General features: G+C 69.9%; 37 protein-coding genes and 1 pseudogene (2 of these 38 only partly in view). 19 read left to right on the top strand and 19 right to left on the bottom strand.

The features are described from left to right. The 3 genes in view from ACZ5VC_RS06245 to ACZ5VC_RS06235 are tightly spaced (at most 4 nt apart) and all read right to left on the bottom strand, a layout consistent with a single transcriptional unit that may run on beyond the window. Positions 1-164, bottom strand: partial view of a DUF4350 domain-containing protein gene (locus tag ACZ5VC_RS06245; RefSeq protein ID WP_469118878.1) — the beginning only. 1,042 nt of this gene lie to the left of the window's left edge; the window shows 164 of its 1,206 coding nt (coding positions 1-164); the start codon lies at positions 162-164; the stop codon falls past the left edge of the window. Next, positions 161-850, bottom strand: coding sequence for a DUF4129 domain-containing protein (locus ACZ5VC_RS06240; RefSeq protein WP_469118877.1), 690 nt, complete (start codon positions 848-850; stop codon positions 161-163). Before ACZ5VC_RS06240 ends, ACZ5VC_RS06245 begins: the two co-directional genes overlap by 4 nt. Positions 851-854: 4 nt before the next feature. Then, entirely contained in the window at positions 855-2,087 is a 1,233-nt protein-coding gene (locus ACZ5VC_RS06235) for a DUF7847 domain-containing protein (protein ID WP_469118876.1), read from the bottom strand. 182 nt (positions 2,088-2,269) lie between these two features. Here ACZ5VC_RS06235 and mtnA point away from each other — a divergent pair, with 182 nt between their 5' ends. The 7 genes from mtnA to ACZ5VC_RS06200 all read left to right on the top strand — a co-directional run bounded on the left by mtnA (position 2,270) and on the right by ACZ5VC_RS06200 (position 11,415). Next, positions 2,270-3,418 carry an S-methyl-5-thioribose-1-phosphate isomerase gene (mtnA, locus tag ACZ5VC_RS06230; protein WP_469118875.1) on the top strand — a complete coding sequence of 383 codons (1,149 nt, stop codon included), beginning with the start codon at positions 2,270-2,272 and terminating at the stop codon, positions 3,416-3,418. Positions 3,419-3,433: 15 nt separating this feature from the next. Beyond that, entirely contained in the window at positions 3,434-4,111 is a 678-nt protein-coding gene (gene mtrA, locus ACZ5VC_RS06225; RefSeq protein ID WP_468710939.1) for a two-component system response regulator MtrA, read from the top strand. Position 4,112: 1 nt separating this feature from the next. Next, positions 4,113-6,119 carry an MtrAB system histidine kinase MtrB gene (gene mtrB, locus ACZ5VC_RS06220; RefSeq protein ID WP_469118874.1) on the top strand — a complete coding sequence of 669 codons (2,007 nt, stop codon included), beginning with the start codon at positions 4,113-4,115 and terminating at the stop codon, positions 6,117-6,119. A 145-nt stretch (positions 6,120-6,264) separates the two neighbouring features. Beyond that, a complete protein-coding gene (locus ACZ5VC_RS06215; protein WP_469118955.1) occupies positions 6,265-8,052 on the top strand; it encodes an LpqB family beta-propeller domain-containing protein in 1,788 nt (595 codons plus the stop codon). A gap of 660 nt (positions 8,053-8,712) precedes the next feature. Next, positions 8,713-9,441: a ComF family protein gene (locus ACZ5VC_RS06210; protein ID WP_469118873.1), complete on the top strand. Its 729-nt coding sequence runs from the start codon at positions 8,713-8,715 to the stop codon at positions 9,439-9,441. A 334-nt stretch (positions 9,442-9,775) separates the two neighbouring features. Next, positions 9,776-10,465 (top strand): ribosome hibernation-promoting factor, HPF/YfiA family, encoded by a 690-nt coding sequence (gene hpf / locus ACZ5VC_RS06205; protein WP_469118872.1) that lies wholly within the window; start codon positions 9,776-9,778, stop codon positions 10,463-10,465. Between the two features lie 194 nt (positions 10,466-10,659). Then, entirely contained in the window at positions 10,660-11,415 is a 756-nt protein-coding gene (locus ACZ5VC_RS06200; protein WP_469118871.1) for a response regulator, read from the top strand. Between the two features lie 107 nt (positions 11,416-11,522). Here the strand turns inward: ACZ5VC_RS06200 and ACZ5VC_RS06195 are convergent, their stop codons facing one another. After that, positions 11,523-12,713, bottom strand: a complete 1,191-nt coding sequence (locus ACZ5VC_RS06195) for a winged helix-turn-helix domain-containing protein (RefSeq protein WP_469118870.1) — start codon at positions 12,711-12,713, stop codon at positions 11,523-11,525. A 30-nt stretch (positions 12,714-12,743) separates the two neighbouring features. After that, entirely contained in the window at positions 12,744-13,316 is a 573-nt protein-coding gene (locus ACZ5VC_RS06190; protein WP_469118869.1) for a GNAT family N-acetyltransferase, read from the bottom strand. Between the two features lie 239 nt (positions 13,317-13,555). Here ACZ5VC_RS06190 and secA point away from each other — a divergent pair, with 239 nt between their 5' ends. Further along, positions 13,556-16,366, top strand: coding sequence for a preprotein translocase subunit SecA (gene secA / locus ACZ5VC_RS06185; protein ID WP_469118868.1), 2,811 nt, complete (start codon positions 13,556-13,558; stop codon positions 16,364-16,366). A gap of 78 nt (positions 16,367-16,444) precedes the next feature. Here the strand turns inward: secA and ACZ5VC_RS06180 are convergent, their stop codons facing one another. Then, entirely contained in the window at positions 16,445-17,140 is a 696-nt protein-coding gene (locus tag ACZ5VC_RS06180) for an Rv3235 family protein (protein ID WP_469118867.1), read from the bottom strand. A 277-nt stretch (positions 17,141-17,417) separates the two neighbouring features. On the opposite strand from ACZ5VC_RS06180, the gene ACZ5VC_RS06175 reads away from it, so the two are divergent. Together ACZ5VC_RS06175 and ACZ5VC_RS06170 are read left to right on the top strand one after the other, a co-directional pair. Then, positions 17,418-17,924, top strand: coding sequence for a DUF6912 family protein (locus tag ACZ5VC_RS06175; protein WP_469118866.1), 507 nt, complete (start codon positions 17,418-17,420; stop codon positions 17,922-17,924). Between the two features lie 98 nt (positions 17,925-18,022). Then, positions 18,023-18,685 carry an HAD family hydrolase gene (locus ACZ5VC_RS06170; protein WP_469118954.1) on the top strand — a complete coding sequence of 221 codons (663 nt, stop codon included), beginning with the start codon at positions 18,023-18,025 and terminating at the stop codon, positions 18,683-18,685. A 194-nt stretch (positions 18,686-18,879) separates the two neighbouring features. Here the strand turns inward: ACZ5VC_RS06170 and ACZ5VC_RS06165 are convergent, their stop codons facing one another. After that, positions 18,880-19,446 (bottom strand): DJ-1/PfpI family protein, encoded by a 567-nt coding sequence (locus ACZ5VC_RS06165; protein WP_469118865.1) that lies wholly within the window; start codon positions 19,444-19,446, stop codon positions 18,880-18,882. 467 nt (positions 19,447-19,913) lie between these two features. On the opposite strand from ACZ5VC_RS06165, the gene ACZ5VC_RS06160 reads away from it, so the two are divergent. Continuing rightward, positions 19,914-24,863 (top strand): NAD-glutamate dehydrogenase, encoded by a 4,950-nt coding sequence (locus tag ACZ5VC_RS06160; protein WP_469118864.1) that lies wholly within the window; start codon positions 19,914-19,916, stop codon positions 24,861-24,863. Between the two features lie 127 nt (positions 24,864-24,990). Here ACZ5VC_RS06160 and ACZ5VC_RS06155 read toward each other — a convergent pair whose 3' ends face one another. The 3 genes from ACZ5VC_RS06155 to ACZ5VC_RS06145 are packed head-to-tail and all read right to left on the bottom strand — an operon-like array spanning position 24,991 to position 28,139. Then, positions 24,991-26,397 carry a glycosyltransferase 87 family protein gene (locus ACZ5VC_RS06155; RefSeq protein ID WP_469118863.1) on the bottom strand — a complete coding sequence of 469 codons (1,407 nt, stop codon included), beginning with the start codon at positions 26,395-26,397 and terminating at the stop codon, positions 24,991-24,993. Between the two features lie 31 nt (positions 26,398-26,428). After that, positions 26,429-27,241 (bottom strand): ABC transporter ATP-binding protein, encoded by an 813-nt coding sequence (locus tag ACZ5VC_RS06150; protein ID WP_469118862.1) that lies wholly within the window; start codon positions 27,239-27,241, stop codon positions 26,429-26,431. Then, entirely contained in the window at positions 27,234-28,139 is a 906-nt protein-coding gene (locus ACZ5VC_RS06145; RefSeq protein ID WP_469118953.1) for an ABC transporter permease, read from the bottom strand. Before ACZ5VC_RS06145 ends, ACZ5VC_RS06150 begins: the two co-directional genes overlap by 8 nt. A 244-nt stretch (positions 28,140-28,383) precedes the next feature. On the opposite strand from ACZ5VC_RS06145, the gene ACZ5VC_RS06140 reads away from it, so the two are divergent. Further along, on the top strand, positions 28,384-28,992 hold the full coding sequence (locus ACZ5VC_RS06140; protein ID WP_469118861.1) for a TetR/AcrR family transcriptional regulator: 609 nt from the start codon (positions 28,384-28,386) through the stop codon (positions 28,990-28,992). Between the two features lie 44 nt (positions 28,993-29,036). Here ACZ5VC_RS06140 and ACZ5VC_RS06135 read toward each other — a convergent pair whose 3' ends face one another. From ACZ5VC_RS06135 to ACZ5VC_RS06120, 4 genes are all read right to left on the bottom strand, one after another. Then, positions 29,037-29,912, bottom strand: a complete 876-nt coding sequence (locus ACZ5VC_RS06135) for a carbohydrate ABC transporter permease (protein ID WP_469118860.1) — start codon at positions 29,910-29,912, stop codon at positions 29,037-29,039. Next, a complete protein-coding gene (locus tag ACZ5VC_RS06130) occupies positions 29,909-31,234 on the bottom strand; it encodes a carbohydrate ABC transporter permease (RefSeq protein WP_469118952.1) in 1,326 nt (441 codons plus the stop codon). The genes ACZ5VC_RS06135 and ACZ5VC_RS06130 overlap by 4 nt, the downstream gene beginning before the upstream one ends. Before the next feature lie 46 nt (positions 31,235-31,280). Then, entirely contained in the window at positions 31,281-32,642 is a 1,362-nt protein-coding gene (locus ACZ5VC_RS06125; protein ID WP_469118859.1) for an ABC transporter substrate-binding protein, read from the bottom strand. Between the two features lie 147 nt (positions 32,643-32,789). Beyond that, positions 32,790-36,206: an FHA domain-containing protein gene (locus ACZ5VC_RS06120; RefSeq protein ID WP_469118858.1), complete on the bottom strand. Its 3,417-nt coding sequence runs from the start codon at positions 36,204-36,206 to the stop codon at positions 32,790-32,792. Between the two features lie 477 nt (positions 36,207-36,683). Here ACZ5VC_RS06120 and ACZ5VC_RS06115 point away from each other — a divergent pair, with 477 nt between their 5' ends. Both ACZ5VC_RS06115 and ACZ5VC_RS06110 read left to right on the top strand, forming a co-directional pair. After that, positions 36,684-38,345 (top strand): serine/threonine-protein kinase, encoded by a 1,662-nt coding sequence (locus ACZ5VC_RS06115; RefSeq protein WP_469118857.1) that lies wholly within the window; start codon positions 36,684-36,686, stop codon positions 38,343-38,345. Between the two features lie 107 nt (positions 38,346-38,452). Beyond that, positions 38,453-39,685, top strand: coding sequence for a serine/threonine-protein kinase (locus ACZ5VC_RS06110; RefSeq protein ID WP_469118856.1), 1,233 nt, complete (start codon positions 38,453-38,455; stop codon positions 39,683-39,685). A gap of 135 nt (positions 39,686-39,820) precedes the next feature. On the opposite strand, the gene ACZ5VC_RS06105 is transcribed toward ACZ5VC_RS06110, so the two are convergent. From ACZ5VC_RS06105 to ACZ5VC_RS06090, 4 genes are all read right to left on the bottom strand, one after another. After that, positions 39,821-40,135 (bottom strand): hypothetical protein, encoded by a 315-nt coding sequence (locus tag ACZ5VC_RS06105; RefSeq protein ID WP_469118855.1) that lies wholly within the window; start codon positions 40,133-40,135, stop codon positions 39,821-39,823. Continuing rightward, positions 40,132-40,572 carry a DUF7587 domain-containing protein gene (locus ACZ5VC_RS06100; RefSeq protein ID WP_469118854.1) on the bottom strand — a complete coding sequence of 147 codons (441 nt, stop codon included), beginning with the start codon at positions 40,570-40,572 and terminating at the stop codon, positions 40,132-40,134. The genes ACZ5VC_RS06105 and ACZ5VC_RS06100 overlap by 4 nt, the downstream gene beginning before the upstream one ends. A 633-nt stretch (positions 40,573-41,205) precedes the next feature. After that, entirely contained in the window at positions 41,206-41,436 is a 231-nt protein-coding gene (locus ACZ5VC_RS06095; protein WP_469118853.1) for a DUF7848 domain-containing protein, read from the bottom strand. After that, positions 41,433-41,630, bottom strand: coding sequence for a hypothetical protein (locus ACZ5VC_RS06090; protein WP_469118852.1), 198 nt, complete (start codon positions 41,628-41,630; stop codon positions 41,433-41,435). The genes ACZ5VC_RS06095 and ACZ5VC_RS06090 overlap by 4 nt, the downstream gene beginning before the upstream one ends. A 156-nt stretch (positions 41,631-41,786) precedes the next feature. On the opposite strand from ACZ5VC_RS06090, the gene ACZ5VC_RS06085 reads away from it, so the two are divergent. Further along, the gene (locus ACZ5VC_RS06085; protein WP_469118851.1) at positions 41,787-42,509 is read left to right on the top strand and encodes a GntR family transcriptional regulator; all 723 of its coding nucleotides are present in this window, start codon (positions 41,787-41,789) and stop codon (positions 42,507-42,509) included. A gap of 214 nt (positions 42,510-42,723) precedes the next feature. Continuing rightward, positions 42,724-43,269, top strand: a pseudogene (locus ACZ5VC_RS06080) (site-specific integrase); the annotation flags it as partial. Between the two features lie 508 nt (positions 43,270-43,777). Here ACZ5VC_RS06080 and ACZ5VC_RS06075 read toward each other — a convergent pair. Next, positions 43,778-50,323 carry an RHS repeat-associated core domain-containing protein gene (locus ACZ5VC_RS06075; protein ID WP_469118850.1) on the bottom strand — a complete coding sequence of 2,182 codons (6,546 nt, stop codon included), beginning with the start codon at positions 50,321-50,323 and terminating at the stop codon, positions 43,778-43,780. 742 nt (positions 50,324-51,065) lie between these two features. Here ACZ5VC_RS06075 and ACZ5VC_RS06070 point away from each other — a divergent pair. The 3 genes from ACZ5VC_RS06070 to ACZ5VC_RS06060 form a co-directional block, all read left to right on the top strand. Then, on the top strand, positions 51,066-55,211 hold the full coding sequence (locus ACZ5VC_RS06070) for an SGNH/GDSL hydrolase family protein (RefSeq protein ID WP_469118849.1): 4,146 nt from the start codon (positions 51,066-51,068) through the stop codon (positions 55,209-55,211). A gap of 119 nt (positions 55,212-55,330) precedes the next feature. Further along, entirely contained in the window at positions 55,331-56,437 is a 1,107-nt protein-coding gene (prfB, locus tag ACZ5VC_RS06065) for a peptide chain release factor 2 (RefSeq protein WP_469118848.1), read from the top strand. A 410-nt stretch (positions 56,438-56,847) separates the two neighbouring features. Beyond that, positions 56,848-57,671, top strand: the 5' portion of a protein-coding gene (locus ACZ5VC_RS06060) for an LPXTG cell wall anchor domain-containing protein (protein ID WP_469118847.1). Its footprint extends 55 nt past the window's final position; 824 of the gene's 879 nt are visible here — the first part of the coding sequence; the start codon lies at positions 56,848-56,850; its stop codon lies off the right edge, out of view.

Genomic DNA, 57,671 nt, shown 5'->3' with positions numbered 1-57,671 from the left:
GAGCGCGGGTCGAGACGGCCGTGGTGGTCGCCGGAGCGGACGGCGGCCATGACGATGGCGGCCACGACGAGGATCACCAAGGCCAGGAGCAGGCCTCGGGTCCGGGTCCAGATCTGGCGGGTGGTGAGGGAGGCGGAGGTGGAGCTGGTGGGCTGCCCGCTCATTCGGCGGCTCCCGGAGCGGCGGTGGCGAGTTCGGGCTTGGTCCGCTCCAGGGACACGTCCAGCTCTTCTATGCGCCGGTACGCGTTCTGGTCGGCGGTGCGGCCGCCGTATGTGACGTCGTCGAATTCCCTGGCGGCGGCGCGCAGTTCGTCGGCGTGGCCGGGCAGGGAGCGGCCGGCGTCGGCAGCTGCCTCGTCGGCGGTGCGGCCGGGGCGGGGGTCGAGCAGGGTGCGCTCTTCGAGTGAGCGGACGATGGCGCGCATCCGTTCCTGGACGGCCTGGTTCCAGCGGCCGGCGGCGGCGTGCCGTTCGGCGGCCGTGCGGTGCTCGGCGGCGCTGCGGGGACCGTCGTCGAAGAGGGAGTCCGAGGTGCTCGCCGTGCGGTGCGGGGTCCCCAGTCGCCACCAGAGGGCGCCGATGACGGCCAGAACGACCAGGGCGATGGCCAGGAGGCCGAGCGGGCCTCCGGGGGTGGCGCCGGAGGCCGCGTCGAAGAGCGTGCCGACCCACTCCCAGAAGCGGTCGAGGGCGCGCTGGAGGAGGTTCGGGTCGTTCTCGTGGTACATCGGCTTGGACAGTTCCCGCTCCGCCGCCTCCCGTGCGGGGCCGCGGGGCGTGTCCACCGGTACGTCCCTGCTCGCGCGGATCAGCGCCCGCGCCGTTGTCGTTCCCCCCGTGGTCGACACCGCATCAGCTCCTGGAGGTGTCGTCGACCGGGGAGGCGGGTCCGTATCCGGGGAGCCCGGCGGCGCGCCCGAGTTCGAGGTCGAGGGCTTCTCGGCGGATGCGCTGGTCCACGTAGAGCAGGACGGAGACTCCGGAGGAGATCGGGTAGGTGATCGAGGAGGCGATCACCGCGCCGATCCCGGTGATGATCAGGAACGACCAGCCGAAGTCCGGGGTGGTGCCCGACATCAGGTCGCCGAAGCTGTCGCCCTCCACGGCGAACGCGGCGACGGTGAACGGGATGCCGATGATCATCGAGACCAGCATGGTCAGGAGCAGGGTGAGGGCCATGACGCCGAAGACCCGCCACCAGGCTCCCTGGACGAGCTTGGCCGAGCGGCGCATCGAGGCGATCACGCCTTGGCGTTCCAGCATCAGGGCCGGGGAGGCGAGGCTGAAGCGGATCATCAGCCAGAGGATGACGACGGTGGCGGCCATGCTGCCCACCGCGATCAGTACGCCGCCGGCGATGGAGCCGATCAGCATTCCGGGGACGATGCCGAGGGCCAGGATTCCGATGCTGATCAGAGGCAGGAACAGGGTGAGGCCCAGGAGCTGGGGGAGCCTGGGGCGGGCTTCGTGCCAGGCGTCACCGAGGTTCACCGGGCGGCCCAGCACCGAGCGGCTGACGACGACAGTGAGCAGCGCCGTGGTGGCGAGGGTGCCGATGAGGGTGATGATCAGCGTCGGGCCCAGACCGACGAGGGAGGCCTGCAGGCTGTCGACGCTCGCGCGCAGCGCCTCCTCCGGGCTCGCGTCCGGGCTGACCTCGGGGGGCGTCGGCACGAGGTAGCGCTGCACGAGGATCTCGCAGATCTGCGTGATCACGGAGACGGTGATGGTGATGCCGAGCACGGTGCGCCAGTGGGCTCGCAGGGTGGAGACCGCGCCGTCGAGGATCTCGCCGACGCCGAGCGGGCGCAGCGGGATGACGCCGGGCTTGGCCGCCGGAGGCTGTCCCCAGGCGCCCTGGTGGCCGGGGCCGCCGCTCCAGCCGGGCGTGGACGCCGGCGGGGGGACCCGGCCGGGGCCGGGTGCGGTCGGCGGCGACCACTGGCCGGCGGGCGGCTGGTCCTTCGACCACTTCGATGCGGCACCGTCCGTGTCGGCGGGCTCCGCGGGCCGGGGGACCGCGGCGTCGTCCTGGCCGTCGGAGGGAGCAGATCCGGGCGAAGCCCAGCCCGGAGTGTCGTTCACGGTCGTCCACCTCGAGGATTTGTCGCAGGGCAGGCTCGTCGAGCCGGCTCGGTCACAATGCCCGGTCGCCTGTCGGGGCGGTCGGCTGGCAGCCATCGTGCCACGCGGTGCCTCGTAGTGGGCCTGGGCCCGTATCTCCATGGCACCTTCATTGTGGGCGGCTCACCGGGCAGACTGGGCGGATGGCTGATCAGTACGTACAAACCCCGGTCGGAACTGAGCCGCCCACGCTGCCCGCCCTGCGCTGGGAGGAGCCGCCGGAGGGACCGGTGCTGGTGCTTCTCGACCAGACGCGGCTGCCCGCCGAGGAGACCGAGGTGGTGTGTACGGATGTGCCCGCCCTGGTCCGGGCGATCCAGACACTCGCCGTGCGGGGCGCGCCGCTGCTGGGGATCGCGGGTGCCTACGGCGTCGCGCTCGCCGCCGTACGCGGCTTCGACGTGGAGGAGGCGGCGGAGCGGCTGGCGGAGGCGCGCCCCACCGCGGTGAACCTCGGGTACGGGGTGCGGCGGGCCGTGGAGGCCCACCGGGCCGCGGTGAAGGGCGGAGCGGACTCCGAGCAGGCGGCTTCCGCGGCTTTGGCGCAGGCCCGTGAGCTGCACCGGGAGGACGCCGAGGGCAGCGCGCGGATGGCGGCCCACGGGCTGGCACTCCTGGACGAGCTGCTGCCGGGCGGCACCCACCGGATCCTCACGCACTGCAACACAGGGGCGCTGATCTCGGGAGGCGAGGGCACCGCGTTCGCCGTGGCGCTGAGGGCGCACCGGGCGGGCAAGCTGCGCAGACTGTGGGTGGACGAGACCCGGCCGCTGTTCCAGGGGGCCCGGCTCACCGCGTACGAGGCGGCCCGCAACGGGATGGCGTACACCTTGCTGACGGACAATGCGGCGGGTTCCCTCTTCGCCGCGGGCGAGGTGGATGCCGTACTGATCGGGGCGGACCGGATCGCGGCCGACGGCTCGGTGGCCAACAAGGTGGGAAGCTATCCGCTCGCAGTGTTGGCGAAGTACCACCATGTGCCGTTCATCGTGGTGGCGCCGCGCACGACGATCGATCTGGACACCCGGGACGGGGCGTCGATCGAGGTCGAGCAGCGCTCCGGCCAGGAAGTGACCGAGCTCACAATCCCGCATGTCGCGGGGGCGGGGGTCGACACAGGAGGGGGGCTGCCGGTGGCGCCGCTCGGAACGCAGGCGTACAACCCGGCTTTTGACATCACACCGCCGGAGTTGGTGACGGCGATCGTCACGGAAGTGGGAACAGTGTCCCCGGTCACCGGGGAGGGAGTGGCGGAGCTGTGTGCCAGGTCACGACAGGTAACGAATGGCTAATGGGATGATGTCGATATGAAGGGACGCGTCCTTGTCGTCGATGACGACACCGCACTGGCCGAGATGCTCGGGATTGTGCTGCGGGGTGAAGGTTTCGATCCGTCGTTCGTAGCGGACGGCGACAAGGCACTCGCCGCTTTCCGTGAGGCCAAGCCGGACCTGGTGCTGCTGGACCTCATGCTGCCCGGAAGGGACGGCATCGAGGTGTGCCGGCTCATCAGGGCCGAGTCCGGCGTGCCCATCGTCATGCTCACGGCCAAGAGCGACACCGTCGACGTCGTGGTGGGCCTGGAGTCCGGGGCCGACGACTACATCGTCAAGCCGTTCAAGCCCAAGGAGCTGGTCGCCCGGATCCGGGCGCGGCTGAGGAGGTCGGAGGAGCCGGCGCCGGAGCAGCTGGCGATAGGTGATCTGGTCATCGATGTGGCGGGTCACTCGGTCAAGCGGGACGGGCAGTCCATCGCCCTGACGCCGCTCGAGTTCGATCTGCTGGTCGCGCTGGCCCGTAAGCCGTGGCAGGTGTTCACCCGTGAGGTCCTGCTGGAGCAGGTCTGGGGCTACCGCCACGCGGCGGACACCCGGCTGGTCAATGTGCACGTGCAGCGGTTGCGCTCCAAGGTCGAGAAGGACCCGGAGCGCCCGGAGATCGTGGTGACCGTCCGCGGTGTCGGTTACAAGGCCGGGCCGAGCTGATATGACCGGTGGCAGCGCTGCTCCGAAGCCCGGGGAGCCGGGAGTCCGTACGGGGCGGGCTGCCGGGCCGAGGCGTGGGCATTTTTCGCGTCTCGGCCGGCTGCTCCAGGGCGGCCGGCTGCTTCAGGACGGGGCGCCGGGTGGTCCCGTGCTCCGGCTTTTCGTGCGCTGGGTGCGCCGTCCGCTGCTGTCCGCCGTGCGGCTGTGGCGTCGGAACATCCAGCTGCGGGTGGTCGCGGGCACGCTGCTGATGTCGCTCGGTGTGGTGCTGCTGCTCGGATTCGTCGTCATCGGGCAGGTGCGGAACGGCCTGCTGGACGCCAAACAGAAGGCGGCGCAGAGCCAGGCCGCCGGTGGGTTCTCGGCGGCCCAGGACAGGGCCGGCGCACCCGTCGGCCCCGCCGGGCCGGACGGGGCGGGCAAGTCCGGCAGTTCGGTGAACTGGCGGTCGGACCTGGTGGAGCAGCTCGCCAGTGGTGGGCAGAGCGCGTTCAACGTGGTGGCGCTGAGCCTGGAGTCCGAGGGCACGGCGAGCCGGGGCGCGCGCGCCTCCGGCGAGGTCGACCCGACCGCGAGCATCCCGAGCGGGCTGCGGTCGTCCGTCGCCCAGGGGACGGGCACCTATCAGACGTATACGCGGATCGAGTACACGAGCGGCAAGGCGTCGGAGCCGGGCCTGGTCCTCGGCAAGCGGCTGAACGACGCCGCGGGCACCCAGTACGAGCTGTACTACCTCTTCCCGCTGACCCAGGAGGAGGACTCGCTCGCCCTGGTCAAGGGGACGCTGGCGACGGCCGGGCTGTTCGTGGTGGTGCTGCTGGGCGCGATCGCCTGGCTCGTCGTACGGCAGATCGTCACGCCGGTACGGATGGCGGCGGGGATCGCCGAACGGCTCTCCGCGGGCCGTCTCCAGGAGCGGATGAAGGTGACCGGCGAGGACGACATCGCGCGCCTCGGTGAAGCCTTCAACAAGATGGCGCAGAACCTCCAGCTCAAGATCCAGCAGCTGGAGGAGCTGTCGCGGATGCAGCGGCGGTTCGTCTCGGACGTCTCGCACGAACTGCGTACGCCGCTGACGACGGTCCGGATGGCCGCCGATGTCATCTACGAGGCGCGGGGCGACTTCGACCCCGTGACGGCCCGCTCGGCGGAGCTGCTCGGGGACCAGCTGGACCGGTTCGAGTCGCTGCTCGCCGACCTGCTGGAGATCAGCCGCTTCGACGCGGGCGCTGCGGCCCTGGAGGCCGAGGCGATAGATCTGCGGGAGGTCGTCCGCCGGGTGATCGGCGGGGCCGAGCCGCTGGCCGAGCGCAAGGGAACCCGGATCCGGGTCGTCGGTGACGAGCAGCCCGTCGTCGCCGAGGCCGATGCGCGCAGGGTGGAGCGGGTCCTGCGCAATCTCGTGGTCAACGCCGTTGAGCACGGCGACGGCCGGGACGTGGTCGTACGGATGGCGTCGGCCGGCGGCGCGGTGGCGGTCGCTGTGAGGGACTACGGCGTGGGACTCAAGCCGGGCGAGGCGACCCGGGTGTTCAACCGGTTCTGGCGGGCCGATCCGGCACGCGCGCGTACCACCGGCGGTACCGGCCTCGGTCTGTCCATCGCGGTGGAGGACGCCCGGCTGCACGGCGGCTGGCTGCAGGCCTGGGGCGAGCCGGGCGGCGGTTCGCAGTTCCGGCTGACCCTGCCGCGTACGGCGGACGAGCCGCTGCGCGGTTCACCGATACCCCTGGAGCCCGAGGACTCGCGGCGCAACCGTGAGCGGGCCGCCGCGGAGGAGCAGGCGGACCAGCGGCTCGGGAGCGTGCCGGCACAGCCCGGTGGGGAGCGCCCGGCTCTGCCCGTGCCGCCTCGTGCGCCCCTGCGGGCGCGACCGGGTGAGGCGGGGGATCCGGCGGCGCTGCCGGGCAGTGGTTCCCGGGTGGTGGCCCGGCAGGCGGGGGAGCGATCGGGTGGCGATGCGACGGCACAGAGCACGGAGTGGGAGGACAGGACTCTTGGGCGCTGACCGTCGGACCCTTCCCCTGGGTCATCGGACTCTCGGCAGGACCTTTTTCATCAGCAGGACCTCCTTCATCGGCAGGACCTGTTTCAAGGGACAGGGGCGTGAGCGCACCCTGTCGTGGGGGGTCACCTCTCTCGCCGTCGGCGGCATGCTGCTGACCGGCTGCGCGACGATGCCGGACAGCGGCGACGTGAGCAATGTGAAGGCCTCCAACCCCGGGGACTCGCAGGTCCGCGTGTACGCGGTGCAGCCCCGGGAGAGCGCGGAGCCCGAGGAGATCGTCGACGGCTTTCTCGAGGCGATGACCAGTGACGACCCTGGTTTCGCCACGGCCAGGAAGTATCTGACCAAGCAGGCGGCGCAGACCTGGCGGCCGGAGGAGCGGATCACGGTCCTCACCACCGCTCCGGACCGCAAGCAGGCGGTGACCACCGGCGGGCGCGACGGCCAGGGCCGCAGCTATCCGCTGACCGGCCGGAAGGTCGCGACCGTCGATGCCCGCCACGCATACCAGCCGGTCGCGCCCACCGAGTACACCGGCACGGTCCATCTGGTGCAGGAAGCCCGGGCGGACGGCAAGGGCAAGGAGTGGCGGATCGACGCCCTGCCGCCCGGGCTGGTGCTCAGCGAGTCGGACTTCCAGCGCAACTACAGTTCCGTCAACAAGTACTACTTCGCCTCCGGGCAGGACTGGGTCGTCGCCGATCCGGTCTACATCCGGCAGCGGCAGGACCCCGTCACGCGCATGGACCCGGTGGCGCAGACGGTCAAGGCACTCCTCGAAGGCCCGACGAACTGGCTGAAGCCCGTGGTCACCTCGCGCTTCCCCACCGGGACGGCACTGAAGGAGGGGGTCACCTCACTGACCCCCGACGACCAGAGCACGTTGAAGGTGCCGCTGAACGGCAAGGCCGACCAGGTGGGGCACGACCAGTGCCGCCGGATGTCCGCGCAACTGCTGTTCACACTGGGAGATCTGCGCTCGGCGCGGGTCGAGCAGGTGGAGTTGCAACGTGAGGACGGCTCCCAGCTGTGTGTGGTGGGCAAGGCACAGGCCGAGGAGTTCGCCGCGGACCGCGCCTCGGGCACGCCCGACAATCCGTACTTCGTCGACGATCAGGGGAAGCTGGCGCTGCTCGACGCCGGTGCGAAGGACGTGGGCAGGGAGAAGCCCGAGAACGTCCTCGGGCCGTTCGGCAACGGTGTCGTGAAGCTGTCGACGGTCGCGGTGGCGCGGGACGAGAAGCACGCCGCAGGTGTCACGCAGGGCGGCCGCGAGCTGCGCGTGGCGTCGATCATGTCGGACGGTGAACCGCCCGAGCCGCTGGTGCGGAGCGTGGCCAAGCGCCCCGAGGACCGGCTTTCCACGCCGAGTTGGGACGGCCGCGGTGACCTGTGGGTCGCCGACCGCGACCCGGTGAAGCCACGCCTGTTGATGCTGTCCGGCGGCGCCGGCGCTCCGGTGGAGGTCAAGACACCCTGGATCGAGGGCGCCCGGGTGGAATGCCTTCGCGTTTCCGCCGACGGCGTACGGATCGCCCTGCTGCTGAAGAAGGACGGCCTGAGCACGCTGCACATCGGGCGGATCGAACGGCAGGGGTCCGGCGCGCGGCAGACGGTGTCCGTCGTGGACCTCCAGCCCGCGGCGCCCCGGATGGAGACGGTCACCGCCGTGTCCTGGGCGGGGCCGAGCCGGCTCGTCGTGGTGGGCAAGGAAGCCGGCGGGGTCGAGCAGGTGCGGTACATCCGTACGGACGGGTCGACGTCGGCCGGAGGCGTCCTGCCGGGGCTGAACGAAGTGACGGCGGTCGCCGCGGCGAACGACGACCGGGCGCCGGTGGTGGCGGACTCGGGAGACGGCATCGCACGCCTGGTCGGCGGCGCGAACTGGCAGCCGATGGTGGAGACGGGGTCGGCGCCGGTCTACCCCGGTTAGATCCTTCGATCGGGAGGGGAGCCGGCGGAAGCCGTGTTACGCCGGCTCGGTCGCTCCGCCGGGGCCTCGCGGGGTGGCGCCTGGGTGTCGGCCCCTCTGCCGGGGCCACGGTCGCCGGGCGGCCCCCGGCCTGGTGTCGCCTGGGTGTCGGCCCCTCTGCCGGGCTCACGGTCGCCGGGCGGCCTCGGGATTTCGCCGGTTCACGCCTCCTGCCGTGTGGGCGTCGGCCTCTTCGCCGGGCGGTGGCCGGGCCCTGCGGGGTGCGCCGCCGCGCCGCGGGGGCGTCGGCCTTCCGCCGGTCGGTGCCCGGTTCCTCTCGGACCGCGCCTCGGTGCCGCGCGTCCGGTCGGCCCTTGCCACCGGGCGACACCCGGAGTCCTCGCGGTGTGGCCCTCGGGAGTGTGGTGGCGGCGTCAACCTCTTCGCCGGGCTCGTGGTCGCCGGTGCGGCACCCAGGGTCCGCGTGGTGTGCGCCCTTGGCGCCGCGTCGGGCGGCGTCAACCCTGTTCGCCGGGCCCACGGGGCGCCGGCGGCGCCCGGGCCCGCCCAGGTTCGTGCTCCCGGCGCCGCGCGGCCCCCTTCGCCCCTCCGCCCGTCACCCGTCGCGCCCCGTTGTCCACAGGGGTGGCCCCGTTCCTCTGGCAGGGGCACAGTGAGGGCATGCGGGGGTGGTGGCGAGAGATCGCCGGGCTGGTGCTGCCGGTTGCCTGTAGTGGATGCGGCAGTCCTCGTACACCGCTGTGCGCCGAGTGCGGCCGGGCGCTGTACGGGGCGGGCGCGCGCCGTGTCGTTCCCGTGCCGGAGCCGGAGGGGCTTCCGGTGGTCTGTGCCGCGGCGCCGTACGCCGACTCCGTACGGGCCGTGCTGCTGGCGCACAAGGAGCGTGGCGCGCTCGGGCTCGCTGGGCCGCTCGGCGTCGCGCTGGCCGGTGCCGTCAGGGCTGCCTGTGGGCCTCCTGCCGCCTTCGGGGCCGGATCGCTGGCGCTGGTGCCGATGCCTTCCTCCCGGCGCGCGCTGCGGGCACGTGGGCATGATCCGGCCCTCCGAATCGCGCGCGCCGCAGCCGCCGAACTGCGCAGCACGGGGATCGCGGCCGTGGTCGTCCCGGTGCTGCGCCAGCGGCGCGCGGTCCTCGACCAGTCCGGTCTGGGAGCCAGGGCGCGGCTGAGGAACATGGCCGGGGCGCTGGAGGTCGCCGCCGGTGGAGCGCGGCTCCTGGGCGACGCGCGGGTGGTGCTCGTGGATGACCTCATGACGACGGGGGCGTCACTGGCGGAGGCGGCGAGGGCACTGAGTGCCGTGAATCAGCCGCAATTCGCGGGGCCGTTGCCCCCGGCGGCCGCGGTCGTGGCGGTTTCGCCGCTCTCCTGGGAAATAAACCGGAACTGACGGGGAAGTTGGAACGTTGCAGGTAGTGAGACGGCAAAAGCACCTGATCGGAGGTACGTGCTGGTAGCGGGTGCCGACACCCGTCCGAGCGAGCTATGTTCGGTTGTGAGGAATGGCGATTGCCAGGACCTCATCGAATGCACGGGTGCGCCTGAAGGACGGGAGTTCAGGGCGGACGAACCTCAAAATCGGTGGGGTGGGGATCTTGCCGACTGGGGAGGAGGAGGTGAAAGTCGCCAAGTCCGAGACTCCGGTACTCACCGGAGTTCTGGTGCAAAGGGAGATGCTCGCCGGTCCAAGAGCCGGTCAGAGTGATCCGGGAACGGAGTTCTGCGTGGACATCGTCGTCAAGGGCCGCAAGACCGAGGTGCCCGAGCGGTTCCGCAAGCACGTGGCCGAGAAGCTGAAGCTGGAGAAGATCCAGAAGCTCGACGGCAAGGTGATCAGCCTCGACGTCGAGGTGTCCAAGGAACACAACCCGCGGCAGGCCGACCGGTCGGACCGCGTGGAGATCACCCTCCACTCCCGAGGCCCGGTGATCCGGGCAGAGGCGGCCGCCGGCGACCCGTACGCAGCGCTTGACCTGGCAACGGGCAAGCTCGAGGCGCGACTGCGCAAGCAGCACGACAAGCGCCACACCCGCCGGGGCAACGGTCGGCTCTCCGCGGCGGAGGTCGCCGACGTCGTGCCGGGCGTGGCCCAGCTCAACGGCAGCGGCGCACCCGTGACGGATGAACAGCCGGGTGCCATTCCCACCACGAAGATCGGCTCGCTCGAAGTGCAGGGCGAGGGACCGCTGGTGGTGCGCGAGAAGGTCCACACCGCTGCCCCGATGACGCTCGACCAGGCGCTCTACGAGATGGAGCTGGTCGGGCACGACTTCTATCTGTTCGTCGATTCCGACACCAAGCAGCCGAGTGTGGTCTACCGGCGACATGCCTACGACTATGGCGTCATCCACCTGGAATCCGACCCGCTCGCCGGTACCGAGGGCGCCGGCGCCGGTGGTGCGCTCGGCGGCTGACGGCGGCCGACACCGTCTCTCATGGTGCCCCTGGAGCGCCTTTCGCGCCCCCAGGGGCACCCTCGTGCGACCACGGGATCACCGCGCTGCCGCCCGGGCATGAAATCATGGCGTCCCACGCCAACCCGTGCTCTGTGAAGTGCGGTTGGTGACCAAAACATGAATTCAGGCCACGGCCTTCAGGGGGAGGAACGATGGCGGACGGCTTCGGTCCGGTGCACAGCGGCCGGGACTCCGATTGCGCGACCGCTCCCGAGGGAGCGGATTCGGCCGATCGGCAGTCCCGAAAAGAGCCGATCCGGGTCCTCGTGGTGGACGATCACGCCCTTTTCCGACGCGGTCTGGAGATCGTCCTCGCGCAGGAGGAGGACATTCAGGTCGTCGGTGAGGCCGGGGACGGCGCGGAGGCCGTCGACAAGGCCGCCGATCTGCTGCCGGACATCGTGCTGATGGACGTACGGATGCCCAAGCGCGGCGGCATCGAGGCCTGCACCTCCATCAAGGAGGTCGCCCCCAGCGCCAAGATCATCATGCTGACGATCAGCGACGAGGAGGCGGACCTCTACGACGCGATCAAGGCGGGCGCGACCGGCTATCTCCTCAAGGAGATCTCCACCGACGAGGTGTCCACCGCGATCCGCGCAGTGGCCGATGGGCAGTCGCAGATCAGCCCGTCGATGGCGTCCAAGCTGCTGACCGAGTTCAAGTCGATGATCCAGCGCACCGACGAGCGCCGGCTCGTGCCGGCGCCCCGGTTGACCGACCGCGAGCTGGAGGTCCTCAAGCTGGTGGCCACGGGCATGAACAACCGTGACATCGCCAAGGAGTTGTTCATCTCCGAGAACACCGTGAAGAACCACGTCCGCAACATCCTGGAGAAGCTGCAGCTGCACTCCAGGATGGAGGCCGTGGTCTATGCGATGCGGGAGAAGATCCTCGAGATCAGGTGAGACGCCACAACTGATCGCAACTCACCACAACTCGCCACGACTCGTCCCGCCTGAAGCGCGATCCTCACCGCTCCTCACGGCGGTCCCGGCGAGTGACTCCCGAACCGTCAGCCCAACGCGGCCACGAGCTCGGCGGTGAGGTCGTGGCGGTCGACGTGCTCGACCCGGACCGCGTCGCAGCCCACCCACTCGGCCGCCTCGCGCAGTGCCTGCGCCATCGGGCCCACGGCCTTCGGGGTGTCCAGGAAGACCCGCTTCGCCACCAGCGTGCTCCCCTCGCGCGCCGGGTCCACCCGGCCGAGCAGCTTTCCGCCCGCGAGCAGTGGCATGGCGAAGTAACCGTGCACCCGCTTCTGCTTGGGGACGTAGGCCTCCAGCCGGTGGGTGAAGCCGAAGATCCGCTCCGTGCGGGCCCGCTCCCAGATCAGTGAGTCGAACGGCGACAGGAGTGTCGTGCGGTGCCGACCACGCGGCTCGGTCGCCAGGGCCTCCGGATCCGCCCAGGCCGGCTTCCCCCATCCTGCGACCGTCACCGGCACCAGACCGGAGTCCGCCACGACGGCGTCGAACTGCTCGCCCTTGAGGCGGTGGTAGTCCGCGATGTCCGCGCGGGTGCCCACGCCGAGGGCCTGCCCGGCCAGCCGGACGAGGCGGCGCAGGCACTCGGTGTCGTCGAGGTCGTCGTGGAGCAGCTCGTCCGGGACGGCGCGCTCTGCCAGGTCGTACACCCGCTTCCAGCCGCGCCGCTCGGTGCACACCACCTCGCCGTACATCAGCGCCCGCTCGACGGCGACCTTCGACTCGGACCAGTCCCACCACTCGCCCTTGTTCTTCGCGCCTCCGAGGTCCGTGGCGGTGAGCGGCCCCTCGGCGCGCAGCTGCTTGATCACCGCGTCGTAGGCACCGTCCGGCAGGTCGTGGTACCAGTGCGGGCGGGAGCGGTAGGCGCGGCGGCGGAAGGCGAAGTGCGGCCACTCCTCGACCGGCAGGATGCAGGCCGCGTGCGACCAGTACTCGAAGGCGTGGGGTCGTGTCGCGGACGTGCCGGGGGACGCACCGGTCCAGTACGCCTTCTCGACCGTGGTCCGGCCGACGGCGCCCAGGCGTGCGTAGGGGATCAGCTCGTGCGAGCGGGCCAGCACCGAAATCGTGTCGAGCTGTACGGCACCGAGGCGGCGCAGTACGCCCCGCACGCCCTGCCGGCGGTCGGGGGCGCCCAGGAAGCCCTGGGCGCGCAGCGCGATGCGGCGGGCTTCGTCGGCGGACAGTTCGGCGGCGGGAGGCGGCGCGGTCGTCATGCTTCGCACACTAGGGCCGGCCACTGACACTCAGGTCCCCGCCGGGAGGTACGCGTGGGCGCCGGGCAGGCCGAGGTCGGAGGGCAGCAGCGCGCCGACCCAGCAGTCCCTCAGCGTGCCCTGGTTGAGCAGCCCCGCGCGCAGGATGCCCTCCACGGTGAAGCCGGCCTTCTCGGCGAGCGCGCGGGAACCGGTGTTGCCCACCTCGGCCCGCCACTCCAGGCGGGTGCAGGACAGCTCGGTGAAGGCCCAGTGGGCCAGGGTGCGCACGACCTCGGTCATGTATCCGTTGCCGCGGTGCTCCTTCGCGGTCCAGTAGCCGACCTCCCAGGTGCCCGTGCGGGGGTGGTGGAGGCTGCTCGCCGCGAGCAGCGGGCCGCCGTCGCGCGGCTCCACGGCGAAGGTGTACTCGGTGTCGTTGCGCCACCCGTCCGGTACGTGCTGCCGAAGAAAGCCCTCGGCGTGCTGCCGCTCGTAGGGGGAGGGGATCGTCGTCCACCGCTGGATGTCGGGGTCCTGACACGCCGCGTACACGGCGTCCGCGTCGTCGGGGACGAAGGTGCGCAGCCGCAGGCGATCGGTCGTGAGAGTGATGGGCTCCATGACGGGATTCTGCTGATCCGGCGCGCGAAGGGCGAACACTTTTCGGGAACAGCGGCACCTTCCGAGCGTCCCGTGCGTTGTCTTTCAGTGCGGTGGTGGTCCCCGGACCCGGCAGGCCTCCCGGCGCGGTGCGGTCCTCGCTTACGATGGCCGTTGCGGTGGGGCCCGCTCGCCGCGCCCGCGCCCGTGTCCATGACAAGACCCAGTGCCAGGCCCGACCGGCAAGGAGACCAGCCTCAGTGTCCGTCTTCAACAAGCTCATGCGTGCAGGCGAAGGCAAGATCCTGCGCAAACTGCACCGCATCGCGGACCAGGTCAACTCCATCGAAGAGGACTTCGTCAAGCTCTCCGACGCCGAGTTGCGGGCGCTCACCGAGGAGTACAAGCAGCGCTACGCCGACGGCGAGAGCCTCGACGACCTGCTTCCCGAGGCCTTCGCGACCGTCCGCGAGGCCGCCAAGCGCGTCCTCGGCCAGCGCCATTACGACGTCCAGCTGATGGGTGGCGCCGCGCTGCACCTCGGCTATGTCGCCGAGATGAAGACCGGTGAGGGCAAGACCCTCGTCGGCACGCTGCCCGCGTACCTGAACGCGCTCTCCGGCAAGGGCGTGCACCTGATCACGGTCAACGACTACCTGGCCGAGCGCGACTCCGAGATGATGGGCCGGGTGCACAAGTTCCTCGGCCTCGAGGTCGGCTGCATCCTCGCCAACATGACGCCCGCACAGCGCCGTGAGCAGTACGCCGCCGACATCACCTACGGCACGAACAACGAGTTCGGCTTCGACTACCTGCGCGACAACATGGCGTGGTCCCAGGACGAGCTCGTGCAGCGCGGCCACAACTTCGCCTGTGTCGACGAGGTCGACTCGATCCTGGTCGACGAGGCCCGTACGCCGCTGATCATCTCCGGCCCGGCCGACCAGGCCACCAAGTGGTACGGCGACTTCGCCAAGCTGGTCACGCGTCTCACCAAGGGTGAGGCGGGCAACCAGCTCAAGGGCATCGAGGAGACCGGCGACTACGAGGTCGACGAGAAGAAGCGCACCGTCGCCATCCACGAGGCCGGCGTCGCCAAGGTCGAGGACTGGCTGGGCATCGACAACCTCTACGAGTCGGTGAACACCCCCCTCGTCGGGTACCTGAACAACGCCATCAAGGCGAAGGAACTGTTCAAGAAGGACAAGGACTACGTCGTCATCGACGGCGAAGTCATGATCGTCGACGAGCACACCGGCCGTATCCTCGCCGGCCGCCGCTACAACGAGGGCATGCACCAGGCGATCGAGGCGAAGGAAGGGGTGGACATCAAGGACGAGAACCAGACGCTCGCGACGATCACCCTGCAGAACTTCTTCCGCCTCTACGACAAGCTCTCCGGCATGACCGGTACGGCCATGACCGAGGCCGCCGAGTTCCACCAGATCTACAAGCTCGGCGTCGTCCCGATCCCCACGAACAGGCCGATGGTCCGCAAGGACCAGTCCGACCTGATCTACCGGACCGAGGTCGCCAAGTTCGCCGCCGTCGTCGACGACATCGCGGAGAAGCACGAGAAGGGTCAGCCGATCCTCGTCGGTACGACGTCGGTCGAGAAGTCCGAGTACCTCTCGCAGCAGCTCTCCAAGCGCGGCATCCAGCACGAGGTGCTCAACGCCAAGCAGCACGACCGTGAGGCGACGATCGTCGCCCAGGCCGGCCGCAAGGGCGCGGTCACGGTCGCCACCAACATGGCCGGCCGTGGTACCGACATCAAGCTCGGCGGCAACCCCGACGACCTGGCCGAGGCGGAGCTGCGCCAGCGCGGTCTGGACCCGGTCGAGCACGTCGAGGAGTGGGCCGCGGCCCTGCCCGCCGCGCTGGAGCGCGCCGAGCTGGCGGTCAAGGCCGAGTTCGAGGAGGTCAAGGAGCTCGGTGGGCTCTATGTCCTCGGCACCGAGCGCCACGAGTCCCGTCGTATCGACAACCAGCTGCGCGGTCGTTCCGGCCGTCAGGGAGACCCGGGCGAGTCCCGCTTCTACCTCTCCCTCGGCGACGACCTGATGCGTCTGTTCAAGGCGCAGATGGTCGAGCGCGTGATGGCCATGGCCAACGTGCCCGACGACGTCCCGATCGAGAACAAGATGGTGACGCGCGCGATCGCGTCGGCCCAGTCGCAGGTCGAGCAGCAGAACTTCGAGACGCGTAAGAACGTCCTGAAGTACGACGAGGTGCTCAACCGCCAGCGTGAGGTCATCTACGGCGAGCGCCGCCGCGTCCTGGAGGGCGAGGACCTGCACGAGCAGGTGCGGCACTTCATGGACGACACGATCGACGACTACATCCGCCAGGAGACCGCCGAGGGCTTCGCGGAGGAGTGGGACCTCGACCGGCTGTGGAACGCGTTCAAGCAGCTCTACCCGGTGAAGGTCACCGTCGAGGAGCTCGAGGACGCCGCCGGCGACCGTGCCGGCATCACCGCCGAGTTCATCGCCGAGTCCGTCAAGGACGACATCCACGAGCAGTACGACGCCCGTGAGAAGCAGCTCGGCTCGGAGATCATGCGCGAGCTGGAGCGGCGCGTGGTGCTGTCTGTGCTGGACCGCAAGTGGCGCGAGCACCTCTACGAGATGGACTACCTCCAGGAGGGCATCGGCCTGCGGGCCATGGCGCAGAAGGACCCGCTGGTCGAGTACCAGCGCGAGGGCTTCGACATGTTCACCGCCATGATGGAGGGCATCAAGGAGGAGTCCGTCGGCTACCTGTTCAACCTGGAGGTCCAGGTCGAGCAGCAGGTCGAGGAGGTCCCGGTCCAGGACAGGGCTCCTTCGCTCACCAAGGAGGACGCGGTCCCCGCGGGCGCGTCCCGTCCGGAGATCCGCGCCAAGGGTCTCGACGCCCCGCAGCGGCCGGACCGGCTGCACTTCTCCGCCCCGACGGTTGATGGCGAGGGTGGTGTCGTCGAGGGCGACTTCGCCTCCGACAGTGCCTCGGGGGACGGCGGCCTGACCCGCGCGGAGCGGCGCAAGGCGCAGAAGAGCGGTGGCGGCGGCCGTCGCCGCAAGAAGTAACCGCGTAGGACCGCATAGGACTGCGTAGGGCCGTTACGACTCAGGGGCCGGGCACCGGGAAGGTGCCCGGCCCCTTCGTCATACCCCGGCCCGGTCGCCGTCCAGCTCCACGACCGCGCAGCGCCAGCGCCGGTCGGTGCCGAGCTCCAGCCGGTACGCCATGGCGCGCAGCCGCCCGCCCGTCGCGATCGTGGCGTAGGCCTCCACGACTCCGGGGCGCGGCGGGAACCCGCCGCAGCGGTGCACCACGGGGCGGACGCCACGGTCCCGGAAGGGTGCCGAGGGGGCGAGCTGGACCAGCTGCTCGTACGCCTCGCCCACGGTCTGGCCGAGCATCCAGTGCACGGGGCGTTCGCCGCTGAGGACGGCGAGCAGGCGCTGTGCGAAGAGGACGTGCGGGGGCAGCGGACGACGCAGCGGGCCCGACCCGGGCCCGGGTCGGCTGCTGGGGCGGGGCGGGAGGGGCCGGGTCGAGCCGGGTCCGCGCCGGTCGCGGCGGCCGACCGTGCGTGCGGCGGAGGCGGATGCGGAAGCCGAGGCGGGGCCAGTGGAGGTGGTGGGCCCTGGGCCCGTGGTGGAGGCGACCGCGGGGGCGGACGTCGGAGCGGCGGCGAGACCGGCCCGGGAGGTGGCGGTGAGGCCGGCTTCGGAAGCGGCGCCGGGGCCGGCTTCGTAAGCGGCGGCACGGTCGGCGGTGAGGCCGGTGCCGGCGTCGGCCGTGCGCGCGGCGGGCGGATTCGTCGGACGGTCCTGCGCGGTGATGGTCCTGTTCATGGCGGTGGCCCCCGTTTCCGTCCGCCCCGGCGCTCTACCGGGCGGTAACTTCGTTTGGTGATCTTCTACGGGGGTGGCTGAACCGGTCGCAACGCCGCGGCGCCCGCGCGACGGGGCCCGGACGGTTCACCTATCAGGGTGACGAGAGGCCCTGCGCGCGCGCCCGGGGCCGTACAGCGCGGCCCATGGGTGGACGGCCCCCTGCCGGACCACAGAGCCCCGAAGGGGGACTCCACACGTATCCTGAGGGGGTTTCCGACTACGAAAGCGGCGAGCCATGCGTGTGTACGTCCCCCTCACCCTGCCCGGTCTGGCTCAGGCGCACAGGGCGGGCGAACTGGGTCCCGGCCCGGTGACCGCGTACGCCGTGACTCCCGCGCTGCGCGAGTGGTACGTCTCCGACGACATAGAGGAGCTCGAGTACGCCGCGCTCAGCCGGGCCGCCGCCGCCTCGCTGCGGATGCTCGCCGTCGACCCGAAGGCCGAGCGCCGCCGTGTCGTCGTCGCCGTCGACGTACCGGACGGGGCGGCGGTCTCCGACCCCCTGCACGGTCTGGACGCCTCCTCGCTGGGCGAGGTGCGGATCGCCGGCCCCGTACCGCTGGGCAAGGCGGCCGCGGTGCACGCCGACGCGGACGACGCGGAGGCGGACGTGTCCGCCGCGGCGGCCGCGCTGGGCGCCGCGGACCAGGGCGACGACGACGCGCAGTTCACGGTGGACGGGGCCGAGGACCACGAGCTGCTCTGGTTCGGTGTGCAGGAGATTCCGCAGCTCATCGGCTGAGCGCGGTCCGGCCGCCGCACTTTTCCGGCGCCGTTGTCGGAGCGGCCGGGTACCGTCTTTGGATGGGCATCCGCCAGGGGGTCGGTATGGGAACGGGCATGACGAAGCACGGCACGCATCTGGTCTGGGACTGGAACGGCACACTGCTCGATGACATCGACGCCGTCATCGGTGCGACGAACGCCGCGTTCCACGAGCTCGGGCTGGAACCCATCACCCTCGCGCGCTACCGGGAGCTGTACTGCGTTCCCGTGCCGCTCTTCTACAAGCGGCTCCTCGGGCGGCTGCCGACGGACGACGAGTGGCTCGTCATGGACGCGGCCTTCCACAAGCACTACTGGTCACGGGCGGACGCCTGCGGGCTCACGGTCGGCGCTGCGGAGCTGCTCGCCGCGCGGCAGAACGAGGGGCGGACGCAGTCCCTCCTCTCGCTCGCACCGCACGACCTGCTGCTGCCGATCGTCCGGCGCCACGGGATCGAGGAGCGGTTCGTCCGCGTCGACGGGCGGATAGGTACCTCGACCGCGGGCAAGGCCGAGCACATGGTGCGCCATCTGACGGCACTGGAAGGCGTGGCCCCCCAGCAGGTCGTCGTCATCGGCGACGCCGTGGACGACGCGGTGGCGGCGGCCCATGTGGGGGCCAAGGCGGTTCTGTACACCGGCGGCTCGCACAGCAGGGCGAGCCTGGAGAAGGCGCGCGTGCCGGTCGTGGACACGCTGGCCGAGGCGGTGGCACTGGCGGACGACCTGGCGGGCTAGCGTCGCCCCGCCGCTGGTGGACGGCCTGGCGGCGCAACGCGAACCCGGCGGGTGGCGACGCCCCGGCCGAGCCGCGACCCGGCCGGCCGGCGGCCCGCACGGCCCTCCGGCCGAGCCGCGACCCGTCGGGCCCGCTCGGGCCCAGCCAGCGGTCGGCCACGACCCGCCCCGCCGCGTCTCGCCCGTCCCTCAGCTCACGCCACCGGTGCCTTCGACCTCAGTACGTTCAGGAACTCCCGCATCCAGGCCGGGTGGTCCGGCCAGGCCCGGGACGACACCAGAGTGCCGTCCACGACCGCCTCGGTGTCCTGGAACGTGGCTCCCGCCGCCTCCATGTCCGGTTCCAGGGCCGGATAGGCGGTCACCCGCCGGCCCCGCAGACTGTCGATCGACGCCGTCAGCAGCGGGCCGTGGCAGATCTGCGCCACCGGCTTGTCCGCGTCGAAGAACGACTTGACGATCTTGCGGAGTTCGGGGTCGTTGCGCAGATACTCGGGCGCCCGTCCGCCCGGGACCACCAGGGCCGCGTACTGACCCGGATCAACTTCGGAGAAGGCCAGATCCGCCGGCCAGGTGTATCCGGGCTTCTCGGTGTACGTGTCGAAGCCGGGTTCGAAGTCATGCACCACGAATCGCAGGGTCTTGCGGGCGGGGGCGGCGAGATGCACCTCGTACCCCTCCTCGCGCAGGCGCTGGTACGGGTACAGGACCTCCAGCGACTCGGCGGCGTCGCCGGTGACGATGAGGATCTTGACTGCCATGACGGACGCTCCCCGGGTGTCGTATGTGCCTGGGTGTCGGGGCCACGGTGCATCCGGGGCCACGGTTTGCCAAGTCGGACCCGTCCGGACGGGCCGGATTCCGACCCCCTTGTGACCCGGGACCATCAAGGTCTCTTGTGTCGCTGTCCAGACTGTCAAACTTCCCGCCCCTGTTTTGTACACATAAGGCTCATGACGGGGCGGGGGTGGAGGGCGATAGCCTGGTGCCGTGATCAGCGCGATACGCCGTGGGGGCAGCGAAGCCCCCGGCCTGCGCCCGGAGTGCCACCGCGCCCGGGCGATCGTTGATCTTCTCATTCCGGGCCCGCTGCCGACATTGGCCAATAACGACCCGGGCATCTCTCATCGCGGCATAACGTCGACAGCGACCGGACACCCCGCGTCGTGGCGTTGCGCCTTTTCTTTCCCCTACGTCACGCAACGGCGCGCGACAGGAGCCAGAGGACATGCAGACCAAGCTGGACGAAGCCAAGGCCGAGCTGCTCGCACGGGCGGCCCGGGTAGCTGAGAACAGCCCGGTCGGGGGGCAACTTCCGACGGGGTCCGACAGCGGGGAGCGTCCCGACCAGGACACCCTGCTCGACTACCTCCAGCGCTACTACCTGCACACGGCACCCGAGGACCTCACGGACCGCGACCCGGTCGATGTGTACGGCGCGGCCCTGTCGCACTACCGGCTCGCGGAGAACCGCCCCCAGGGCACCGCGAACGTCCGCGTGCACACGCCCACGGTCGAGGAGAACGGCTGGACCTGCAGCCACTCGGTCGTCGAGGTCGTCACGGACGACATGCCCTTCCTCGTCGACTCCGTCACCAACGAGCTCTCCCGCCAGGGCCGCGGCATCCACGTCGTGATCCACCCGCAGGTCGTCGTCCGCCGCGACCTCACCGGCAAGCTCATCGAGGTGTTCACCTCCGAGGCCAGGGGCGAGCGTCCGCACGACGCCCTCACAGAGTCCTGGATCCACGTCGAGATCGACCGCGAGACCGACCGCGCCGACCTCAAGCAGATCACCACGGACCTGCTGCGCGTGCTGTCCGACGTCCGCGAGACCGTCGAGGACTGGGAGAAGATGCGCGACGCCGCGCTGCGCATCGCCGACGAGCTCCCCACCGAGCCGACCGCCTCCGACCTGCGGGACACGGAGGTCGAGGAGGCCCGCGAGCTGCTGCGCTGGCTCTCCGCCGATCACTTCACCTTCCTCGGCTACCGCGAGTACGACCTCGTCAACGGTGACGCGCTCGCCGCCGTGCCCGGCACGGGACTCGGCATCCTGCGCTCCGACCCGCACCACAGCGGCGACGACGCGCACGCGCACCCCATCTCGCCGTCCTTCAGCCGGCTGCCCGCCGACGCCCGCGCCAAGGCCCGTGAGCACAAGCTGCTCATCCTCACCAAGGCCAACAGCCGCTCCACCGTGCACCGCCCGTCCTACCTGGACTACATCGGCGTGAAGAAGTTCGACGCCGACGGCAACGTCATCGGTGAGCGCCGCTTCCTCGGTCTCTTCTCGTCCGCCGCCTACACCGAGTCCGTGCGCCGGGTGCCGGTCATCCGCCGCAAGGTCGACGAGGTGCTCGAGGGCGCGGGCTTCTCGCCCAACAGCCACGACGGCCGCGACCTGCTCCAGATTCTGGAGACGTACCCCCGCGACGAGCTCTTCCAGACGCCCGTCGACGAGCTGCGCTCCATCGTGACCTCCGTCCTCTACTTGCAGGAGCGCCGCCGGCTGCGGCTGTACCTGCGCCAGGACGAGTACGGGCGCTACTACTCCGCGCTGGTCTACCTTCCCCGCGACCGTTACACCACCGGTGTGCGCCTGCGGATCATCGACATCCTCAAGGAGGAACTGGGCGGCACCAGCGTCGACTTCACCGCCTGGAACACGGAGTCGATCCTCTCCCGGCTGCACTTCGTCGTCCGTGTCCCGCCGGGCACCGAGCTCGCCGCACTCACCGACGCCGACGTCGACCGCATCGAGGCCCGGCTGGTCGAGGCCGCCCGCTCCTGGTCCGACGGCTTCGCCGAGGCGCTCAACGCCGAAACCGGCGAGGAGCGCGCCGCCGAGCTGCTGCGCCGCTACGGCCACGCCTTCCCCGAGGGCTACAAGGCGGACCACTCGCCCCGTTCCGCCGTCGCCGACCTGGTCCACCTGGAGCAGCTCAGCCGTACGAAGAAGGACTTCGCCCTCTCGCTCTACGAGCCCGTCGGCGCCGGACCCGGCGAGCGCCGCTTCAAGATCTACCGGACGGGTGAGCAGGTCTCCCTCTCCGCCGTCCTGCCGGTCCTGAACCGGCTCGGCGTCGAGGTGATCGACGAGCGCCCGTACGAGCTGCGCTGCGCCGACCGTACGCACGCCTGGATCTACGACTTCGGCCTGCGCATGCCGAAGACCAACGGCGACCACCTCGCCGACGACGCCCGGGAGCGATTCCAGGAGGCCTTCGCCGCGTCCTGGACCGGCCGCGCCGAGAACGACGGCTTCAACGCCCTCGTCCTGAGCGCCGGGCTGAACTGGCGTCAGGCGATGGTGCTGCGCGCGTACGCCAAGTACCTGCGCCAGGCCGGCTCGACCTTCAGCCAGGACTACATGGAGGACACCCTCCGCAACAACGTGCACACCACCCGGCTGCTGGTCTCGCTCTTCGAGGCCCGGATGTCGCCGGAGCGCCAGCGCGCCGGCACCGAGCTGACGGACGGCCTGCTGGAGGAGCTGGACGGCGCCCTGGACCAGGTCGCGAGCCTGGACGAGGACCGCATCCTGCGCTCCTTCCTCACGGTCATCAAGGCGACGCTGCGCACGAACTTCTTCCAGAAGGCGGACGGCAGCGAGCCGCACGACTACGTGTCGATGAAGTTCGACCCGCAGGCGATTCCCGACCTGCCCGCGCCGCGCCCGGCGTTCGAGATCTGGGTCTACTCGCCGCGCGTCGAGGGTGTGCACCTGCGCTTCGGCAAGGTCGCGCGAGGCGGTCTGCGCTGGTCCGACCGGCGTGAGGACTTCCGTACGGAGATCCTCGGCCTGGTCAAGGCGCAGATGGTGAAGAACACCGTCATCGTGCCGGTCGGCGCCAAGGGCGGCTTCGTCGCCAAGCAGCTGCCGGACCCGGCCGTCGACCGGGACGCCTGGCTGGCCGAGGGCATCGCCAGCTACAAGACGTTCATCTCGGCGCTGCTCGACATCACCGACAACCTGGTCGCGGGCGAGGTCGTCCCGCCGGCCGACGTGGTCCGCCACGACGAGGACGACACGTACCTTGTGGTCGCCGCCGACAAGGGCACCGCGACCTTCTCGGACATCGCCAACAACGTCGCGATCGCCTACAACTTCTGGCTCGGTGACGCGTTCGCCTCCGGCGGCTCCGCCGGTTACGACCACAAGGGCATGGGCATCACCGCCCGCGGCGCCTGGGAGTCCGTCAAGCGCCACTTCCGGGAGCTCGGCCACGACACCCAGACCGAGGACTTCACGGTCGTCGGCGTCGGCGACATGTCCGGTGACGTGTTCGGCAACGGCATGCTGCTCTCGGAGCACATCCGGCTGGTCGCGGCCTTCGACCACCGCCACATCTTCATCGACCCGAACCCGGACGCGGCCGTCTCGTACGCCGAGCGCCGCCGGCTCTTCGAACTGCCCCGCAGCTCGTGGGCCGACTACAACGCGGACCTGCTGTCCCAGGGCGGTGGCATCCACCCGCGTACGGCCAAGTCGATCCCGATCAACGCGCAGGTCCGCGCGGCCCTCGGCATCGAGTCCGGCATCACCAAGATGACCCCGGCCGAGCTGATGCAGTCGATCCTCCACGCACCGGTCGACCTGCTGTGGAACGGCGGCATCGGTACGTACGTGAAGTCGTCGGTCGAGTCCAACGCCGACGTCGGCGACAAGGCCAACGACGCCATCCGCGTCAACGGCGAGAACCTGCGGGTCAAGGTCGTCGGCGAGGGCGGCAACCTGGGTCTGACCCAGCTGGGCCGGATCGAGTTCGACCGCAAGGGCGGCCCCGACGGCCAGGGCGGCAAGGTCAACACCGACGCCATCGACAACAGCGCCGGCGTGGACACCTCCGACCACGAGGTGAACATCAAGATCCTGCTCAACGGCCTGGTCTCCGACGGTGACATGACCGTCAAGCAGCGCAACCGGATCCTTGCCGAGATGACCGACGAGGTCGGCGCGCTCGTCCTGCGCAACAACTACGCGCAGAACGTGGCCCTGGCCAACGCCGTCACCCAGTCGCCCTCGCTGCTCCACGCCCACCAGCGCTTCATGCGCCGGCTGGGCCGCGACGGGCACCTCGACCGGGCGCTGGAGTTCCTGCCCAACGACCGGCAGATCCGCGAGCTGCTCAACAGCGGCAAGGGACTGAGCCAGCCGGAGCTCGCCGTCCTGCTCGCCTACACCAAGATCACGGTGGCGGACGAGCTGATCGGCACCGGCCTGCCGGACGACCCGTACCTGCGCGGGCTGCTGCACGCGTACTTCCCGAGCCAGCTGCGCGAGAAGTTCCCCGAGGCCATCGACGGCCACGCGCTGCGCCGCGAGATCGTCACGACCGTGCTGGTCAACGACACGGTGAACACGGGCGGCTCGACGTTCCTGCACCGGCTCCGCGAGGAGACGGGCGCCGCGATCGAGGAGATCGTGCGGGCGCACACCGCGGCCCGTGCCATCTTCGGTCTGGGCGAGGTGTGGGACGCCGTCGAGGCCCTGGACAACAAGGTTCCGGCCGATGTCCAGACCCGGATCCGGCTGCACTCGCGCCGGCTGGTGGAGCGCGGTACGCGCTGGCTGCTGGGCAACCGGCCGCAGCCGCTGGAGCTCGCGGAGACCATCGAGTTCTTCGCGGACCGGGTCGAGCACGTCTGGTCGGAGCTGGCGCAGATGCTGCGCGGGGCGGACCTGGAGTGGTACCAGTCGATCGTCGACGAGCTGACCTCGGCGGGCGTCCCGGAGGAGCTGGCCCTGCGGGTCGCCGGGTTCTCCTCGGCCTTCCCGACGCTGGACATCGTCGCGATCGCGGACCGTACGGGCAAGGAGCCGATGGCGGTCGCCGAGGTCTACTACGACCTGGCCGACCGGCTGCGGATCACCCAGCTGATGGACCGCATCATCGAGCTGCCGCGGGCCGACCGCTGGCAGTCGATGGCCCGTGCCTCCATCCGCGAGGACCTGTACGCCGCCCACGCCGCGCTGACGGCGGACGTGCTGTCGGCGGGCAACGGCGCATCCGCGCCGGAGGAGCGGTTCAAGGACTGGGAGCAGAAGAACGCGGCGATCCTGGGCCGGGCGCGGACGACCCTGGAGGAGATCCAGAGCTCGGACACGTTCGATCTGGCGAATCTGTCCGTGGCCATGCGGACCATGCGGCAGCTGCTGCGGTCGCACGCCTGAGGGCGTGAGCGCCTTCCGGGCGCGCGAGAGTGACGAAGAAGGGCGCCCACCGGCAGGTCCGGTGGGCGCCCTTCTCTTTCTGCTTCTGCGTCCTTCTCTTTCTGGGCCGCAGCGCGTCTTCGCGGCACTATTCGGTGGCTCTCCACAGCCGCCGGCAGGACAGCAGCGCCGCGGCGAGCAGCAGCCCGTTGCGGAGCACCATGACCACGCACCCGAGCGCGCTGGAGGCGATGACGTCCTCGTACAGCACGGGGTAGGCGAGCGCGCTCAGCGCGGTCGCCGGGAGGAGGAGCATGACCACCGGCCGCTGGGTGGTGTGCCGGGCGGTGAGGCAGACCGCCGCCAGGCCCAGCAGCCAGATCATGTACTGCGGACTGATGACCCGGCTGGTGACGGTGAAGAGGAGTACGGCGGCGAGCGCGGAGTCCAGCGGGACGGCGGGCGTCCACTGCCGGGCCCTGACCCGCCACAGCACCAGCCAGCACAAGGCGGCAGCGGTGAGCAGCAGCGAGAACCGGCCGACGGCCGACACATGGGGACCGACGAATTCGAAGGCGCCGTAGCGGTACTGGACCTTGCCCTGCCAGAGCCCCATCGCCCGCGCGATCCCGAGGGCGGTGCCGCCGAGTGACTCGATCTGTACGCCCCGGTCGCCCTGCTGGCGCAGGAAGCCCAGGCTGTGTGAGAAGCCGGCCGCGAGGACGACCAGCAGCGCGGTGGCCGTGGTGAAGGCGGTGAGCCAGGCGGAGCGGGTGCTACGGCCCCGGGGCGTGCCCACGAGCGTGAGCGCGGGCCAGCCCTTGACCATGGCGCCGATCCCGGCGAGCGCGCCGCTGATCCGGGGCAGGCCGGCCTTCAGCGCGAGCACGGCGAACACGGCGATGGCGGTGACCTGGACGTCGTAGCGGGCGAGCGGGATGTGCAGCAGGAGGGGCAACCCGCCGACCCAGACCCAGGCGCCTTCGAGCCCGGCGCGGCCGCCGCGGAGCCCGGCGCGGAAGAGGGCGGCGGCGACGGCCGCGTCGGCCAGCAGGGTGAGGGCGACGAAGGCCTGGAAGTACGTCAGCCACGGCAGCATGGCCGGCGAGAGGAACACGAGCGCGGCGCCGGGCGGGTACTGCCAGGTGACGTCGTTGAGCGGGAAGCTGCCCTGCATCAGCTGCCCGTACCACCACTGGTACAGGACGTGGACCTCCCGGGCGACGCCCCGCACGCCGAGGCTGTCGTGGAGCAGCAGCCAGAGCATCGCGGCGCGGGTGAGGACCCAGACGGGACCGATCGAGAGGCGTGCGCGGCGCTCGGTCCTGGTGTCGACGACCCCGCGGGCGGTGAGCGCCCCGATGCGGGTGAGGGACGGCACGGGGGCCACCGGCGCGAGGGAGGCGAGCGCGGAGCGGGAACCGGGCGAGCCGTCATGGACAGGGGACATGTCCGCGGGCAGGGGACTCATGTCCTCCGACGAGTGCATGTCGGAGGCGCGCGGGGTGCGCGGGGCGCCGGAGGCGCGGCGGGAGCGAATCCGAGGCGTCTTCATCGAGGCGAAATTTATCCACCTTTGATCACTTTTATTCCGTATGTATCTCTTTCAACCCACCCCTTCGGGTGAACGCCTCGTAGGCCGCGACGACGTCCTTCGCCGGTCCGTCCCTCCGCACGCTCCCGGCCTCCAGCCAGATCGCCCGGTCGCAGGTCTCGGTGATGGTCGAATTACTGTGGCTGACCAGGAAGACCGTGCCCGCGTGGGAGCGCAGCTCGTTGATCCGCTCCTGGCTCCGGCGGCGGAACTTCGCGTCCCCCGTGGACAGGGCCTCGTCGATCAGCAGCACGTCATGGGTCTTGGCGGCGGCGATGGAGAACCGCAGCCGGGCGCCCATGCCGGAGGAGTAGGTCCGCATCGGCAGCGAGATGAAGTCGCCTTTCTCGTTGATCCCCGAGAAGTCCACGATCTGCTGGTAGCGGTCCTTGATCTGTTCGCGGGACATGCCCATCGCGAGGCCGCCCAGGACGACATTGCGCTCGCCGGTCAGGTCGCTCATCAGCGCCGCGTTCACGCCCAGGAGTGAGGGCTGGCCCTGGGTGTAGATCCGGCCCCGGTCCGTCGGCAGCAGGCCCGCGATCGCCTTGAGGAGGGTCGACTTGCCCGAGCCGTTGGAGCCGATCAGGCCGATCGCCTCGCCCCTGTACGCCGTGAAACTGACGCCCTTGACGGCGTGCACCTTGCGGACACCGGGGGTCGCCCGGCGGGACGCGATCCGGCTGAGGGCGGCGGTGGCGGAGCCCTTGCCCCGGTGGCCCCCCTGGACCGTGTAGGTGATGTGGACGCCGTCGACGACGACGGTCGGAGTGGGCTCGGGGCCCTCCGCGTTCGGGTCAGCCACGGCCGTACGTCTCCTCTGCCCGCCAGAAGTAGATGAAGCCGCCCAGGGAGGCGAGCAGCGCCCAGCCCGCGGCCAGGGCCCACGCATGCGGCGGAAGCTGCGCGGAGGTGAAGCTCTCGACGAGAGCGAAGCGGGTGAGATCGATGTAGACGGACGCCGGATTGCACTCCAGGACCCGCAGCAGCGCGTGCGGCAGACGACTGGTCGCCTCCAGGTGCTGGATGCTCCACATCACGCCGGAGACGTACATCCAGGTGCGCAGCAGGAAAGGCATCAGCTGCGCGATGTCGGGTGTGCGGGCCGCGACCCGGGCCATGACCATCGAGACACCGGTGTTGAACAGCGCCTGCAGGGCCAGAGCGGGGACGGCCAGCAGCCATGACCAGGTGGGGTACTCGCCGAAGGCGAAGAGGATCACCGCCAGCGCGCCGAGCGAGAACACCAGCTGCTGGAGCTGTTGCAGGGCCAGGGCGATCGGAAGCGACGCGCGCGGGAAGTGCAGGGCGCGGACGAGACCGATGTTGCCGCTGATGGCGCGTGTACCGGTCATGATCGACTGAGAGGTGAAGGTCCAGATGAAGACGCCGGTGACCAGGAACGGGATGTAGTCCGGGATGCTCCGCTTGTTGTCCATCAGGACGCCGAAGATGACGTAGTAGACGGCCGCGTTGAGCAGGGGGGTCATCACCTGCCAGACCTGGCCGAGCTTCGCCTGGCTGTACTGGGCGGTGAGCCGGGCGGTCGCGAACGCGGTGATGAAGTGGCGGCGGGACCAGAGCTGCCGGACGTACTGGGGGAGGGGCGGGCGGGCGCCACTGACGGTGAGCCCGTGCCGCAGGGCAAGGAGGCGCAGGTTCTCGCTCTCGGAGGCGCTCAGGCAGGCGCCGGCGGCGGCCACGGGTCGCGCCGGGCCCGGGGGAGCCGCGCGGCGGCGTGACGAGCGGGGCCTCCCGCGGTGGGACGAGGCGGTCTCAGTGGCCACAGCAGGCACAGTGCTCACTTCCGACGAGTGGGGAGGCGCGGAGCATCACCGCGCTCGACGATGGAACGGGACCGTATCGTCGCTACGGTGAGACTAGGACCCCTCGACGTCGGAACGCAACCGTCTCGTCGTCACGTGTGCCTTGGCTATCATCCTGACCATGACCCCAGAGCCCACCGGAACACCACGCCGCGCCCCCGCGGGAGCCGCCGTGCTCCGGGAGGACGTCACCGATGCGATCCGCGCGGCCGTGTTCGACGAGCTGGCCGCGGTCGGCTTCGCCCGGATGTCCATCGAGGGCATCGCCCGGCGCGCGGGCGTCGGCAAGACCGCCGTCTACCGGCGCTGGAAGTCCAAGCTCTCTCTCGTACTCGACCTGGTCGGCGCCTTCGCGGCACAGGGTCTGCCCGCCCCGGCGACCGGCTCGCTGTACGGGGATGTGCGCGCCCTGCTCGAAGTTGCCTCGCACGCGCTGCGCCATCCGGTCGCCTCACAGGTCATCCCTGACCTCCTGGTGGAGGCGGCCAGGCACCCCGAGATCTCGGATGCGATCAAGGCCGCACTGCTGGACAGCCAGCAGGGCGTGGTGGCCCAGGTCGTCCGCGACGCCGTGAGCCGGGGCGACCTGCCGGCCGGCGTGGACCCGGACCGCGCGCTCGACCTGGTCGTGGGCCCGCTCTACTGGCGCCTCGTCGTGGTCCGGACCGATCTGCCCGAGGGGTATCTGGACGACCTGGCGCGGGCGGCGGTGGCGGCGCTCACCGCTTAGCCCGGCCCCACTTCCGGTGTCCGATCGGCCCGACGCGCTTGCCGCTACTTCACCGCGCCCGCCATCACGCCGGACACGAACTGGCGCTGGAACGCGAAGAACACGGCCAGCGGGATCACCATCGAGACGAACGCGCCCGGCGCCAGTACGTCGATGTTGTTGCCGAACTGCCGGACCTGCTGCTGGAGCGCCACCGTGATCGGCGGCGACTCCGAGTCCGCGAAGATCAGGGCGACGAGCATGTCGTTCCACACCCACAGGAACTGGAAGATCCCGAGCGAGGCGATGGCCGGCCCGCCGAGCGGCATCACGACCCGCGTGAACAGCAGGATCTCGCCCGCCCCGTCGAGCCGCGCCGCCTCCAGCAGCTCCCGCGGAATCTCCGCGAAGAAGTTCCGCAGCAGGAAGATGGCGAACGGCAGGCCGAACGCCACATGGAACAGCACCACGCCGAGCGTCGTCTCGAAGATGCCGATCTCACCGAAGAGCTTCGAGACCGGCACGAGCGCCACCTGGACCGGGACCACCAGCAGGCCGACCACCACCAGGAACCACCAGTCCCGGCCCGGAAACTCCATCCAGGCGAAGGCGTAACCGGCGAGCGAGCCGATCACCACCACCAGCACGGTCGCCGGGACGGTGATCAGGACCGTGGAGAGCAGTGAGTCGGTGATCGTGTCGTTGGAGAGGATGTTGGCGTAGTTCCGCGTGGTCAGCTGGGCGGGCTCCGTGAACACCTGCCACCAGCCGCCGGAGCTGATGTCGGCGGGGTCGCGCAGCGACGAGAGCAGCAGGCCGATCGTCGGCAGCAGCCAGAACAGCCCGACCAGGATCAGGAAGACACGCACGGCGCCGCCGGCGGTACGGGCGGCGAGACGCGGACCCAGACCGCGGCTGCCCGTCTTCGACACCTCGCTCATCGACCGGCCTCCTTGCGCATCCTGCGGATGTTGAAGAGCATCACCGGGATCACCAGCAGGAGCAGGAGAACGGCGATGGCGCTGCCGACGCCCAAGTCCGCGTCCGTGCCGAACGACGAGCGGTACAGCTGGAGCGCCAGGACGTTGGCGTCGTCCTGCGCCGAGCCCGGGGCGATGATGAAGACCAGGTCGAAGATCTTCAGCACGTTGATCATCAGGGTGACGAGGACCACCGCGAGCACCGGCGCCAGGAGGGGGACCGTGATCCGGCGGAAGACCTGCCACTCGTTCGCCCCGTCGACCCGGGCCGCCTCCATCAGTTCGCGCGGCACGCTCGCCAGGCCCGCCGCGATCAGCACCATCGCGAATCCGGCCCACATCCACACGTAACTGCCGATCACCGCGGGGGTGACCAGGGACGGCCCGAGCCAGTTGACGCCGTTGTACTGCTCCCTGAAGTTGCTCTCGGGCAACCGGAGCAGAGCTCCGTCGGCCGCTGGTGGAAGGGTGAACGTGCCGTCCGCGGCCGCCTTGGTGGAGGCGACCACCTTGCCGTCCTTGACCGCCTCGACCGTGAGGCCCTTGAGTCCAAGCTCCTTGGCGTCGACGACGTTGGGCCTGCCTCCGCCGCCCTTGGTGAAGTCCAGCCAGGCGGTGCCGTTGATGCCGTCCGGTGACGCGGCGGGGACCTTGGCGGGCCGGGCGTCGCCGGGCATCTTCGCCGGCGGGACCCCGACGAGCGGCAGCTGTACGGGGGTTCCCGCCCGTACCGGCTCCTTGGTGATGAACGCGCCACCGCCCGCCGCCTTCAGCGGGTGCACCGGCAGCGGGCGCGCCTTGGGATATCCGGCCGACTCGGCGAACGTGTCGTGCACGCCCACCCAGACGGCGTTGGCGACCCCCCGCTCCGGATCCTGCTCGTACACCAGCCGGAAGATGATGCCGGCGGCGAGCATCGAGATCGCCATCGGCATGAAGACGAGCAGTTTGAACGCCGTTCCCCATCGGACCCGTTCGGTGAGAACGGCGAATATCAGGCCGAGGGCGGTGGTGACGGTCGGCGCGAACACCACCCAGACGGCGTTGTTCTTGACGGCGGTGAAGATGGTGTCGTCGGTGAAGATCTCGACGTAGTTGCCGAGACCGGCGAAGGAACCGCCCTCCTGGTCGAAGAACGAGCGGTAGATCGAATACCCGATCGGGTAGACGACGAGCGCGCCCAGCAGGACCAGCGCGGGCAGCAGGAAACCGACCGCGATGGTCTTGCGGGTGCCTGTCACGCTCTTGGCGTGGGTGCGGACGGGGGCGCCGGCCGGCGGAATCGTTCCCGGGGTCGTACCACCCTGTGCCGAGGGGGTGACCACGGCGTCAGCTCTTGTACGCCTTGGCCGCGTCGGCCTCCAGTCGCTGCTGGGTGCCCGCGATGTCCTTGGGGTTCTTCAGGAAGTCCTGCAGGGCCTTCCACTCACCCTTGCCGGGGGTACCGCCGAACGACTGAGGCATCTGGTCCGACATGTCGAACCGGAAGTCGTCCCCCGCGTCGATCAGGGACTTGGCGATCTCCCGCTGGACGTCATTGGGGTACGCGGCGAGGTCCAGGGACTTGTTCGGGGAGAGGAAGCCGCCTGCCGCCGCCCAGATCTTCGCGGCGTCGGCCGAGGCCAGGAACGTCAGCAGGGCCTGGGCCCCCTTGGTGTCCTTCAGCGCCACGGCCGCGTCGCCACCGGTCACCACCGGCGCCTCGCCGCCGACCGCCGGGAACGGGAAGACCTTCGCGTCCTTGCCGATCTTGGCCGGGGTCTGCGCGATGTTGATCGCGGCGAAGTCGCCCTCGAAGACCATCGCACCCTTGGGCTGGTCACCCCCGGTGAAGGTCTGGGTGACGGAGGCGGGGAACTCCGTCTGCAGCGCGCCGTTCGCCCCGCCCGCGATCAGATTCGGCTTTCCGAAGAGCTCGCCGAGCGTGGTCAGGGCCTGCTTCACCGACGGGTCGGTCCACTTGATCTCATGCTTGGCGAGCTGGTCGTACTTCTCCGGCCCGGCCTGGGAGAGGTAGATGTTCTCGAACCAGTCGGTGAGCGTCCAGCCGTCCGCGCCGCCGATCGAGACCGGGGTGACCCCGGACGCCGAAATCGTCTCGGCCGTCGCCAGGAAGTCCTTCCAGGTCTTCGGCTCACTCGCGCCGGCATTCTCGAAGACGGCGTTGTTGTACCAGATCAGGGACTTGTTGGCGGCCTTGAAGTACACGCCGTACTGCGTGCCGTCGACCGCGCCGAGATCCTGCCAGCCCTTGGCGTAGTTCTTGGCCAGCTGGGCCTTGGCCTCGGGCCCGACCGGCTTGATCCACTTGCGGGCCACGGCCTGCTGGATCGCACCCACCTGGGGGAGCATCGCGACATCCGGCGGGCTGCCGCCCGCGATCTTCGTGCCGAGGAAGTTCACGATCGGGTCCTGGGCCGGCACAAAGGTGACCGTGGCCCCCGTGCGCTTCTCGAACTCCTTCAGGACCTTGGTGAAGTTCTCCTGCTCGGGGCCGGTCCACACCGCGGCCACCTGGATCTTCTCGCCCTTGAGCTGCGGCAGCCGCAGCGTCGGCGCGCTGGTCTCGGCGTCGCCCGGCCCGGCTTCCGATTCCTTGCCGTCGTCGCCGCAGCCGGCGAGCGCCAGTGCGAGTGAGGTGACTGCGGTGATCGCCACTGCGGCCCTGCGTGTACGAAGAGTTGTGCGCATCGATGCCCCGTCTCTTCCCGCGCCTGCTCATTTCGTCCCGTGCCGACAGGTCTACGCCCGGTCCCCGGGCGTCGCAATAGCGCCTTCGGTGTCAACTACGCCATCGTGATGGGGTCGTGACGTGCCCCCAGGGTGCCTGACGCGCCCTCAGCGGCTGGTCGTGGCGCCGGTCAGGGGCGGCAGGGGTATGGCGTCGACCGAGCGGGCGGCCCGCTCCAGCGCGCTGGCCAGGAGCGCGAGATCCGTGGGCCCGTTGCCCAGTTCGCGTACGGGTCTGCGGGTCGGCGGATCACCCATCCGCTCCCACTCCAGCGGGACGACCGTGGGCCGCAGCGTCGCCGTGCGGGGGATGCGGCCGGTGACCCGGCCGGCCTGGAAGGGGGTCACTCGGCCGTCCGGGTGGCCGAGCCTGCCCCGGCCGGGCGCCTGGTCGTCGGGACCGCCGACGGGCGGAGCGGGATCGAGCACCACGCGCAGCCGGGCGCCGTGGGCCAGCTCGGTGTCCGCCGTACGGTCCGGGCGCGCCGAGGTCGCGATCAGATGCACCCCGAGGCGCTCTCCGCCCCGGGCCACGGCCTCCAGAGCTCGTACGACCGAACCCGCTGCGGGCCGGCCGGTGGAGCCGAGCGCCGGGGCGACCAGGGCGTCGAAGTCGTCGACGAGGACGACCAGACGGGGCAGGAGCGGGGACTCCTCGGGGTGGGCGGGCTGATCGCGGGAGTCGCGGGCCGTACGAGCGGCCGCCGAGGCGGACGGGCGCAGGCGGAGGGTCCCGCTGGACGGGGAGTCCAGATCACCACGCTCGCCGGGGCCGGGCTGGCCGGGGTGGCCGCCCTCGGAGGCGTACGCGCCGTACACCTCCTCGGCGGCCCGGGCCGTGCGGTCCGTCCGCTGCTCCGACCCGCTCGGCGTGCGCGGGCCCACCATCCGTTCCGACAGCTCGCGCCGGGTGTGCCAGGTCGCGAAGTCCTCGCTGCCCAGCAGTTCGGCGCGGCGCTTCAGCTCGGCGCCCAACGCCTGGGCGAACTCCCTCATCCGGACCGGATCGCAGGCGACGACGTGCTCGACGACATGCGGCAGCTCGGTGCACGGCGCCAGGCCGTCGCCGCGTTCGCCGCCCGCGCCGTCCACCAGGAGCAGCCCGAGCCGGTCGGGGCGGCCCCCGGCGGCCAGCGAGGCGGCGATGGAGCGCAGCAGCTCGGTCCGCCCACTGCCCGCCGGTCCCTCGATCAGCAGATGAGGCCCCTCGTCGGTCAGGTCGACGGCGACCGGACCGCGCGGACCGGCGCCCAGCACCAGCGTCCCGTCCACGGCCGACGCCCAACGGGCCATCAGGGAGGCAGGTGTGGCCCGGGCGAGGCCCAATTCGTCCAGGAGCCGCGCCGACGGGGGCAGTGCCACCGCCGCGGCCACCCGGCCGCTCGGCACCGCACCTTCCGTACGCAGCGGGGCCAGCGCCCGCCCGAACCGCTCCGCCCAGGCGAGGGACACCGCGTCCACGGTGGCGACCGTGCCGTGTCCGGCGGGACGGCCGCCCGCCGTGCGCATCAGCCGCAGCGCCGTCGCCACGTCACCGCTCAGCAGCGCGACGGCCCCGCACTCGCGGAAGGCGAGCGACTGGGCGCACGCGGTCTCATAGGTCGCCGCGACCGGTGACTCGGGCGAGGCCGCGGGGGCCTCGGCCAGACAGATCAGGTGGATACCGGCGGCCGCTCCCGCTCCGGCGAGCCGGGCTGTCGTCTCCCGCAGCGCCGCCGAACCGGGGTCGCCGTCCACGATCACGACCGTGTACGTCCCGTCGAACCGCGCCGCGGCCTCGGCGACCGCCGCGCGGTCCGCGCTCGGCCAGCCGGGCCCCAGGGGGCCGTCGTCCAGCCGACGCGTCAGCTCGGCCGTACGGGCGAGGGCCTGCTCGCGGTCGTACGCGAGGAGCAGCCGGCAGTCCTGGCCGTGCGCGGGCCGCATGTGCGGCAGCCAGCCGAGCCAGGACCACGCGCGGCGCCGTTCGGCCGCCGGACGCGTCCGGTCCGCACTGATCAGCACGATCTCCAGGTCCTCCGGTGCGTGCAGCGCCGCGAGCTGGGCCACGACGGACCGGGTGAGCCCGCGCAGCCGGTCGCCGGGCCCCGCGAGTCCGAGCGATCCCGCCTCCCGCAGGCCGACGGTGACCGGGACGGCGGGCAGATCGGCGCGGTCCGCCGTACCGAGCCGTACCACCAGAGCCTCGGGGTGTCCGGGGCCGCGCTCCCAGAGCCGGGGGCCCGGGCCGAGCGCGGTGAGCAGCACGGCGGCCGGGTCCGGCCAGCTCTCGGGGGCGGGTGCCTGGGCCGTGCCCCGGTCGCCCGGGGTGCGAGGCCCGTCGGCGTCCCGCGCGGACGGAAGGTCCGCGCGGCTCCCGGCGAGGCGTCGCGCCCAGGCACCTATGCCGCGCTTGCGGGCGGCGCCCTCGGGAATCACGGTTCCGCGTGCGGGCGTCCCCTGGCGGCGGCTCGTCCGGGTCCGGCTGTGGGCTTCGCTCTCGTCCCCGTCGTCGTACTCCCCGGCCCGCGCGTGCCCGCGCGGGTCACCGGCACCCGCCTCGGCGCCACGGGCCGCGCCGATCCCCCAGGGACCGGAGCCGTGCGGATCGCCGTCGGCCCCCGGGTCGGTGCGGTACGACTCGCTGCTGCGACCACTCGCGGTGTCACGGGCTTCGGAGCCGTACCGATTGGCGTGGCCGCTGGACGGGCCGTGGCCCGCGAAGCCGGACGGAGCGCCGGTGGGCGCCCCGGCCCGGGCGCCCCCGTGAGCCAGCACGTCCCGCCCGCCGTGCTCCGGACCACCCCGCACTCCGTCTCGTACGCCGTCGCTTGCGCCGTCCCGGGTGTCGCCCGCGCGCGTGCCGTACGCGGGCGACGGCGTCCCGGTCGGCGACGCGGCAGGCCGGTCCACCCGCAGATGGCCCTCGCCGTCCGGGGTCGTCGTCAGGGAGTCCGAGCCGCAGCCGCCGGGGTCCGCCAGCCGCAGCGCCGACTCGCCGACGCGCAGCAGAGCGCCCGGAGACAGCCGGACCGGGCGCGCGCCCACGTCCGCGCCGTCCAGCCTCGTGCCGTTCGTGGAGCCGAGGTCGGCGACCGTGACCCGCCCGTCGTCCGAGACCGTCACCGCGCAGTGCAGCCGGGAGACGTCCGGATCGTCGAGGGGCACGTCCGCGTCGGCGGAGCGGCCGACCCGGATCTGGCCGCCGTGCAGCAGATGGACCCCGCCCGCGTCCGGCCCGGCGACCACATGGAGCCGGGCCGCGGCGCCCTCGCCGGGGCTGTCGTCGTCGCCGGGGATCTGGAGGGAGAGCACCGCGCCGTCGATCAGCGGGGGCTCACCGAGCGCGCAGCGCTGCGCGTCGAGCCGCTCCCGGCCCGCGTACAGCACGATCGCGCCGGAGGTGTCGGGCCCGGAGACGGCGGCGGCGAGCCCGGAGGCGACCGCGGCGAGGGGGGTGCCGGCGGGGGCGGTGACGAGCACATCGCAGGCGCGCGCCGCGGAATGGCCGCTCTGCGGCGCGAGGACGGTCAGCCGGATCTGCATCGCCGTCAGCGGTCCCTTCTGCGCGGGGTGCCCGGCAGGGGACCGCCCTGGATCGCCCCCCACCCGGCACGGACGCGTCGTCCGGTACAGGTCGGCACGGATCGTGAGGCTCCCGCCCCCACGACGCGACGTGCTGGAGGCATCCTCGCACCTGCCACTGACAACACGCCCGGGACCCACCTGTAAGTGATCTTGAATGGTCGGCTGTCGACCTAAAAGTGCCTGGTTGGTCGCTCCTTCAGATCAGGTGTGGCAACCATCTCAGCGTTGGTCGCGTCTTGTTTTCGGACAAAAGGAGCTCGTTTCCGGACAGGAGGTGACCGTCCGTGACTCGGTCGGTGACCCGTTCGGCGGCACTAAAGTAGATCGGACCACCCGGGCGGGTCACAGAACAAGGGACAGGACCTCAGACGGACCTCAGACCCGGACCTCAGACCCGGACCTCCTCAGGACCACCATCAGCAGGGAGCGCGTGACGTGCGGCCAATCGGCAGCAAGTACCTGCTCGAGGAGCCGCTCGGACGCGGCGCCACGGGCACCGTCTGGCGAGCCCGCCAGCGGGAGACGGCGGGCGCCGAGGCGGCCGTTCCCGGCCAGCCCGGCGAGACCGTGGCGATCAAGGTTCTGAAGGAGGAACTGGCGAACGACGCGGACATCGTGATGCGCTTCCTGCGCGAGCGTTCCGTGCTGCTCCGCCTCACCCATCCCAACATCGTGCGGACCCGCGACCTGGTCGTGGAGGGCGATGTCCTCGCCCTCGTCATGGACCTGGTCGACGGCCCCGACCTGCACCGCTACATCCGCGAGAACGGGCCGCTCACCCCGGTCGCCGCCGCGCTCCTGACGGCCCAGATCGCCGACGCGCTGGCCGCCAGCCACGCCGACGGCGTCGTCCACCGCGACCTCAAGCCGGCCAATGTCCTGCTCGCCGAGCTCGACGGCCGGATGCACCCGATGCTCACCGACTTCGGCATCGCGCGCCTCGCCGACTCCCCGGGCCTGACCCGTACGCACGAATTCGTCGGCACGCCCGCGTACGTCGCCCCGGAGTCCGCCGAGGGCCGCCCGCAGACCTCCGCCGTCGACATCTACGGCGCGGGCATCCTGCTGTACGAGCTCGTCACCGGCCGGCCCCCGTTCGCGGGCGGCACGGCCCTCGAAGTCCTGCACCGCCACCTCAGTGAGGAGCCGCGCCGGCCCTCCACCGTCCCCGGCCCGCTGTGGACGGTCATCGAGCGCTGCCTGAGCAAGAACCCGGACCACCGCCCCAGCGCCGAGAACCTGGCCCGTGGCCTGCGGACGGTCGCCGCCGGCATCGGCGTCCACTCCTCGCCCGCCCAGATCGAGGCCGCCGACGGCGTCGGTGCGCTGCTCGCGCCCGACCCGGCGCCCGCGTCCGTCCCGCAGACCCCCGGCGCGGCCGACCCGACGCAGGTGCTCCCCAGCAACGCGCCCCAGTACGACCCCGGCGCCGCGACCAGCTTCCTCCCGGCGGCCGGTGCCGCCGCCGGTGCGGGCGCCGACGCTACCGCCGTGATGCCGCCCGTACCCCCGCATGCGGACGGTCCGCCGCAGCCCGAGGAGCCGCACCCCTGGCAGAGCCAGCTGCGCGCGGCCCGCGACCGCAACGAGCAGACGCAGGTCCAGTACCTCGACCCGAGCCAGGACCCGCTGCGCCGACGCCCCCAGCGTCAGCCCCAGCAGCCCCAGCGGCCCCCGCAGTCGCAGCAGAGGCCGCAGCAGCCGCCGCCGTACGCCCAGCCGCCGCAGCGGCAGCAGTACGTTCCCCCGCCTCAGCCCCAGCAGCGGTACGCCCCTCAGCCCCAGCAGCAGCAGTACGCGCCGCCCCAGCAGCCGCCTCAGCAGCGCCCGCCACGCGAGCCCCGCCAGCGCAGCGCCAACCCGATGAGGATCCCGGGCCTGGGCTGCCTCAAGGGTTGTCTGTTCACCATCGTGCTGTTCGTCGTGGCCGGCTGGCTCATCTGGGAGCTCACACCGCTCCAGGACTGGATCGCCCAGGGCAAGAGCTACTGGGAGGCCATCGGCGACGGCATCTCGAAGGTGACCGGCTGGATCTCCGAGCTCAGCGGCTCCGATCCGGGGGCGACCACGGGGGATACCGGCGGTACGGGGCAGTAACCCTGCCGATTTATCGACTTCCGAGGGGTGATTTCCCTTCGGAAGTGACGACCAGCGCCTGATGCCGCGTAACTTTGTCGCGAACGCCAGCCGCTGAGGGAGCAGTCTTGGCACGGAAAATCGGCAGCCGGTACACCGCCCACCAGATCCTCGGGCGGGGCAGCGCCGGCACGGTGTGGCTCGGCGAGGGGCCCGAGGGCCCCGTCGCCATCAAGCTGCTGCGCGAGGACCTGGCCTCCGACCAGGAGCTCGTCGGCCGCTTCGTCCAGGAGCGCACCGCCCTGCTGGGCCTGGACCACCCGCGCGTGGTGGCCGTCCGCGACCTCGTCGTCGACGGCAACGACCTGGCGCTCGTCATGGACCTGGTCCGGGGAACCGACCTCCGCACCCGCCTCGACCGCGAACGCCGCCTCGCCCCCGAGGCGGCCGTCGCGATCATCGCCGACATCGCCGACGGCCTGGCGGCCGCGCACGCCGCCGGCGTCGTCCACCGCGACGTCAAGCCCGAGAACATCCTGCTGGACATGGAAGGCCCGCTCGGCCCCGGCGGCGCCCACCCCGCGCTGCTCACCGACTTCGGTGTCGCCAAGCTCATCGACACCCCCCGGCGCACCAAGGCGACCCGGATCATCGGCACCCCGGACTACCTCGCCCCCGAGATCGTCGAGGGCCTGCCGCCCCGCGCCGCCGTCGACATCTACGCCCTCGCGACGGTCCTGTACGAACTCCTGGCCGGCTTCACCCCCTTCGGCGGCGGCCACCCCGGGGCCGTACTGCGCCGCCACGTCACCGAGACCGTCGTCCCGCTCCCCGGTATCCCCGAGGAGCTCTGGCAGCTGATCGTCCAGTGCCTGGCGAAGGCCCCCGCCTCCCGGCTGCGCGCCTCGGAGCTGGCCGTCCGGCTGCGTGATGTCCTCCCGCTGCTGTCCGGGATACCGCCCCTGGACGTCGACGAGCCGGACGCGGAGCCGACCCAGCAGTACGAGGAGCCGGAGTACCCGCCCCTTCCCACGGAACCCCGCCGCCGCGGCGCGGTCCCCCTGGTCCCGGGCTCGGCCCCCGACTCCAACCGCGACACCCACACCTCGATGCGCGTCCCGGCCCCCGACGAACTCTCCGGCGGCCCCCTGGGCACCGCCCGCGCCCCCCGCCCCTCGGGCGCCCGCCGCCCCGGCTCGGCCCGCCACAAGGCGGACGCGGTCCGCAAACGCCGCATCACCCTGGGCGTCGCGGCGGTGGCGGTGGCGGCGGCGATAGGGGTGGGCGGCTACCTGGCGACGACGGGCGACGGGGAGGCACCCCCACAGGACTCGGGAAACACGGCTCCGGAACGGCCCTGAAGAGCGTTCCGGAAAAGCGGCCGCAGGAGCGGTAGACCTGCGGCCGCACTTCGTTTCATTTCAGGTTCCAGGAACGACCGGCTGATTCGGTACCTGCATGAGCCCGTCGCAAGTCGGCGGAGCCACCCCCTGCGGTTACGGCGTTCCTAGGATTTCCATTACCTGTTCACGAATCTGGTCGATCAAATTCTCCAGATCTATCTTGTCCGCTCCTCGCTCGACAGCGCGCTCAATTTGCCATTCCATGAAAATGGGGGCGAACCAAATGAGGCGCACGAAATCCCGATGAAGGGGCTCTCCTTCTTCGATCTCAATTGAATTGAGCAGTCTCAGGTAAGTTTCACCTGCTTCTCGGTGGAACTCACCAGCACGTAACAGGCCGAAGAAGCCTGACTCGTCATCCCAGGCTAGATCGAGCGCCTCCAGGACCTCGGGTTGCGAATGTTTCATCCCCAGAATCCGATAATCGCCTCGGCAGGGATGCGTTGGAAGATCAACACTTCTTGATCCTTTCTCGCGTAAACATCAATCCGACCCTTGCCCGTGAAGCCGGCCGAGACATCCTCGATCCTTCCAGAGATCTTGGACAGATCAATGGCCACAACGCCGTGTCCTTGGTTGTACTTTGACGCGGCTGTGCCGGGGAGCTTGGTGGTGGAAATCCATGGGCTCTTCCTTTTCCCGGCGACGTGCGATAGGGGAGTCACATTGACCGCATCCGGAGCCCTCGCAGTCAGGCCCAGCGCCGGGTCTTCACCCTCCGCCAGCGCCCGGAAGACAATTCCAGGTGCAGCGTCATCGTCTGTTAGGTCGCAGTTGTGAACAAGGACCGGCGCCGTCCCCGCCAGCACATGTACGTGTGCTCGCCGGGCGGGCGTCACCGGCATTTTCGCTGGTCAGTGCATTCCGGCCAATCCGTAGGCGTACGTGGAAGTGCCCTGTTGTGCGCCCGTGTTGCCGTCGGCGCTACCGTCGGACGGTACGTGCGTGAGGGCGGTGGAGTGGGCTTTGGCCGGTGTCCTGCCCGGGTTGGGGTCGGGCGTGGTCAGGGGGCCGTACGCTGGCCCGGCAACTCGGGCAGGTCGTGATCCTGCCCGGAATTTGTACGAGTGGCCCCCTGGCCTTGCCCGACGCGGGCCCCGGCCCGGGGAGGTGGGTAAAGCCCACGGAGCCGACCGGCCCCACCTCTGGGCCTGCGCCCGGCCAACTCCCCGCCGTCGCCTCGCCGTCGGCCTGGCGTTCGCCGTGCTGGCTTCCTTCGCGCTTCTGGTGCTCCGCTACGTGTTTCTGCGCGGCCTGGTCACTGGCCGGCCCGCGGTGGCGGAGCCGAGAGCGGGCCGGGTGGGCGGCCGTGCCGCGCGCGACCCGCGTCAGCGGGTCGCCTTGAAGACGTAGAGAAAGTTTGGACGCATCCCGCTTCGGCGGTACGCCCTGGCTGTCGATCGAGCGCTTGGCTGGGCTGCTGGTCTGGTGCGATGGCCTGTGGAGTGTGGGTGCTGTTCCGGCTGGCGGTGGTGGTGCTACTCGGCTCGGGTGACCTTGGCGTGGTCGGTGAAGACGCGTCTGAAGAGGTCGTGACCGGTGCGTCCGGTGTGGCGGAGAGCCCAGTCCTGTGCGGCTTCCTGATCGGCGTGTGGGCCGGATTCGGCTCCGCAGTCAGGCGCGGCGCAGAACGCCTCGTAGGTGATGCCGCCTTCGGGTGCATGGCGGATGGTGTGGGTGACGTGCCTGTAGACGGCTCGGGGGCTCACTGGTGGCCCTCCGGGTGGCGTCGCATGTAGACGTTGCAATCGCTGACGGTGGTCATGTCGCCGACCGCACGGGCCCGGTCACGCACGTTGGCCAGCTCGACACAGCCCGCGCAGCCCTCGACGGGCGTCGGCTCCAGTTCCAGACTCAAGGGCAGTTCGACCGGCGGGGTCGAGTACCTGGTCGGCTCCGTCACTGCACATCGCCACCTTTCGAACGTCACATGGCCGATCTCTTGACAGGCCGGTGCTCTAGTTCAGTATTCGAGTGGCCGAAGCACTCACGCTACGGTTCGCAGTGCACTAGTGTCCTCCCCCTGACAGCACGTCAACTCAACGGAGGGGCACGCCTTATGCCCAGTCCCAAGACGTTCACGAAGATCGCAGATCACTTCCGGGGGCGCATCCTGTCGGGCGAGCTCGCGCCGGGCGCCAAGCTGCCGACCAACCGCGAGATCGCCGGGCAATGGCAAGCCGCAGCCGCCACGGTTTCACGTGCCTTGCAGGCCCTTCAGGTGGAGAACTTCATCCGCACCACGCCCCGGGGCACCTACGTTGCCGATGACCCACGCTGGACACTGTCGGCGCGGGACCGGCTGGCCCGGGTCCAGCGGGTGAAGTCGTTCCTAGCGGAGGGCGAGACGAGCCGGGTGACTGCCGCCGAGCTGATCACGCCGCCGCTGTACGTGGCGGAGATCTTCGACCTGGAAGCCGGAGATCAGGTGGTCCGGCGCGAGTGGCTGGCCGGACGGGGCAAGACCCGGACCGTGTTCGCCGTCACCTGGTACCCGGCCCCGCTCGCCGCCCTCGTACCGGACCTACTGAACACCGCCCCGGGCCGCAATCACGGACTGTCCGCCCGGGTGCTGGAAGCCACCGGGCGCACGATCACGCACGCCCGTGACGACATGCACGCCCGCCCCGCTGACGCCCGAGAGGCGAGCGCCTTGGGGCTGCCGGTCGGCTCCCCGATCCTGGCCGGCGCCCACCGATGGTCGGACGCGGAAGGGATCATCGAGTACGGGGAATGGTGTCTGCCACCCCGGTTCACCATCGGCTACGAGTACCAGCCCTGACCGATCCACGCGAAGCGTCCCGAAAGCCACCCTGCGGCCTTCGGGGACGCTGTCGTTCACGTGCCTGCCTCAGTCCGCGTCGCGGCTTTCGAGGCCAGTCGCCGGGAACTCGTTCTGCGGGGCGGTCGACGCTTCGTCCGACTCGCCCACCGGCTGCACCGTGACCGGCACCTCTGTGCCGAACTCGCCCCCCACGACGACATACGCCAGCAACCTCCACTGGGAAGACCTCGACTTCGACAGCGGTACGGCCAGCATCCGCCGCTCACTCCAACGCACCCAGAGCGGCGGCCTCACCCACCTGCCTACCAAGACCCGGGCATCCGAACGCCGCATCGCGCTCCCGACCGAATGCATCCACTCCCTCAAGGAACACAGGCAACAGCAGGACAAGGAGAGCGAGATGGCAGGGTCAGCTTGGAGGGACAGCGGACTCGTCTTCACCGCGCCGACTGGCGGCCCTCTCGACCCGGCTAACCTCACCCGCCGCTTCCGCAGCTTCCTCGACTGGGCTGGCCTCCGGCGGATCCGCTTCCACGACGGCCTCCGGCACTCAACCGCGACCCTGCTCCTGGAACAGGGCGTGGACCTCGTCGTGATCAAGGAACTGTTGGGCCGCGCCCACATCGGCGTCACCGCCGGCGTCTACGCCCACGTCCGGCTTCCCTTCCAGCGCCCAGCCATCGACACCCTCGGCAACGCCCTCGGCGCCCAGGACAACGGCCCTGAAATCCCACCCAGCACAGTCGGCACTTCCTGAACCCGAGAAACCGACTACCGGATTCTCGGGCCCGACCGCACAGGGCCCCATTGCCTGGAAATCAAGTCAGGCGACTTACCTGGAGGCTACCATCTTAAGAATCCTGAAGATCCCGAGTTGATTTCACTCCAAAGCAAGCGACGACCGAACTAATTTCCAGGTTCAGGAAGAGCTGGAAGTAGTACCCGCCCCGACGTCGATCATCAATGAAGCCTATTGCAAGCTCGGCACCCTCATACGCGCGAAGGGAATCGAGTGCTTCAGGGAAGCCAAGCGAAGGCTGGCCAGAGCGGCGAGTTCCACGCTCTCGCCTCTCGTAGATGGAGACGAGACGTTGAGTTGCGACGCCTTCAGGCCAGACCTTGTAATCGACACCCTCGCCGAGGGCGGCTCGGGAAAGAAGCCGCACTTCACTAGCCCCGGCGAGGAGTTGCGCAAGGTGGCTTCTTTCCACGGAACTCTCCCAATCTGTGAACTCGCTTGGTCTCAGACGGCACCCAGCAGGGGTCTATCCGCCGCCCGGCCTGCGCCAGGGCCCTCTGTCGATACTGATCTCTGCGCCATCAATCACGCCACGCAGCGCATGCTCGGACTCCTCATACACTTCATGTTCGGTCCCGTGAATTCGAACATCTCTGCCGGCCGGGACGCTGGCGTGCGGGATTCGCATTACGATCCCTCCCGGGCCAAGCTCCTCGGCCGCGTCAAGAGCGACATCCTCGTAGTCATGAGTCCACGAAGTGAACTCACTATTAGTATTACCGCCCGCGTGACGTCCCGGGTCAGAGTGCCCACCAAGCGGGACAGCACGCCCCTCCAAGGCGTCATCATACTTGTAATGCTCATTCGGGACTCCGCGGTAAAGGTAGCCATCACCCTCGCCGCAATTGTGAACTAGGACCGGCGTGGCCCCCGCCAGCACATAGTACGTATGCAGGTTCCCGATCGTCAGGTCGTACGTGACCGACGCCCACCGGTAGTTCCGGACCGTCAGAACCCTCAGCGTCGTGCCGTCCGGCTGGCGCAGTTCCGTGCCCGGGCGCAGGTCCTTCGCGTCCACCCACCGCTTCTGCGTCGCGTCCCAGAACGGGTGGTGCCAGGTCGTCGTCACCTTCGCCGGCTTGGCCGGCCTCGTCCCGGAGGCATCCGAATTCGAAGCAAGCGTGAGGTCGGTGAACTCCTTGTCGTCTTCCGTGACGATCTGGCGTTCGACCTCTTCGCCGGTGGTGACATTCGTCTGCGGGTCCGAGGCCGTGACCTCGTCACCGGGCTTCAGTTCCGAGATCGGTTTTGTCGTGCCGTCGGAGAGAAGCACCAATGTGTCGGCGGTGAAGCTGTGTTTCACGCATGCGGCGCCGGCTGATTCCAGCGCGTTCGCCTGTGCCCGCGCCGCCTTCGCCGTCGCTTTCGCCGCCTGCGCTAGGTCCTCCGCCTCCTTGATGATTCCTTCGGCCTTCTTGAAGGCCCGCCAGATCTTGAACGCCTTGTAGCCCGCCTTGATCGCCTTCGCGAGCTTGCCCCAGGGCACCGCGTTCAGGGCTGTGTTGAAACAGCCCATCACGTCGCCCTTGGTGAAGCAGTTGACCGCGTCGGTGATGCCGAGCACGTCGGCGACCAGGTTGATCAGCTGCCGCTTGAGTCCCTGCTGCTGCTTCTTGGCCGCCACGGCGACCGCGCTCGCCGTCTTCGCGGCCTGCTCGGCGGCCGAGGCGTCGGCCTTGGCCTTGGTGGTGGAGTTGCCGAGGTTGCCGCGGCCGTCCTTGCCTCCGATCGGGTTTCCGTCGGAGCACATGCCTCGGTGGCAGGTCGTCGTGTTCGTCCCGCCGGGGTCGACCGGACCCTCGGTGATGATCTTTCCGGAGCCGTCGCCCTTCGGGGTGCCGATGCCGCACAGGTCGGCCCAGCACAGACCGCTCGGGTCGCTCTGTGTCGTCGGGTTGTTGCCCGCGTACGCGTAGGCGTTCCAGGTTTCGGGTTCTCCCGGCACGATCAGCGGATCGGGATTCAGGAACCGGCCGACGACGGGGTCGTACTGACGAGCACCCAGGTTGACCAGCCCGGTGGCCTTGTCCTCCTGCCCCCCGACGAAGCCGCGTGCCCCCTGCCAACCGGCAGCGGCCGTGCGGATCTCGCCGAACGGCTTGTACTGGCGTCGCGTGACCTGCTGCGAGCCGGCGTCGATCTCCAGCGTCCCCGTGTTCTGCCGGTCGGAGACGAGGTAATCGACCTGGACGCCTTGTGCGTCCGCCGACTGGACGGCGATGGTCTGGCCGCCGAGCAAGACATAGCGCGAGCCTTCCGCCTTGGCGGCGCCATCCTTGAGCGTGAGCTCCTGATCACCCGTGAACAGGACGGTCGCGCCCGCGTCGCGGCGAATCAGCAGGTTGCCGGAGGCGTCGTAGACGTACTTCGTCGAAGCCGACGTTCCCGTCTTGGCCAGTTCCTCGAGCTTGCCGACGGCGTTGTACGAGAAGGTGTCCGTGCCCGCCCGGCCGGTGCGGGTGCGGATGTTGCCCGACGCGTCATACGTGTACGTGGTGGAGGAGTTGGCCTCCGCCCCACCCGGCCCCGTCCTGTCGACCCTCTCCAGTGCGTGGGCAGGGCCCTTGCCGGCCGCCGGAACCGCGTACGTCGACACGGTGTCCTTGGTCGCGTCACCGCCGAGATCGTGATCGGTCTGCGTCTCGCGGTTGCCCGTACCGTCGTATGTCCACGACTGCCAATACGCCGCTGGACCGCCCACCATCGTGGCCACCCCGGCGGCAGGCTTCTTCGCGCAGTCGTCCGTCGCCGTCCAGGCACTCTCCAGACGCTGCGCCCAGTCGTGCGTGAAGCACTGGGTATCGATCTTGCCGCCGCCGAGCTCGTCACGGATCTTCGTGACGTTGCCCGCCGGCTGGTAGCTGTAACTGGTGCGGTCGGAAACCTGCGCACCGGACGCCGTGACGACGAAGGACGAGTTGAGCCGGTGGGTCTGCTCGTCGTACTTCAGGGTCTGCTGCGCGAAATTGCCCGAGGTCCCGTAGGTGAACTGCTCGGGCTCGTCGAACTGCGTCCAGGAGAGGGACGCGGTCAGCGACGGGCTGCCCACGCTCTTCTGCCGACCGAACCTGTCGTAGTCGTAGGTGAACGTCTCCTGCGGCAGATGGCCGGCGGCGGTGTTCGTGTAGGAGCTCAGCGTGCCGGTGAGGTTGTACCGGTTCTGCGTGAGGTAGGTGCCCTGGAGATTGCCCTCGCTCGCCGGGATGACGAGCGCCGACGCGGTCGGCCAGCCGTGCGAGTCGTATCCGAGGACCTTGCTCGTGTACGCCGCGCCGCCCTGGTAGCTGGTCGAGGAAGTCGGCAGACCCTTCTTGACGGAGTCGTACGTCCATGCGGCCAGCGGCTTGCCCTGCGCGATGTCCGTCACGCCCGTGGTGTCGTAGGCGCCTGTCTTCCGGCCCAACTCGTCGTACGTGTAGCTGACCGTCTTCTGGCGGGCGTCGATGGAGGAGATCGTCTGCCCTGACGCGTCGTACTTCGTGGTGGAGCGCCCGGTGTCCGGGTCGGTCTGGGCGGTCTTGCGGCCGAGCAGGTCGTAGGTGTTGGTCCAGGTGTGGCCTTGACCGTCGTCCTGGCCGATCTGGCGGCCGGAGGCGTCATAGGTGTAGGTGACGGCGTCCGAGGTACCTGTCGTGGTCCTGCCGTGATAGCGCACCAGCTTGGTGGTGTTGCCCCGGGCGTCCATGATGGTGCTGGCCGGCGTCGCGCCGAGCGGTGGGACGACATCGGTCCGGTCGGAGCCGGGGTAGGAGGTCGTCGTCCGCCAGGTCTCGGAGGCGCGGGTGTAGGCGACGCTCACCGTGGGGCGACCGGCGCCGTCGTAGAAGGTGCCCGTCTGGGTGGGCACCTGGTTGTCGGGCGCGTACACCAGCGTGCCGGACGGCTTGTCCTTGCTGTAGTACGGCCCTGCGGACTTCACGGCCCAGCTGTGAGAGTCATAGACGGTGTCGCTGATGACACTTCCGCCGTCGGCCGCCTCAGTCTGCGTCTCCCGCTCACGCAGCATCGCGTCGTAGAGGGTGATCGACGTGCGGTAACTGCCGTCGTCGTTGAGGCTCTGAGTCGTGACCGTGGAAGGCGCCGACGGGGAAAGGCTGTACGTGTACCTGGTGTTCGGTCCGTTGCTCGTCGAGAAGCCGGGGCGCCAGACGGCGGTCAGCCGGCCGAGCGCGTCGTAGGCGCTTGTCGTCGAGTAACCCGCGGCGTCAGTCGTCTTGACGGGGAGACCGCGCTCCGGCTCCATCGTGGTGGTGGTGGTGAAAGCGGCCGTCTGGCCTGTCACCTTGGGCTGAGTCACCTGGACGCTGGGCGGTGCCGTGCCGACGGCCGGAGTGAAAACGGTGGTTGTGGTCCGGCCCAGCGCGTCGGTCTCGCTCGTCTCGCGCCCGTACGCGTCGTACTGGTTCTTGAGCACGGTGACGTAGTGCGGGGTTCCGTCTGCTGCGACGGAGTCGGCCTTCTGGACCATCGTCACGTCACCGATGCCAGGAACAGCCAGATTGTCGGTGTGCCCGTCGAAGAACGCCAGGTCGTCGCTGATCGCGTGCTTGGGGAACTGCGGGGTCACGGCGCAGCCGACGGCGACGGTCTGCATGCGCCGGGGCATGGGAAGCCAGTCGCCGGCCGCGTTCTTCGCGTACCAGGTGCGGGAGCACTTGTCGTCGCTCGAGACCGACAGGTCGCCCTTGTCGTCCACGGAGGTCGGCAGGCCTGTCGCGCTGTCGAACTCGGTCACCGTCTCGGTCGTACGGGGATTCCCGTCGGCCTTCGTGGTGGTGCTCCGCGTCCGCTTGGTGTTGAGGATCCGCGCTTCCAGGGGGTCGAGGCCGACCTTCGTACGGCTCTGGGTCGCGGTCACCGGACCGAGCCAGGGCTCGGTGGTGGTGGAGGCGAGCGTGGCGCCCCCGTCGCCGTCGAAGCTCTGCGTCTCGAAGGTCTGGCCGGACAGGGCGGGTGAGTCGGTCACCTCGACATCGCCCACCGAGTTGGTCAGTGTGTTGCCCTTGCCGCGGAAGTACGTGGAGCGCGAGAGCGTGATCTTCGCGGGTGCGGTTCCAGTGCGCACCTCCACTTGGCCGAAGCCGCGCCACTGGTTCCACGTGCGGTACTTGGCCAGGGAGAGCGAGTCGTCATTGAAGGCCCAGAACGGGTCGCCCATGTAGCGGTACGAGGTCTGTACGGGCAGACCGTTGCCGGTGGGGTCCTGCTCAGTGACCGTATTGACGACGAACTTGTTGAACCAGTCCAGCTGAGGAGATGTCTGGCCCGGCGGTGTCCAGTACGACGGGTAGCAGCGCATCGTGTTCGTCTGCGGGCTGGACGGCAGGACGACGGTGCCCTTGCGATGGCACTGGGCCGCCAGGTAGTTGACGGTGATGACCTTGCCGGACTCCGTCGTGATGGTCATCATGCGGCGTCGGGTGATCGGCTGGTAGCCGTCGAGTCCGTCCACGCGGTTGGCCATCGGCTGGCCGTCGAAGTACACCGATGGCAGTGACTCGGTGCTGCTGCCGGCCATGCCCGTACGCACGATCGACGACAGCCACAGCGTGGGCGTGGTGGTGTCGCCGGTGGCCGGATAGGTGTGCGTCAGTGCCCAGGCGTCGACGTCGGCGTAGGTCTTGTCGACGAGTACCTGCGTACGGATCGCGGTAAGGCGTTTCGTGGACCAGAACGAGGGGCCGTGGTTGGCACACGTCCCGGTGGCGGCGCAGTTCTGGTCCAGGGGGACGTCGGGCCAGTGGGAGTTGTTGGCGGGCGTCCGCTTGGCTTCGGCGCAGTCGAAGGAGGCGTTGGGCAGGCAGCGCTCAGCCGTGGTGAAGAAGACCTGGCCGGCCGCGGGCGACGCGGTGTCGTAGACCTTGCCCTTGCGCTGGCCGTACTGGATCTTCGAGAGGTAGCTGGAGCGGGTGTACGCCGTCGGGGTACTGGCGTTGTTCACGCCGTAGTAGCCGGTCTCCGGGGTGTACCAGTAGCTCATCGCGTTGTCGTGAGGGTCCACGACGTAGTCGAGGCTCCAGCGGTAGGCCTGCTGGCAGGAAGACGCCGCGAACGTCGATGCGTGGCAGGGTTCCCCCGCGTCGTTACCGAAGACCGGGGTGGTCGCGACCGAGTTGGTCACCGGACTGCCTGTGGTCCAGCCGGGGAGCCGGTTCCGTCCGAATTGGTACTCGGTGCCGTCGGCAGTGGTCACGACCCAGTACTCATGGTCGTTGTCGGTGTTCACGGTGTCCGTACGGACCGAGATCTTCTCGCCGTTGTCGTTCTGCGGGCGCCACGTCTTGGACGTTCCGTCGAAGACGAGGGTGTTAGACGCACCGTTCAGTGAGAGCGTGAGTGTGTCGGCGGCGTCCGACCAGCACTGGTCACCGGTCTTGGGGCTACCGCCTGCCGTGTCGTCCGAGCAGGGCAGGTAGGAGCGTTCGATGAACCCGGGGGAGAAGTCCCAGCCGTCGCCGACCCAGCCGGACTGGCCGTTGGTCGACGACGTGCGACCGTCCACGCTCTGGGAGCTGTAGTCCAGGGAGACGTTGGGCTTGAAGCCACCTGGAACGTCGGGCAGGCCTATCGGATACGACCATGAGAAGCCACCGGTCGACCCACCCGCCGTCCACTGCCCGGAGGGGGCGAGGGACGTGGCGGAGTAGCTTCCGCCGCCGCCGGAGGCGGAAGCCGTGGCGGCGAAGACGACCGGTTGCGCCACCCGCCCCGGCGAACTCGCGGCCACGGACACGTTCGCCGACACACGGCCGTTCTTCGCGTCGTTCGCGGAGGCCAGCGGCGTCTGCTTGCGGCAGACGTCCTTCGCGGGAGTGGTCAGTGCGCAGGCGGGCAACTGGACCAGGCGCAGTCGGGAGGACCAGTCACCGCCGTACGCCTGGGCGAACGGGCGGTAGTCCAGCTCGACATGGATGCTGCCGGCCGCGCCGGGCTCGGTCCGCTGGACCGAGCCCACGACGCCCGTGACACCGGCACGGTCGGCGGTCGAGCGGTCGCTCAGCCGGATTCGCACCTTCCGGACGGGGGAGGCCGCGGAGCGGGCCTTCGCCTTGCCGGTGGGTGCCGAGACCCAGACCGGGAGCGCGCCGGCCCGTACGGCGGAGGAGGAGGGTACGGGCGTATCGGCGGCCCCGCCCCGGGGCCAGGTCCTCTTGGCACCGGCCGGATCCCAGGAAGGAGTCTTCGGGCGCGGAACCGGCCGTTTGGGCACTGGTGTGACCGGGACCGGATCTGCCTTCTCCGGCGTGACGGCGTAAGAACGCCTCTCGTTGCCGAAAGGCGCCGTCGCAGCGGCTGGATCAGCACTTGTCACCACCATGAGCAGCGCGGACGCGAAGGCTGCGAGTGACGTGCCTGCGGTAATCCGGCCACGGTGGCGGAAAACTGTTCCGACCCTGGATCGACCAGTCATGAAACCCCCCAGTTCCGTATAACGGCCAGCGGAACTTAGCAGGGTTTGAATTACTGAAACTTATGGACGAGAAAAAGCGGAAGTAAAGATTGGGTAATGCACGAGGTCACGAGGCGCCTATCTGTCCAGATTTGGGGTTCTATTGAGTCTGACGGGCGGTAGTGGGTGAATCACTGAACGGTGAATTCCATTTCGAGGGATAAATGGCGCAAGTCCGAACAATGCCGTGCACCTTTGTCAAATATTTACTTGTTCGTTTCGCGTTGAAATGACTATCGTCCGCGAGCCGAAGTGAAACTGCCGACATGTCCAGGGGGGCTGCATGTGGGGCCGTCGTGCGTCCATGCATAAACGCCATATCGTCACGCTGTTGTGCGCCGCGCTCGTATCGACGGCCGCGCCGGGCGCCGCCGTCGCTGTGGCGTCCCACGACCTGCCACCGCCGCTCGTCTCACCGGGGAAACCCGCGCCCGTCCCACAGAATCCGCCGTACAAGGGCCCGCTGGGGCGGATGAAGGACAGCGAGCCGTCCGGACTCACCCGGCCCCAGGAGCAGACCCTCGCCACCGCTCAGAGCAGGGCCGAGACCACGGGCAAGCCGGCCCCGGTCGACACGCTGACCAATGAGACGGACACGGTCACGGCGAACCCGGGAGGCACGGTCACCTGGACGACGAGCGTGCTCCCCGAGCGCGTACGCAAGAACGGTGTCTGGACGCGGCTGGACAGCACACTCCGCGAGAACGCCGACGGCTCGTACAGCCCGACGGCATCGACCGGATCGCTGACCTTCTCCGGCGGAGGTGACGGACCGCTCGTGAGGATGAAGGACGGCAAGGCCACCCTCGGCCTGTCCTGGCCCACGTCGCTGCCGACGCCGAAGACGTCCGGACCGGACATCACCTATCCCGAGGTACTTCCGGGCGTCGACCTCGTGCTCACCGCGAACACCCGGGGCGGATTCACCCAGGTGCTCGTGGTCAAGTCCGCGGCCGCCGCCGCCCACCCCGGCATGGCCTCCCTGAAGCTGGGCGTCCGGGCGACGGGAGTGAAGCTGGCGGAGGACAAGGACGACAACCTGCGGGCGAAGTCACCCGACGGCCGAGTGGTCTTCAGTGCGCCGCAGCCGCACATGTGGGACTCGTCGACGGCCTCGACGACGGCTTCGGGGGCGACCGCGAAGGCGGCCGCTCCCGCGCTCCTGTCCAGCCGGCAGGGCCCGGCCGGTGGGGCCAAGTCCGCCCGCGTCCGGGTGGACGTCAGTGCCTCGGCCCTGACCCTCGTACCGGACGCGAAGCTGCTCAGGGCCACGTCCACCCGGTACCCCGTGTACATCGACCCGTCGTGGAACCCGCACCCGGCGAACGGGTCCAGGCAGCACTTCGTCGGCGTTCAGGAGGGTTGTCCGACGGCGAAGAACTACGACTCGACGACGTACGGAAACCCCGGCGTCGGCATGAACTCGTGGTCCGGCTGCATCGGCCGGGAGAGGGCCTACTTCCAGATCGGCATTCCCTCCGCCATCTGGAAGACGCACATCGTCTCCGCTGTCGCCAACGTCCAGGAGACGTCATCGTCGAGCTGCGGTGAGTCGTCCTCGGTGACTCTCTACACGGCGAACGCGTTCAGCGCGAACACGTCCTGGAGCAGCCGCCCCGGACTGGTCACCGCCCTGGGTTCCCGCACCTTCGGCCCGGCGTGCAGCAGCTATGTGTCCGGCGGATACGCGGTGACCTCAGCGATAGCCAAGGCCGCTGCGGGCCGCGCCGGCAGCTGGACCTTCGCGCTGCTCAACGGCAATGAGTCCAGCGGCGTCTACATGAAGCGCTTCTCGCCCAGCCCCACGGTGAGCATCACGTACAACCACGTGCCCTACGTGCCGAGCGGGCTTGCGGCCACCGTCAACACGGCCTCGTACGGCTGTGACGTCGCCGCTCCCTACCCGGTCATCGGCAAGACCGTCGCCACGACCCCGCCGATGCTCACCGCGGTGGTGGGAGACGCGGACCGGGACGCCCTCGCCGCGAAGTTCACCTACTGGGTGGACGGCAGCACCACCAAGGCGACACTGACCTCTCCGGATGTCGCGAGCGGCAAGCGGGTCCAGGTCCAGCTTCCCGCCTCCTTCGTCTCCGGCTTGAAGGACGGCAGTACCGTCGCCTGGCAAGTCCTTGCCACCGACGGCAAGGACACCGCCACCAACCCGTCCGTCTGCCGTTTCACCGTCGACCAGCGCGCGCCCGCCAAGCCCGCCGTGGAGTCCCAGGGGCTGGTCTTCCCCGAGCGTGACCAGGGCGCCGCGGCGGGCACGGAAGGGACATTCGTGGCGCGTGTCGCGCCCGGATCGACCAACAACACCGCGGCGAAGTTCGTCTTCGGTCTCGACGTGAAGCCCCCGACCTCCAACCCGCCGGCTTCCCAGGTGGTCGCGGCGGTCAACAACAGCGCTTCGTACAAGGTCCGGCCACCGGCCCCCGGAACGCACACCCTGTGGGTGTACGCCCTCGACGCGGCCGGCAACGCCTCGGAGATGTATCCCTACGAGTTCATCGCCCTCGGTCATGCTCCCCGTACGTACGCCAGCCTGAAGGACGCCTTCAACAACACGGCGGTCTCCTCCGACAGCAATCCCGCGCCGGCGAACAGCGACAGCTACGGCAACAGCTTCTCGCTGCAGGACCTGCAGGCGGCCGGCTGGAAGCCGGGCGAGAAGATCACTGTGAACGGTGCCACCTTCACACTGCCGGCATTCGGCACGGGCGCACCCGACAACGTCATGGCCGCGAACCAGACGATCCGGATGAACGGCGCCACGGGCAATGCCCTGGTCTTCCTCGCCACCGCCACCCAGGCGCGCACGGCGCTGGACCGCAACCCGGCGGACGCCACGAGCCCGGTCGTACCGGACGGCACGACGGGAGCGGGCGCCAACTGCGTCCTGACGAACGGCCTGCCGACCGACTGCGAAGCGGCAACGGGAGCCATCACCTACAGCGGGTCGCCGTCCCCGTCTCCGTACTACCTCTCGGTCCCGGACTGGTCGACCGGCCCGGGAACCCTCGCGACGGTCACCCTGCCGCACAGGAACAGGCCCGCAGGCGGCCAGGAGGCGAGACCGGTCAAGATCTACACCTTCTCCGTGCCGCTGCGGCCGGGGGTGGCCGTCGACTCCGTGACGCTGCCGGATGTGAACGACAGGGCGACGCTGGGAATCCCGGGACTGCACATCTTCGGTATGGCGGTGCGGGACACCGGCAAGGCGACGGGTGGGTCGTCCTGGAAGGGCGCTTGGGGAGCCCCTGTCGAAGCCGGCTTCAATTACAACGATGGCGCCGACTACCGGGACCAGACGTTCAGATTCGCCATCGCCCCCAGCGTCGGCGGCACTGGGGCACGCTTGCGACTGTCGAACGCGCACGGTGTGGCCCCGCTCGTGATCGACCACGCGACACTCGGCACCCAGGCCGACGGCGCCAAGACGACCGGGCCGCCGGCCGACGTCACCTTCGACGGCGGTAAGCGGACGACAACCATCCCTGTGGGCGGTGAGGTCCATACGGACCCGGTGCAGGTCGGCGTAGATCCCTCCAGGGCGCTCATAGCCAGTCTCCACCTGGCCAATCCAGTGGCCTTTCTTCCCCAGCACAGCTGGACCGGTAGCTCGAGCATCATGTGGGTCACACCGCCCGGCTCAGGCGACCACACGGCGACGGCAGACGACACCGCATTCGCTGCGAGTGGCGTGAAATGGGGTCGCTTCACCAACATCCTGACCGGACTCGATGTGCTTGCCGTCGACGGAAAGGCTGCAGTAGCGGTGCTGGGTGATGGCTTGGTGGACCCGATCACCAGCGGAGCGCCGGTGCCGGCAATCATGCCCAGACTGACGGAGTGGCTGGTGGACAAGACCTATGCGGCTGGGGCCGGCCTGGGCGTCGTGGCGGCTGGGATCAGGGACAACCGTATGGCCGTCGACCAGGAATCAGGCGGCGACGCGGTTCTGACGAGACTCGATCGAGATGTCCTCTCGGTGGCGGGTGTGAAGACGGCGGTGATCTACGTAGGGCTTCGCGATGTGGTGATGGGGACCGATGATCTGAGTCTCACCGACTCTTATGCCTCTCTGCGCGATCAACTCAGGGCATGGGGAATCAAAGCCGTCTTCACGACCCTGACGCCCTGCTATGGCTACGCTCCGTGCTCACTCGCTGACGATTCCAATCGGCTGGATGTCAACAGCTGGGTGTCGGAGCAGCAGGACTACACCGCGCCCTACGTCGACTACGTCGACACGGAGTCCGCCGTGGCTGTGGCCGACCCGGCGAGCACCCTGAATCCTCAGACATTGCGTCTCGGGGCAGGGCCCGCGCCGGGCGATTACGACGTGGGCGATCACGTCAATCTCACCCGCAATGGCCATCAAGCGGTGGCCAACGCCTTCGGCGTCGCCGTGCTGAAACCGGATTCCATGCCCGGCAGCACATCGTGATCCACGTGCCTCCTGGGCGCTGCGGGGTCCAGGAGGCACGATCGCCGGTCGCCATCGAGCGCTCCAGTCCCACCGGCCGGGGAATCTGGGACCCGCCACCCGTCCGTTACGCTGGACGCGTGGCAGTCGTCGATGTATCCGAAGAGCTGAAGTCCCTCTCCTCGACCATGGGGTCGATCGAGGCCGTACTGGACCTCGACAAGTTGAGGGCAGACATCGCCGTGCTCGAGGAGCAGGCCGCGGCCCCGTCCCTCTGGGACGACCCGGAGGCGGCGCAGAAGATCACCAGCAAGCTCTCGCACCTCCAGGCCGAGGTCCGCAAGGCAGAGGCGCTCCGGGGCCGTATCGACGATCTCGCGATCCTCTTCGAGCTCGCCGAGGCCGAGGACGACGCCGACGCCCTTGCGGAGGCCGAGTCCGAGCTCGTCTCGGTGCGCAAGGCGCTGGACGAGATGGAAGTCCGCACGCTCCTCTCCGGTGACTACGACGAGCGCGAGGCGCTCGTGAACATCCGGGCCGAGGCCGGTGGCGTCGACGCCGCCGACTTCGCCGAGCAGCTCCAGCGCATGTACCTGCGCTGGGCCGAGCGGCACGGCTACGGCACCGAGGTGTACGAGACGTCGTACGCGGAAGAGGCCGGCATCAAGTCGACCACCTTCGTCGTCAAGGCGCCCTACGCCTACGGCACGCTCTCGGTCGAGCAGGGCACGCACCGCCTGGTGCGCATCTCCCCCTTCGACAACCAGGGCCGCCGCCAGACCTCCTTCGCCGGCGTCGAGGTCCTCCCTGTCGTCGAGCAGTCCGACCACGTCGAGATCGACGAGACCGAGCTGCGCATCGACGTCTACCGCGCGTCGGGCCCCGGCGGCCAGGGCGTCAACACCACGGACTCCGCGGTCCGCATCACGCACCTGCCGACCGGCATCGTGGTCTCCTGCCAGAACGAGCGCTCGCAGATCCAGAACAAGGCCAGCGCGATGAACGTCCTCCAGGCCAAGCTCCTCGAGCGCCGCCGCCAGGAGGAGCAGGCCCTGATGGACTCCCTCAAGGGTGACGGCGGCAACTCCTGGGGCAACCAGATGCGTTCGTACGTCCTGCACCCGTACCAGATGGTGAAGGACCTGCGGACGGAGTTCGAGGTCGGCAACCCGCAGGCGGTGCTGGACGGCGAGATCGACGGCTTCCTGGAGGCGGGAATCCGCTGGCGCAAGCAGCAGGAGAAGTAAGCAGGAGAAGTAGGTAGGCGAAGTAGGGGCAGCAGCACCCGCTTTACGCGTCCGAACGGCGTCGGGCTCCCTTGGGGAGTTTCGACGCCGTTCGTGTGGATGGGGTGAATTCGCTGGCGCAAGGGGAAAGTTGATTTGCGGCTCGCTTTGTCGACAAGGGAACTGGCCTTGGCGAGGCGGAAGTTCCGCGTTTTCGTCACAGTTGCATCCCCGCACGCCAGGCAAGTGCGGTGATTTCGGGCATCGCACGCGCAACGACCTTGACTGGCCTGCGGAAACTCGCAATGGTGGCGCTTGGCATGCGCATTTCTGGGGCGCTTGTGACGGGGGCGGGTTGAGCTGAGACCCCCAGCGGCTGTCGCCCAGAGCGCTGCTCCATGACGAGATCAGCTACTGGGGGTAGCAGGCAAATGATGAATAAGACGCGCGTGCGCGTGGTGCGGATAGCGGCCGGCGCGGTGATCGCTGCCGGCGCGTCCCTGACCGCCGCGGGCGCTGCTCAGGCTGTGGGCGTCAACGTCGGTATCGGTGGCATCGAGGCCAGCGTCGAGGTCGACGCCTTCGACACCACCGGCGGCGGTGACACGCTCGGTCAGATCGCGGGCGGTTCGACCGCGACCGGTGGTTCGACGACGGGTGACACCACGACCGGTGGCTCCACCACGGGCGACACCACCACCGGTGGTTCGACCACGGGTGACACCACGACCGGTGGCTCCACCACGGGCGACACCACCACCGGTGGTTCCACCACGACGACCGGTGGTTCGACCACGACCGGTGGTTCGACGACGGGCGAGACCACCACCGGTGGCTCGACCACGACCGGCGGTTCGAGCACGACCGGCGGTTCCACCACGGGCGGTACCACCGCGACCGGTGGTTCGACCACGGGTGGTTCGACCACGACCGGTGGCTCGACCACGGGCGGCTCCACGGCCACCGGTGGCACCACCGCCACGGGCGGGACCACCGCGACCGGTGGAAGCTCGACCGGTGGCTCCACGGCCACGGGTGGCTCCTCCGCCACCGGCGGCTCCAACGGCACCACCGGTAACCCCGGCACCTGCACCGTCGACCTCGATGGTGCCGAGTGCGTCGACAACAACCCCGGACCCAACAACGCCGGCTCTCAGCCGGTCGAGCAGGGCAAGGCCAAGGAGGAGCTGGCGGAGACCGGCGCCGCCGAGACCTCGTTCCTGCTCATCGGGGCCGCGACGATGATCGCCGGGGG

It is taken from the genome of Streptomyces sp. NPDC033174, from assembly GCF_055577795.1.
The sequence above is the reverse complement of the archived record's forward strand: the minus strand, read 5'-3'. Positions and strand labels throughout refer to the sequence as shown.

Coding starts and splice junctions, on each gene's coding strand:
- ACZ5VC_RS06085 (WP_469118851.1), top strand. CDS start 41,787: ATGCCCAGTCCCAAGACGTTCACGAAGATCGCAGATCACTTCCGGGGG.
- ACZ5VC_RS06105 (WP_469118855.1), bottom strand. CDS start 40,135: ATGAAACATTCGCAACCCGAGGTCCTGGAGGCGCTCGATCTAGCCTGG.
- ACZ5VC_RS06190 (WP_469118869.1), bottom strand. CDS start 13,316: ATGGAGCCCATCACTCTCACGACCGATCGCCTGCGGCTGCGCACCTTC.
- ACZ5VC_RS06195 (WP_469118870.1), bottom strand. CDS start 12,713: ATGACGACCGCGCCGCCTCCCGCCGCCGAACTGTCCGCCGACGAAGCC.
- mtrA (WP_468710939.1), top strand. CDS start 3,434: ATGAAGGGACGCGTCCTTGTCGTCGATGACGACACCGCACTGGCCGAG.
- mtnA (WP_469118875.1), top strand. CDS start 2,270: ATGGCTGATCAGTACGTACAAACCCCGGTCGGAACTGAGCCGCCCACG.
- ACZ5VC_RS06170 (WP_469118954.1), top strand. CDS start 18,023: ATGACGAAGCACGGCACGCATCTGGTCTGGGACTGGAACGGCACACTG.
- ACZ5VC_RS06100 (WP_469118854.1), bottom strand. CDS start 40,572: ATGCCGGTGACGCCCGCCCGGCGAGCACACGTACATGTGCTGGCGGGG.
- ACZ5VC_RS06120 (WP_469118858.1), bottom strand. CDS start 36,206: ATGCAGATCCGGCTGACCGTCCTCGCGCCGCAGAGCGGCCATTCCGCG.
- ACZ5VC_RS06180 (WP_469118867.1), bottom strand. CDS start 17,140: ATGAACAGGACCATCACCGCGCAGGACCGTCCGACGAATCCGCCCGCC.
- ACZ5VC_RS06175 (WP_469118866.1), top strand. CDS start 17,418: ATGCGTGTGTACGTCCCCCTCACCCTGCCCGGTCTGGCTCAGGCGCAC.
- mtrB (WP_469118874.1), top strand. CDS start 4,113: ATGACCGGTGGCAGCGCTGCTCCGAAGCCCGGGGAGCCGGGAGTCCGT.
- ACZ5VC_RS06200 (WP_469118871.1), top strand. CDS start 10,660: ATGGCGGACGGCTTCGGTCCGGTGCACAGCGGCCGGGACTCCGATTGC.
- ACZ5VC_RS06160 (WP_469118864.1), top strand. CDS start 19,914: ATGCAGACCAAGCTGGACGAAGCCAAGGCCGAGCTGCTCGCACGGGCG.
- ACZ5VC_RS06070 (WP_469118849.1), top strand. CDS start 51,066: ATGCATAAACGCCATATCGTCACGCTGTTGTGCGCCGCGCTCGTATCG.
- ACZ5VC_RS06135 (WP_469118860.1), bottom strand. CDS start 29,912: ATGAGCGAGGTGTCGAAGACGGGCAGCCGCGGTCTGGGTCCGCGTCTC.
- ACZ5VC_RS06165 (WP_469118865.1), bottom strand. CDS start 19,446: ATGGCAGTCAAGATCCTCATCGTCACCGGCGACGCCGCCGAGTCGCTG.
- ACZ5VC_RS06155 (WP_469118863.1), bottom strand. CDS start 26,397: ATGAAGACGCCTCGGATTCGCTCCCGCCGCGCCTCCGGCGCCCCGCGC.
- ACZ5VC_RS06125 (WP_469118859.1), bottom strand. CDS start 32,642: ATGCGCACAACTCTTCGTACACGCAGGGCCGCAGTGGCGATCACCGCA.
- ACZ5VC_RS06140 (WP_469118861.1), top strand. CDS start 28,384: ATGACCCCAGAGCCCACCGGAACACCACGCCGCGCCCCCGCGGGAGCC.
- ACZ5VC_RS06215 (WP_469118955.1), top strand. CDS start 6,265: ATGCTGCTGACCGGCTGCGCGACGATGCCGGACAGCGGCGACGTGAGC.
- ACZ5VC_RS06210 (WP_469118873.1), top strand. CDS start 8,713: ATGCGGGGGTGGTGGCGAGAGATCGCCGGGCTGGTGCTGCCGGTTGCC.